55 protein-coding genes and 2 pseudogenes (1 of these 57 running past the window's edge) are annotated in these 57,671 nt (G+C 42.0%); 31 read left to right on the plus strand and 26 right to left on the minus strand.

The window, feature by feature from the left end:
- Positions 1–232 precede the first annotated feature (232 nt).
- Positions 233–1,126, minus strand: a complete 894-nt coding sequence (locus V7K44_RS27420; RefSeq protein WP_334936317.1) for an alpha/beta fold hydrolase — start codon at positions 1,124–1,126, stop codon at positions 233–235.
- A gap of 303 nt (positions 1,127–1,429) precedes the next feature.
- Here V7K44_RS27420 and V7K44_RS27425 point away from each other — a divergent pair, with 303 nt between their 5' ends.
- From V7K44_RS27425 to V7K44_RS27455, 7 genes and pseudogenes are all read left to right on the plus strand, one after another.
- A complete protein-coding gene (locus tag V7K44_RS27425) occupies positions 1,430–1,741 on the plus strand; it encodes a BMC domain-containing protein (protein WP_094352432.1) in 312 nt (103 codons plus the stop codon).
- A gap of 81 nt (positions 1,742–1,822) precedes the next feature.
- Positions 1,823–2,170 carry a carbon dioxide-concentrating mechanism protein CcmK gene (locus tag V7K44_RS27430; protein WP_334846617.1) on the plus strand — a complete coding sequence of 116 codons (348 nt, stop codon included), beginning with the start codon at positions 1,823–1,825 and terminating at the stop codon, positions 2,168–2,170.
- A gap of 944 nt (positions 2,171–3,114) precedes the next feature.
- On the plus strand, positions 3,115–4,302 hold the full coding sequence (locus tag V7K44_RS27435) for a HetZ-related protein 2 (RefSeq protein ID WP_334936319.1): 1,188 nt from the start codon (positions 3,115–3,117) through the stop codon (positions 4,300–4,302).
- Positions 4,303–5,256: 954 nt separating this feature from the next.
- Positions 5,257–5,817, plus strand: a pseudogene (locus V7K44_RS33315) (pilus assembly protein PilB); the annotation flags it as partial.
- 189 nt (positions 5,818–6,006) lie between these two features.
- Positions 6,007–6,690 (plus strand): Crp/Fnr family transcriptional regulator, encoded by a 684-nt coding sequence (locus tag V7K44_RS27445; RefSeq protein WP_334936323.1) that lies wholly within the window; start codon positions 6,007–6,009, stop codon positions 6,688–6,690.
- A gap of 109 nt (positions 6,691–6,799) precedes the next feature.
- Positions 6,800–7,702 (plus strand): hypothetical protein, encoded by a 903-nt coding sequence (locus tag V7K44_RS27450; protein WP_334936325.1) that lies wholly within the window; start codon positions 6,800–6,802, stop codon positions 7,700–7,702.
- A gap of 145 nt (positions 7,703–7,847) precedes the next feature.
- Positions 7,848–10,145, plus strand: coding sequence for a pentapeptide repeat-containing protein (locus tag V7K44_RS27455; protein ID WP_334936327.1), 2,298 nt, complete (start codon positions 7,848–7,850; stop codon positions 10,143–10,145).
- A 13-nt stretch (positions 10,146–10,158) separates the two neighbouring features.
- Here the strand turns inward: V7K44_RS27455 and V7K44_RS27460 are convergent, their stop codons facing one another.
- Together V7K44_RS27460 and V7K44_RS27465 are read right to left on the minus strand one after the other, a co-directional pair.
- Complete coding sequence (locus V7K44_RS27460) at positions 10,159–11,415, minus strand: vWA domain-containing protein (protein WP_334936329.1); 1,257 nt, start codon at positions 11,413–11,415, stop codon at positions 10,159–10,161.
- Positions 11,412–12,413, minus strand: coding sequence for an ATP-binding protein (locus tag V7K44_RS27465; protein WP_334936331.1), 1,002 nt, complete (start codon positions 12,411–12,413; stop codon positions 11,412–11,414). The genes V7K44_RS27460 and V7K44_RS27465 overlap by 4 nt, the downstream gene beginning before the upstream one ends.
- 426 nt (positions 12,414–12,839) lie before the next feature.
- Here V7K44_RS27465 and V7K44_RS27470 point away from each other — a divergent pair, with 426 nt between their 5' ends.
- A complete protein-coding gene (locus V7K44_RS27470) occupies positions 12,840–14,621 on the plus strand; it encodes a M61 family metallopeptidase (RefSeq protein WP_334936333.1) in 1,782 nt (593 codons plus the stop codon).
- 110 nt (positions 14,622–14,731) lie between these two features.
- Here V7K44_RS27470 and pyk read toward each other — a convergent pair whose 3' ends face one another.
- On the minus strand, positions 14,732–16,501 hold the full coding sequence (gene pyk, locus V7K44_RS27475) for a pyruvate kinase (RefSeq protein ID WP_334936335.1): 1,770 nt from the start codon (positions 16,499–16,501) through the stop codon (positions 14,732–14,734).
- A 378-nt stretch (positions 16,502–16,879) separates the two neighbouring features.
- Between pyk and crtR the strand changes: the two genes are divergently transcribed.
- Complete coding sequence (crtR, locus tag V7K44_RS27480) at positions 16,880–17,770, plus strand: beta-carotene hydroxylase (RefSeq protein WP_334936337.1); 891 nt, start codon at positions 16,880–16,882, stop codon at positions 17,768–17,770.
- Between the two features lie 153 nt (positions 17,771–17,923).
- Here crtR and V7K44_RS27485 read toward each other — a convergent pair whose 3' ends face one another.
- The 3 genes and pseudogenes from V7K44_RS27485 to V7K44_RS27495 form a co-directional block, all read right to left on the minus strand.
- Entirely contained in the window at positions 17,924–18,118 is a 195-nt protein-coding gene (locus V7K44_RS27485) for a DUF5615 family PIN-like protein (protein ID WP_334936339.1), read from the minus strand.
- Positions 18,102–18,348, minus strand: a pseudogene (locus tag V7K44_RS27490) (DUF433 domain-containing protein). Before V7K44_RS27490 ends, V7K44_RS27485 begins: the two are co-directional and overlap by 17 nt.
- 172 nt (positions 18,349–18,520) lie before the next feature.
- Positions 18,521–19,096 (minus strand): Uma2 family endonuclease, encoded by a 576-nt coding sequence (locus V7K44_RS27495; RefSeq protein WP_334936340.1) that lies wholly within the window; start codon positions 19,094–19,096, stop codon positions 18,521–18,523.
- 392 nt (positions 19,097–19,488) lie between these two features.
- On the opposite strand from V7K44_RS27495, the gene V7K44_RS27500 reads away from it, so the two are divergent.
- Together V7K44_RS27500 and V7K44_RS27505 are read left to right on the plus strand one after the other, a co-directional pair.
- Complete coding sequence (locus V7K44_RS27500) at positions 19,489–19,962, plus strand: TspO/MBR family protein (protein WP_292740709.1); 474 nt, start codon at positions 19,489–19,491, stop codon at positions 19,960–19,962.
- Positions 19,963–20,051: 89 nt separating this feature from the next.
- Positions 20,052–20,525 (plus strand): TspO/MBR family protein, encoded by a 474-nt coding sequence (locus V7K44_RS27505; RefSeq protein WP_334936342.1) that lies wholly within the window; start codon positions 20,052–20,054, stop codon positions 20,523–20,525.
- A gap of 5 nt (positions 20,526–20,530) precedes the next feature.
- Here V7K44_RS27505 and V7K44_RS27510 read toward each other — a convergent pair whose 3' ends face one another.
- The 3 genes from V7K44_RS27510 to V7K44_RS27520 form a co-directional block, all read right to left on the minus strand.
- Positions 20,531–21,244, minus strand: coding sequence for a M15 family metallopeptidase (locus tag V7K44_RS27510; RefSeq protein WP_334936344.1), 714 nt, complete (start codon positions 21,242–21,244; stop codon positions 20,531–20,533).
- A gap of 101 nt (positions 21,245–21,345) precedes the next feature.
- Positions 21,346–21,603, minus strand: a complete 258-nt coding sequence (locus tag V7K44_RS27515; RefSeq protein ID WP_334936345.1) for a DUF4926 domain-containing protein — start codon at positions 21,601–21,603, stop codon at positions 21,346–21,348.
- Complete coding sequence (locus V7K44_RS27520; RefSeq protein ID WP_334936346.1) at positions 21,590–21,934, minus strand: DUF6883 domain-containing protein; 345 nt, start codon at positions 21,932–21,934, stop codon at positions 21,590–21,592. Before V7K44_RS27520 ends, V7K44_RS27515 begins: the two co-directional genes overlap by 14 nt.
- A gap of 61 nt (positions 21,935–21,995) precedes the next feature.
- Between V7K44_RS27520 and V7K44_RS27525 the strand changes: the two genes are divergently transcribed.
- The 5 genes from V7K44_RS27525 (at position 21,996) to V7K44_RS27545 (ending at position 27,244) form a co-directional block, all read left to right on the plus strand.
- The gene (locus V7K44_RS27525; protein ID WP_334936347.1) at positions 21,996–23,465 is read left to right on the plus strand and encodes an aminotransferase class I/II-fold pyridoxal phosphate-dependent enzyme; all 1,470 of its coding nucleotides are present in this window, start codon (positions 21,996–21,998) and stop codon (positions 23,463–23,465) included.
- A 193-nt stretch (positions 23,466–23,658) separates the two neighbouring features.
- The gene (locus V7K44_RS27530) at positions 23,659–24,639 is read left to right on the plus strand and encodes a choice-of-anchor A family protein (RefSeq protein ID WP_334936348.1); all 981 of its coding nucleotides are present in this window, start codon (positions 23,659–23,661) and stop codon (positions 24,637–24,639) included.
- Positions 24,640–24,774: 135 nt separating this feature from the next.
- Positions 24,775–25,794, plus strand: coding sequence for an ABC transporter ATP-binding protein (locus tag V7K44_RS27535; RefSeq protein ID WP_334936349.1), 1,020 nt, complete (start codon positions 24,775–24,777; stop codon positions 25,792–25,794).
- A gap of 123 nt (positions 25,795–25,917) precedes the next feature.
- Complete coding sequence (locus V7K44_RS27540; RefSeq protein ID WP_334936351.1) at positions 25,918–26,805, plus strand: ABC transporter permease; 888 nt, start codon at positions 25,918–25,920, stop codon at positions 26,803–26,805.
- A 40-nt stretch (positions 26,806–26,845) separates the two neighbouring features.
- Complete coding sequence (locus V7K44_RS27545) at positions 26,846–27,244, plus strand: hypothetical protein (protein ID WP_334936353.1); 399 nt, start codon at positions 26,846–26,848, stop codon at positions 27,242–27,244.
- Between the two features lie 70 nt (positions 27,245–27,314).
- On the opposite strand, the gene V7K44_RS27550 is transcribed toward V7K44_RS27545, so the two are convergent.
- A complete protein-coding gene (locus V7K44_RS27550) occupies positions 27,315–27,755 on the minus strand; it encodes a peroxiredoxin (RefSeq protein WP_334936355.1) in 441 nt (146 codons plus the stop codon).
- A gap of 194 nt (positions 27,756–27,949) precedes the next feature.
- Between V7K44_RS27550 and V7K44_RS27555 the strand changes: the two genes are divergently transcribed.
- From V7K44_RS27555 to V7K44_RS27585, 7 genes are all read left to right on the plus strand, one after another.
- Positions 27,950–28,354 carry an Npun_F0494 family protein gene (locus V7K44_RS27555; RefSeq protein ID WP_334936357.1) on the plus strand — a complete coding sequence of 135 codons (405 nt, stop codon included), beginning with the start codon at positions 27,950–27,952 and terminating at the stop codon, positions 28,352–28,354.
- 317 nt (positions 28,355–28,671) lie between these two features.
- Positions 28,672–30,156, plus strand: a complete 1,485-nt coding sequence (gene cobQ / locus V7K44_RS27560; RefSeq protein ID WP_334936359.1) for a cobyric acid synthase CobQ — start codon at positions 28,672–28,674, stop codon at positions 30,154–30,156.
- Positions 30,157–30,249: 93 nt separating this feature from the next.
- Positions 30,250–30,486: a 2Fe-2S iron-sulfur cluster-binding protein gene (locus V7K44_RS27565; protein ID WP_334936361.1), complete on the plus strand. Its 237-nt coding sequence runs from the start codon at positions 30,250–30,252 to the stop codon at positions 30,484–30,486.
- Positions 30,487–30,597: 111 nt separating this feature from the next.
- Positions 30,598–30,900, plus strand: coding sequence for a type II toxin-antitoxin system RelE/ParE family toxin (locus V7K44_RS27570; protein ID WP_334936363.1), 303 nt, complete (start codon positions 30,598–30,600; stop codon positions 30,898–30,900).
- 11 nt (positions 30,901–30,911) lie between these two features.
- Entirely contained in the window at positions 30,912–31,223 is a 312-nt protein-coding gene (locus tag V7K44_RS27575; RefSeq protein ID WP_334936364.1) for a HigA family addiction module antitoxin, read from the plus strand.
- A gap of 224 nt (positions 31,224–31,447) precedes the next feature.
- Positions 31,448–31,687 carry a hypothetical protein gene (locus tag V7K44_RS27580; RefSeq protein WP_334936366.1) on the plus strand — a complete coding sequence of 80 codons (240 nt, stop codon included), beginning with the start codon at positions 31,448–31,450 and terminating at the stop codon, positions 31,685–31,687.
- Between the two features lie 5 nt (positions 31,688–31,692).
- A complete protein-coding gene (locus V7K44_RS27585; RefSeq protein ID WP_334936368.1) occupies positions 31,693–31,905 on the plus strand; it encodes a hypothetical protein in 213 nt (70 codons plus the stop codon).
- A gap of 132 nt (positions 31,906–32,037) precedes the next feature.
- Here V7K44_RS27585 and V7K44_RS27590 read toward each other — a convergent pair whose 3' ends face one another.
- The 4 genes from V7K44_RS27590 to V7K44_RS27605 form a co-directional block, all read right to left on the minus strand.
- Entirely contained in the window at positions 32,038–32,484 is a 447-nt protein-coding gene (locus tag V7K44_RS27590; RefSeq protein ID WP_334936370.1) for an SRPBCC family protein, read from the minus strand.
- A gap of 62 nt (positions 32,485–32,546) precedes the next feature.
- Complete coding sequence (zds, locus tag V7K44_RS27595) at positions 32,547–33,986, minus strand: 9,9'-di-cis-zeta-carotene desaturase (protein WP_334936372.1); 1,440 nt, start codon at positions 33,984–33,986, stop codon at positions 32,547–32,549.
- Positions 33,987–34,263: 277 nt separating this feature from the next.
- A complete protein-coding gene (locus V7K44_RS27600; RefSeq protein WP_289798878.1) occupies positions 34,264–34,440 on the minus strand; it encodes a CopG family transcriptional regulator in 177 nt (58 codons plus the stop codon).
- 1,829 nt (positions 34,441–36,269) lie between these two features.
- Positions 36,270–37,901 (minus strand): DUF6930 domain-containing protein, encoded by a 1,632-nt coding sequence (locus V7K44_RS27605; RefSeq protein ID WP_334936374.1) that lies wholly within the window; start codon positions 37,899–37,901, stop codon positions 36,270–36,272.
- Between the two features lie 324 nt (positions 37,902–38,225).
- Between V7K44_RS27605 and V7K44_RS27610 the strand changes: the two genes are divergently transcribed.
- The 3 genes from V7K44_RS27610 to V7K44_RS27620 all read left to right on the plus strand — a co-directional run bounded on the left by V7K44_RS27610 (position 38,226) and on the right by V7K44_RS27620 (position 39,561).
- Positions 38,226–38,582 carry an iron-sulfur cluster assembly accessory protein gene (locus tag V7K44_RS27610; RefSeq protein WP_334936376.1) on the plus strand — a complete coding sequence of 119 codons (357 nt, stop codon included), beginning with the start codon at positions 38,226–38,228 and terminating at the stop codon, positions 38,580–38,582.
- Between the two features lie 99 nt (positions 38,583–38,681).
- The gene (locus tag V7K44_RS27615; RefSeq protein WP_334936378.1) at positions 38,682–39,104 is read left to right on the plus strand and encodes a hypothetical protein; all 423 of its coding nucleotides are present in this window, start codon (positions 38,682–38,684) and stop codon (positions 39,102–39,104) included.
- A 211-nt stretch (positions 39,105–39,315) separates the two neighbouring features.
- On the plus strand, positions 39,316–39,561 hold the full coding sequence (locus V7K44_RS27620; RefSeq protein ID WP_094352470.1) for a hypothetical protein: 246 nt from the start codon (positions 39,316–39,318) through the stop codon (positions 39,559–39,561).
- Between the two features lie 120 nt (positions 39,562–39,681).
- On the opposite strand, the gene thyD is transcribed toward V7K44_RS27620, so the two are convergent.
- Positions 39,682–40,647 carry a thylakoid membrane protein ThyD gene (gene thyD / locus V7K44_RS27625; protein ID WP_334936380.1) on the minus strand — a complete coding sequence of 322 codons (966 nt, stop codon included), beginning with the start codon at positions 40,645–40,647 and terminating at the stop codon, positions 39,682–39,684.
- A gap of 471 nt (positions 40,648–41,118) precedes the next feature.
- Here thyD and V7K44_RS27630 point away from each other — a divergent pair, with 471 nt between their 5' ends.
- Positions 41,119–41,466: a hypothetical protein gene (locus V7K44_RS27630; RefSeq protein ID WP_289798874.1), complete on the plus strand. Its 348-nt coding sequence runs from the start codon at positions 41,119–41,121 to the stop codon at positions 41,464–41,466.
- An 81-nt stretch (positions 41,467–41,547) separates the two neighbouring features.
- On the opposite strand, the gene V7K44_RS27635 is transcribed toward V7K44_RS27630, so the two are convergent.
- From V7K44_RS27635 to V7K44_RS27665, 7 genes are all read right to left on the minus strand, one after another.
- Positions 41,548–42,036, minus strand: coding sequence for an FHA domain-containing protein (locus V7K44_RS27635; protein WP_094352473.1), 489 nt, complete (start codon positions 42,034–42,036; stop codon positions 41,548–41,550).
- A gap of 198 nt (positions 42,037–42,234) precedes the next feature.
- Positions 42,235–44,706 (minus strand): heavy metal translocating P-type ATPase, encoded by a 2,472-nt coding sequence (locus V7K44_RS27640; protein WP_334936382.1) that lies wholly within the window; start codon positions 44,704–44,706, stop codon positions 42,235–42,237.
- Positions 44,707–44,902: 196 nt separating this feature from the next.
- Positions 44,903–45,112 (minus strand): hypothetical protein, encoded by a 210-nt coding sequence (locus V7K44_RS27645; RefSeq protein WP_334936384.1) that lies wholly within the window; start codon positions 45,110–45,112, stop codon positions 44,903–44,905.
- A gap of 176 nt (positions 45,113–45,288) precedes the next feature.
- On the minus strand, positions 45,289–45,564 hold the full coding sequence (locus V7K44_RS27650) for a TM2 domain-containing protein (protein ID WP_334936386.1): 276 nt from the start codon (positions 45,562–45,564) through the stop codon (positions 45,289–45,291).
- Between the two features lie 144 nt (positions 45,565–45,708).
- Positions 45,709–45,834 (minus strand): hypothetical protein, encoded by a 126-nt coding sequence (locus V7K44_RS27655; RefSeq protein ID WP_334936388.1) that lies wholly within the window; start codon positions 45,832–45,834, stop codon positions 45,709–45,711.
- 481 nt (positions 45,835–46,315) lie between these two features.
- The gene (locus V7K44_RS27660; protein ID WP_334936390.1) at positions 46,316–47,890 is read right to left on the minus strand and encodes a CPBP family intramembrane glutamic endopeptidase; all 1,575 of its coding nucleotides are present in this window, start codon (positions 47,888–47,890) and stop codon (positions 46,316–46,318) included.
- A 381-nt stretch (positions 47,891–48,271) separates the two neighbouring features.
- Positions 48,272–50,200 carry an alpha-amylase family glycosyl hydrolase gene (locus tag V7K44_RS27665; RefSeq protein ID WP_334936392.1) on the minus strand — a complete coding sequence of 643 codons (1,929 nt, stop codon included), beginning with the start codon at positions 50,198–50,200 and terminating at the stop codon, positions 48,272–48,274.
- 478 nt (positions 50,201–50,678) lie between these two features.
- On the opposite strand from V7K44_RS27665, the gene V7K44_RS27670 reads away from it, so the two are divergent.
- The 3 genes from V7K44_RS27670 (at position 50,679) to V7K44_RS27680 (ending at position 55,480) form a co-directional block, all read left to right on the plus strand.
- The gene (locus V7K44_RS27670) at positions 50,679–51,731 is read left to right on the plus strand and encodes a hypothetical protein (RefSeq protein ID WP_334936394.1); all 1,053 of its coding nucleotides are present in this window, start codon (positions 50,679–50,681) and stop codon (positions 51,729–51,731) included.
- A gap of 369 nt (positions 51,732–52,100) precedes the next feature.
- Positions 52,101–53,915 carry a protein kinase domain-containing protein gene (locus V7K44_RS27675; protein WP_334936396.1) on the plus strand — a complete coding sequence of 605 codons (1,815 nt, stop codon included), beginning with the start codon at positions 52,101–52,103 and terminating at the stop codon, positions 53,913–53,915.
- 50 nt (positions 53,916–53,965) lie between these two features.
- Positions 53,966–55,480 carry a haloacid dehalogenase-like hydrolase gene (locus tag V7K44_RS27680; RefSeq protein WP_334936398.1) on the plus strand — a complete coding sequence of 505 codons (1,515 nt, stop codon included), beginning with the start codon at positions 53,966–53,968 and terminating at the stop codon, positions 55,478–55,480.
- Between the two features lie 96 nt (positions 55,481–55,576).
- Here the strand turns inward: V7K44_RS27680 and V7K44_RS27685 are convergent, their stop codons facing one another.
- Entirely contained in the window at positions 55,577–55,720 is a 144-nt protein-coding gene (locus V7K44_RS27685; protein WP_334936400.1) for a hypothetical protein, read from the minus strand.
- 140 nt (positions 55,721–55,860) lie between these two features.
- Between V7K44_RS27685 and V7K44_RS27690 the strand changes: the two genes are divergently transcribed.
- The gene (locus V7K44_RS27690) at positions 55,861–56,079 is read left to right on the plus strand and encodes a hypothetical protein (RefSeq protein ID WP_334936402.1); all 219 of its coding nucleotides are present in this window, start codon (positions 55,861–55,863) and stop codon (positions 56,077–56,079) included.
- 66 nt (positions 56,080–56,145) lie between these two features.
- Here V7K44_RS27690 and ribD read toward each other — a convergent pair whose 3' ends face one another.
- Positions 56,146–57,357 carry a bifunctional diaminohydroxyphosphoribosylaminopyrimidine deaminase/5-amino-6-(5-phosphoribosylamino)uracil reductase RibD gene (gene ribD / locus V7K44_RS27695; RefSeq protein WP_334936404.1) on the minus strand — a complete coding sequence of 404 codons (1,212 nt, stop codon included), beginning with the start codon at positions 57,355–57,357 and terminating at the stop codon, positions 56,146–56,148.
- Between the two features lie 309 nt (positions 57,358–57,666).
- Positions 57,667–57,671, minus strand: partial view of a rod shape-determining protein MreD gene (gene mreD / locus V7K44_RS27700; RefSeq protein WP_334936406.1) — the 3' portion only. It continues 613 nt past the right edge of the window; the window shows 5 of its 618 coding nt (coding positions 614–618); the start codon falls outside the window, past its right edge — the gene reads right to left on this strand; the stop codon is at positions 57,667–57,669.

Here is a 57,671-nt window from a genome sequence, read left to right on the forward strand (position 1 = left end):
TATGGGCTTAGTTAAAGCTGTTCGCCAACGACATCGACGTAACGCTGCAAGGTCGCTTGACATTTGGGCTTCTGCCTTAACTTGACACCAATGGCGTCTCGCCCGCCCCACAAGATTGGATAATTTATTTCTTGGAAGTCCCTAATTATTCTAGATTCCTTATAAATTCTGATTCCTGACTAACCTCGGCTACGCTCGGCGACCACCTGCGTGCTGAATTCTTACGGTTAGGCTATCTTTCAACTCGAAAGTCTAAAATATGCTGGGCGGTGATTTGTGGTTGTTCCAAGTGTGGAAGATGACCACAATCTTGAATCCAGGTGAGAGTAGTGTGTGGAATTGCCTTTTGAAACTTTGTGGCATCCTCAGTACCCAAAATTTTATCGGAATCGCCCCATAAAATTAGCGTTGGTTGCACAATTTGTGATAGCATCTCCACTCTAAAAGCACTGTAACCACCACTTTTAGTGAAAGAAATCAGAGCTTGATTCCAACTCGGCATTTGTAGATGTAATGCGCCACAACATAACGCATCGATAGAGGCAAGAGTTTGATTTTTATATCCAATGCGAGAAACGCGATCGCGCACTTTCATATTACTCAAAAACCGAGTTGCTAAATAATCTAATGGGGGAAACATGAATTTGCTCAATGGCGAACCACCAGCTAACCCAGCACTGTCAATTAACACCAGCTTTTCTACCACTTCTGGGTAAGCCAACGTAAAATCAATCGCCGTCGCACCCCCCATTGAAGCGCCCACTAAAATTACAGGTTGGTTAATTAGGCTTTTCCAGAAATAATAAAGATGGGTTTTAATCGCAGTTGGGCTATAGGCAATTCCTGAAAGTCTATCTGTAAATCCAAAACCTAACAAATCCACTGCCCAAGTCTCATTATCTTCAGAAAGCAGTGGCAAAAGCCGCCGAAATTCTAATATAGAACTGTCAAAGCCGTGAATTAATAAAATCGGAGTTCCACCACACCCTTGCTTGACATAGGTTGTGGTAACTGCTTGATTAGTTAAAGGAGTAGCGATCGCAGTTGTTTGAATACTCCGAGCTAGTGCGATCGAAGTAGGTTCTGTGAGTTGCTCAACTGCCTTAGGAAGAAAATTCGGAAACATAAATTTCAGTTTATCGTACTAGCTTGCTTCCACCCATAACTGATTTTGTTAAACAATAAAGTTACACAACCTAAGATGCTGAAGTATTATTTGTAATTTATATATAAAACATAAGTCAGGGAATATCAAAATATTCTAACTCCCAACAGACGCGATTAATCGCTTACAGGACAGACACAATTAATCGCCTCTCCACTCTCCAAAAAAAATATGGCATCAAAGAAAGTTTTCCAAAATGTAAAAATGGGGACTAAAGCCACGTACAATTAAAATCGCTTATCCCTTAATCCAGGAGCTAATGCCATGCCAATGGCGGTTGGCGTAATTGAAACTTTAGGTTTTCCGAGTGTCTTAGCAGCAGCAGATGCAATGGTCAAAGCTGCCGCAGTCACAATTGTGTATTATGGTCAAGCGGAAAGTGCCCGCTTGTTAGTCGCCGTCCGGGGACACGTTTCTGAAGTAAATAGAGCTGTTGAAGCCGGAATCGTAGCTGGAGAGGAAGTAAAAGTTGGTACAGTAATTACCTACTACATCGTTCCTAATCCCCCAGAAAATGTGGAAACCATATTACCAATCCATTTCACTGAGGAATCAGAACCTTTCCGTATGTTCTAAGCAATTTTGCTATCAAAATCTGTAGCGAAGCTTCGTACAATTAACTTGTAGCCCCCAGTTTATTCATACAGGAGATTAATAATGTCATTACAGGCAGTTGGAGCACTTGAAACTAAAGGTTTTCCTGCGGTGCTAGCAGCAGCAGATGCTATGGTAAAAGCTGGTCGAGTTACCCTCGTTGGTTATATCAGAGTAGGTAGCGCTCGCTTTACAGTTAATATTCGTGGCGATGTTTCTGAAGTAAAAGCCGCTATGGCTGCCGGTATTGAAGCCGCAGAAAATGTTTATGGCGGTACACTTGAATCTTGGGTAATTATTGCTCGTCCCCATGAAAACGTTGAAGCTGTTCTGCCAATTGGTTACACAGAACAAGTCCAAGGGTATCGAGAGTCTGTAGAAAATCCCATTGTTAGAGCGAACAATCGATAGATTTAACCTCCTGCGGGGGAATTCAAAACAAAAAATTCCCATAGATGAATTTAAAGAGAAGTTTATTGTCAGGCTTCTGACTATTAAAACTTTAAGAAATGCATTCCTCCTGTTTTTAGATTTTGCATAAGTTGGATTTTGAAGCAGAGGAAAAGTAACAGTCAGAGTCAATAGTCAAAACCAATATTGACTGTTGACTGTTCATTTTTAGGAATATAAAAGTTTTAAGAATAACTTAACCAATATGAAAGGTGTAGTTGTGACTGAAGCTAGTTTAAAAAAGATAAATTTGCCTATCAATTCCTACTATTTAGAATAGCGTAGGCATAGCCCGCACTTCTCTAGGAGACGCTGTGCGTAGCTTGCTTCCAGGAAGTGACGTGACCATTGTAGACATCGCCACATAAGATACTGAGACTAATTCTACGCTTTAATTACTATCTCTCTCCACTCCCGCGCATTCATGAGCCAGCGCTGTAGACGGGTTTCCCGTTGCAGGCGACTGGCGTCCCCACACTCACTTTTAGGAGTGTGGGGCAACTGAAGTTTTAGCTAAATATTCTTACTACGTAAAGGTTTGTACAGAGTTGAAACTTATACTGGTGGAATAACGTCCAACTTTGAGTTAAATTAGATTCGTTCCTCGGCTCTGTTACAAAATGTCAGATTTGTGAAAGGTGTATCTTCCCCACTTTCAGCAGATTTCTATTCTCAACTAAAACACATAACTTTACAAAAAGTTTAAGTGGGCAAAATACCCCAAATGCTTGATATATATTGATTTTGGACTTTTTAAAGTAAAAGCAAAACATCAATATAGAAATTTCTGCATAATTCTAATGAATTCAGACGTAATAAAAGTAGAATCACTGAGCTATTTTCATGAAATTCATGAAATTCGTGAAATCTGCGGCAGCTGCCAGTTAAACAATTAGGTGGGACGAATGGGGGTTGTAATGCAAACTTCAAAATTGAGTTTCGAGGAATGCAATCTCACTATGACAACGGATGTGGAAAAACTGGCTCTAGATTGGCAAAAGCGCTTGGCTGTCGAATGTCCAGACCAAAATGAAGCAGCAAGGCAAAGCATTATTCTCTGGCTGTTGGGATCTGACTCAAAACGGTTCGATCTGTTTAATCCTAAAGAACTCGGTATCGCCAAGCAAGCGATGGAATATCGCTGGAGGATTTTACGTCAACGCTACTTGGGGCTGGGGCGAGAACGTGCTTATCGCAACTTGATAACCCGATTGGGGAGTTTAGTAACATTACGGAATAAGATTCAGACTTGGGTTTCCCTCAGCCGCGATCGCCAGCGCAGTGTGATGGATGTGTTACAAGAAGTACTCCAAGAATTACTTCAAAACGACAGCCAGATGCAACAGCAAATGGCTGATATTGCCAAATATACAACCGATAGAAGATTGGGAGATGCTCTGCTATTTGCCAGTTTAGAAGAATATTGTTTGCGGCCAGTAAGGAATCAACCCCTATTAGCTTACCGATTTGTGAATTATTTGCGTCGCACTCAGCGCGGTGGTTTAACCCAAGTGCCAGGGCGTGATTTGGTTCGACTAGTCTCAGAAGAAGTTCTCACAGACGACAGTGACAATCGAGTTAACTTAGTCGATAGTCAGGCGATCGCAGAATATCAAGAAGCACAACAACTAGAGGATCAACTTGGGCTGCGCCAGTCAGTACAAAAAGAATTTGAAGATTATTTACAAGAAAATCTGGGAACAGACTCAGTGGAATGGCTACAACTCTATTTGCAAGGTAAGTCCCAGGAAGACATCGCCCAGAAACTGAATAAGCAAACTAAAGAAGTATACCGACTACGAGAAAAAATTAGTTATCATGCTGTGCGTGTTTTTGCCCTCAAAGGTAAACCAGAACTCGTGGAAAGTTGGCTCTCAATTTCTTTGCAAGAACATAACTTGGGGTTAACAAAAAACCAATGGCAGCAACTTGATGAAAAATTGACTCCTCTGGGGCGGCAGATTTTAGCTTTGCGGAAAGCGGGTAACTCAATAGAAGCCATAGCCGAACAGTTAAAACTCAAAACCCATCAAGTGCTAGGCGAATGGACGAAAGTCTATCTGACAGCCCAAGCTTTAAGAACCCAGGAGTAGCTTGTGGTGGGTGAAGAGTGGGAGTGGAAGCAGGAGCAGGGGAGCAGGGGAGCAGGGGAGAATAATTAATAACCCAATACCCAATGCCCAATCCTCAGTATTATCCCCAGCCTATAATCTAAAATTCATCTTCTACTTACATTTACTTAAGTATATATAATTTAAATTTTAACAATTTAACAAAGTATCTTTATTAACTACCTATTGAATTAGAGGCAAAATATAAGTAAATACCAACGAATCAAATCTATGTTGTCTTCAAAGGGCGAACTAAATGATACCGCAGCAAATGGACAGCAAATGCTAACTGCCGCTCAAACTAGGTGGGAGCAAGGAGGCGATCGCGAACAAATGTTCCACCTAATCGATCATCTTTTGTCCTTTGAAGCTTGCCTCTACCACCAAATTTTGCCCTTTGGATTAGAAGACAAAAACCTCTTGTTAGGCATGGTTCATCCACAAGAGAGCGAAGCCCTAGATTACGTTGGTCGCATTTTGTCTTCTATCAATTGCACAATGGTGATTGAGGCGATCGCAGCTGATGCCCACCGCAGAATACTATCAGCCTACCTCAACCATAAGAATACATCTCAGCTAGATGCCCAACAAGTGCATCAGCCAACAGTGGACTTTCCCGCAACAAATAGCCCAGCTACGATTGCTGACATACCTAGTCCTTTCTTAGATGCCGACTCGGAATCAAATCAACAACCAGTATTGATGGTGTTTCAGACACAAAAGCGTCAAAATTCTGGACAGCGGGTAGACTTGCCTCCTATCCCATTAGACCAATCATCTCAAACTACGACGTTATTGACCCCTATTCCCAGAACTCAACCGGGAGAGGATTCTGAAGCCACATCATCAAACAATTTACCTATTTTTCCCACACAAGCTTCCGAACTACTGAGTCAGATTGAGTTGCTAACAACACTATCACCAAAAAAATTACTAGAAGAATTACTAGGGCGAATCTTGGCTGGGGGAATTGGTCGCCTGTACTTAGAAAGACAAGCTTACGAAGGCAGAATACTGTGGAGTGACAATGGAGTTTTGCAGTCTGTATTAGATAAACTGCCGCTCTCAGTTTTTCAAGGAGTATTGAATGAATTAAAGCGGTTTGCTTCCCTGCCTGTAACCACGATTACAGAACCAAAACAAGTAGAAAAGGAATACATATATCAAAAAAATCGCTTATTATTACGCTTGCGAATCATGCCGGGAATCTACGGTGAAGAGGCAACACTCCAAGTATTGCGGGGAGCAGCATTAAAATTCTATCAACAACAACAATTGACGCGTATAGGCCACGATGCTTTAGGAATTTCTCAGCAACTAAGCATTAAGTTACATGAACTACAAGAACGACTTTTACTGAATCCTAGCCTTGATTCTCAGCAATTAGAGGCTTTAGTTACCCTGAATCAATTAGTGAAAAATTTAGACCAACAGATCAAAATACTGGCACTAGATAGCAATTTACCAACAAAGAGTAAATCATCGGTCGGTAAGTGAAAACGCTGATTTCGTTAGCATACATAATTGTTATGTTGTAATGGAATCCTAGACTGATAAAGCTTAGAGATTCATCTCCAAATAAATGCAAATTTTGCGATCGTATTCTGAGTAAGATTACGGTTTAAACAAACTTAATAGTAGCAAAGTTAGTTTCCCCCTCTTAAATCCTATTGTTGCAAATATTTCATGTTAACTGAGGTTTTTAGTGAACTTTTCCCCTTAATGAGTACAGCCAATCCACAGACTTTGGAATGGCTACTCAACGTTGCAATTGAACATGAATACCCATCTGGGCGAGCCGTTGTGATGGAAGATGCCTGGGGTAACGCCGTTTACTTCGTGGTTTCTGGTTGGGTCAAAGTCCGGCGTACCGTCGCGGAAGATTCAGTAGCTTTGGCAATTTTTGGTCGTGGCGATTTTTTTGGAGAAATGGCAATTTTGGATGAATCTCCACGCTCAACTGATGTAATTGCCCTTTCACCCGTGAAGTTGCTTAGTATCTCCAGAGAGCGGTTTATTCAAATATTGTTTAAAGACCCGCAGTTACATCACCGGATGTTGCAACTGATGGTGCGGCGATTGCGACAAATTAACGTGCGCTTGCAAATGCGGTCTTCACCACCAGCAGTTAAACTCGCTCATACTCTAGTTACTTTAGGTGAAAGCTATGGTCATGAATCAGACTTAGGAAGAGAAATTTTTAACATTCCCTTTAAAGATTTAGCAGAGGTGACAGAAATCGGCGTTGAAGAAACCACCAAAATCATGGAAAAGTTGCATGAAAAAGGGTGGATAAAAATTGATAGCGCCAACAACATCACTTATCTTGTGAACTTCAAACAGTTGATGAACTTAGCTGGCAAAGTGTGATTGTTTTATTTATTCAGCGATACAAATTTTGGTATTAAGTAAGTCAACCGACAAGATGCTTCGGTTGACTTGCTTATTAGAGGTGTAGGTACTTCACAAATTTAGACCAATGGATGACACCACTCTACCCCTGACAAAAAACGTCACACAGGCACAATTAGTAGCAGCAGAACCTAGTACTGACCCAGAACTGTTGCGTGAATTAGCATTATCTAGCGACAAAATAATCCGTCAGTTGGTTGCAGGTAATCCTAATACTCCTGCTGATGTCCTGTTGCGTTTGGGAGCAGAATTTCCGTCCGAATTGCTAGATAATCCAGTGTTGCCATTACTGCTTTTGGAAAATCTCAATTTAGTTGCAGAAATTCCCTTAAATACTTTGCGAAGTATTCTTAGACAGGAAAATGTTCCAGTATATATTTTGGAACAAGCAGCAGAGAAGGCGGACTTGGAAGTGCAACTGGCACTAGTTAACAATGTCCAAACTCCTAAAGGTGTATTGAATCGATTAACTCAAAGCCGACATCCTCAAGTTGTGGAATCTGCTTGTTTACACATCAATCTGGCTGGAGAATTAACAGAGAAATACAAAGAAAGAATAAAAGAAGTAATTCAAGGAATCATCCCTAACGCTTACAAAGCCGATACTAGCGATCTTGTAGTTCTAGCTCAGATTTGCCCAATCCCAGAATTTATCGTTGAACATTGCGTAAAAGACTTTAGCTACAAAGACTTTTTATGTAGAAAACTGGCTAATTCTCCTGCCACATTTCCTAATTTTCTCAAACATCTAGCCAACCATAGTGATGGTTGGACAAGGGGCATAAATCAACCCCAAATTTCCCAGGAATTACTACAAGAAAAAAGCCTTTCTATCTCCTGGTTAGAACGGCTAGCCATAGCTCAAAATCCCCAAGCTACTCAACAAATCCTCATTCAACTGGCACAAGACAGCAATCAGCTAGTTCGGGCAGCAGCAAAAGATAGATTGCAGAATCTCTCCTCATCTTAAAATTCATACCATCCATTTGAGATTTTAGACCAGGAATTACCCTCTACCTTTTCTAAATCTCCTCTAACTCTCTGCGCCTCTGCGTGAAAATAAATTTGCCCTCTTAATCAGCAACGCCATTTTATCTTCACACTCAAACATTATTATGCTTCCAAAAAAACATACTTTAACATCATTCCGAGAAATTGGCGGTGCTGAGGGATTACTAGCAGCTTATCAACTTGGAGAGCGTGATTTCACTCAGGTTAACCTCGAAAATACTAACCTTAGTCAAGCCAACTTAACAGGAATTAATCTAGAAAAAGCAAACCTCAAAAATGCAAATCTCTCCAACACAAATCTGAGCAAAGCCAATTTGATAGAAGCAGACTTGCGTGGTGCAAACCTCACTCAAACCAACTTAAGATGCGCTCATCTCAATAGTAGTGATTTACGCCACGCAGTCATCAAAGAAGTTGATTGGTATCGAGCTAATCTCAGTTGGGCAAATCTCAGCGAACAAGACTTGAGAGGAGCCAATCTAGCAAGAGTTGATTTTCAAGGTGCTGATTTGAGTGCAGCTAACCTAAGTGAGGCCAATCTCAACGAAGCAAAGCTGGATGCAGCTAACTTGAAAGGTGCAGTTTTAACACGAGCTAATCTCAATTCTGCTTATATGCCTTGTGTTCAGTTAGTGCAAGCTGACCTCCGAGAAGCTGAATTAGTGCGTGCCGATTTAACAGCAGCTAATTTAGAACAATGTATTTTAGATCGGGCTAATCTAGCGCGAGTTAGACTACGAAAAGCTCAACTACAACAAGCTAGCCTGCAAAAAGTTTATTTGCAAGAAGGTCAATTACAAGCAGCAAACTTGACAAATGATAACTTGCAGAAAGCAGACTTGTCTAAAGCTGAACTAGAAGAGGCAATTTTAACACAGACTGACCTACGAGGAGCAGAAATTTCTCAGGCAAAGCAGGCTAACTTGGAATTAGCAATTTTGGGCGAACTGAATGAAGTAATTAAACAGTCTCTACATTTAGAGCTAAATCAGCTATGGGGGTCATCTTTTGCTTTCAGTCCTGATGGTGAGATGTTGGCATATACAGACTGGAATGAAAAAATTATCTTGGTTAATCCCAACACTGGTCAGCAAATTAATCAAATAGATTTGCAATCAGAACCAGTTGTCTCTGTCGTTTTCAGTGCAGATGGACAAAATCTCTGTGAGAGTTTTTATGTGAATGAGTTGAAACTATGGAATCCCATGACAGGAGAGTTAATTCAAAATATTAAAAACCACTCAGCCAATTTGACTTCTTTTGTATTTAATGCTTCTTTTGTGTTTGATGGCAATGCTAAAGGTGTAGCTATGATGGGTACAGGAGAACCCTTCGAGGTCTTTGACGTTGGTCATGAGACAAGGACATTAAAGGGTTATTCTAGCGGTATCCTCACTCAAGCACACAGCCCAGATGGAAAATTCACCGCTCGAAGTGCGCCGAATGTAGACGGTCAGATTGAACTGCTAGATAGACAAACTGGTAAACAAATTTGCCTCCTCACTGGACACAAAGCAGCAGTACAATCTCTGGCTTTTAGTCCTGATAGTCAGACCCTAGCCAGCAAAAGCGCTGAAGATTTTAAGCTGTGGAAAGTTCAGACAAGAGAGGAAACATACAGTTGTTTGCGATCGCAACGCACATACTACCCTAATATTGCTTTTACTCAGGCTAATAATCAATCAAATCCAGCGTTAATCAGCAGCGATTTCTATGGTGATTTTTTTGAACGTAGAAAGGTGGCACTAGCTAGAGACGATAGAGAGAAGTGGAACTCTAGAGGAGGAGGTTCATCTTCTGTTGCTCATGTTGCTATGAGCGCAGATGGAAAAGTACTGTTAAGACGCTATAACGAGCAACCAGTACAACTGTGGAATTTACAAACGGGCGAGGAATTGGGTGTTGTAAATTTAGGTGCTGAATATCCCAATCCATTAGCACTCAATTCTACTGGAAGTATGCTTGCGGCTGTGGAGCGGGGAAAAATTGCACTGTGGGATGTGAAAACAAACACAATGATTTATAGTTTTACACATGATTCTGAATGGATAAAGCAAATTGTCTTTAGTCCAGACGATCGCATTCTTGCCAGTGGAGGTTATGACCACACAATAAAACTGTGGAATGTGCAGACAAATTGTGAGATCAAAACTTTGGAAACATATTCTTCCATTATGGATTTAGCGTTCAGTCCATCAGAGACAATTTTAGTTAGTGTCAGTAGCGACGGTACCATCAGACTCTGGGACTTGGAGACAATGGAAGAAATCCACAGCTTCAAAAGCGATCAGCAAAAAGTGATGAATAACCTAATCAATTTAAAATTTAGTCCAGACGGAAAATTGTTAGCCAGTGCTAACAAAAACAGCCTTCGTTTGTGGAAATTGAGGCGAACATCGTAATTATAGGCATTTTTCAAACCGACAATAGCCGCACCGCTTCCCCAAAAGGAAACTTTTCTAAAGTCAAACCACCAGGAGTTACCACCCACAACACAGGTAATTCCGGTACTTTATCGGGGAAAGTACCATAACCATCTGTTAAATAAATACAAACGCCTTGAGTTTGCCCATCCCAACTTTCTGCGACTTTCTCAAAAAACGGTACAAATGACGTGCCACCACCACCTTGAGGTTTTGGCAGAGTCAGATTGAGATTGAGTTTGTATGGCCCGTAAGCTTCTGCATCAACGTAATAAAGCTCACATTTTAAATGAGGATAAGCACTCAAAATTCCCTGCACTTCCCCTAAAAACATCCACATTTGCTGATTATCAATAGAACCGCTAGTATCTACAGCTACATATACCTCGACATTTTCTGCTTGTAGAGTTTCCAAATACAGTTTCCGCCCAATAAAGCGGCGGTCAAAGCCTGCAAAGTCAGTAGGTGTCTGTACCAAATAACGCCAAAGGTAACTACGCCAATTAATTTGAGCAGTGGTTAACGCTCCCAATTCCCGTTCGATCCCTGCTGGTAGTAAACCTTGATTAACTGTACGAGCAATAACAGCAGCTTGTTGCAAAGCATTGCGCCAGTGTGTCTCTAAAGCTGCTTTTCTCGCTTCTGACAGACTATCGCTGTTTGTGGAGGAAGTTTCGGCAGTCGGACGGGCAAAGTCGTTAGGGTGTGCTGTCTTTCCTGTTTCCTGAGTCTCTCCTGCCTGATTTCTGGTGTCATTGTTAGTCACATCTGAAAAGGATGAGGCATCAAAAGGGGCTTCATTAAGTAAATCGGGATGCAGTAGTTTTACTGAATCATTAGTATTTTTTAATAGCAACTCATAAATTTCTTCTACACTCAAATGCTCCAGTTTAGGTTCTCGCAGTCTTCCTGGAGGCAGTTCAAATACACCCTGTTGGCTAATAATGCCATTGACTACAATATCTGCGGCAATATTCCACAATTCGGCTTCGCGCACACCCCGGCGCGGCACATGAAGCAGTGCAGCGTGTAAAACTTCGTGCAGTAGCAGTCCATCCTGTTGAGTGGTGGGTAAAGAAAGCAAATACTCTGGATTAAAAAAGATATCTTTGCCGTCAGTGGCAGCAGTTGGTAATTGCTGCGAAGGAACGAAGCGAGCAAACAATGCTAGGGTAGCGAAAAATGGCGACTTCATCCGCAAACGCAGCACAGAAGCACTGATAATCCAGGAGCTATTTTCATTATTCATAAACCCATTAGCTGTTGAAAATCTTTCATAAACTGCTGCAATTTTGCGTCTTTCTGGACTAATTGCGCCAAAACACCCAGATGTCCTCTACTCCGCATGACTCGAAATAAATCGACTGCAAATAACTGCACCCATTCGGCTGTTGCAACTTGACTGAGCCAAATAAAAGCGTTGTAAGCTTGGTTTGCGTCAGTAGCCCGCACTGTTAAACCAATTGCTGTAGCATACTTAGTACTTGGTTCTTGAGGCCAGGGAATGCGATCGCCTTTACCTGCCAAAATAGGTGTCAGATTCGGTAGTGTTTTGTAAAGTTGAATAAAAGCCTGAAACTCAGTTGCTGTAGCAACCCCCACCGCCGGAGTAATATCTAATTCTGCATGGTGTAGGGCACTTGCCATTTCCCAAGAACGAGGTGAAGGCCAAGCGGGTTGCTGGGGATCGATTTTATGCAACAATGTGGGGCGAAAGGAAAGAAAGGCTATTATTTGCTCGTGTACGCCTGTTTCTAAGGCATAAGCTTTGAAGCTGTCAAAATCAGCTTGTGCCTCCAGATGTAAAAACCTATTTGCTAAAGGTGCAGGCATATCAAATACAGCTGCACGGTCTTCTTTGCGGTTGCCAGCAGCCCAGACAAACCAACCTGATGGTACAACGTAGGAGCCGACTTTCCGATCTAAAATCAACTGTTGAGCGACTCCCTGCATTGCTGGCGGTGCCATATTTAGTTCATCTAGAAACAAGATGCCTTTACCGCCACGAGGGAGAAATTCTGGCGGATACCACTTGGAAATACCATCTTCGGCAACGGGTAAACCGCGCAAATCGGTGGGCGCAAGTTGACTGAGGCGGACATCCACAAAGTCGATATCATACTCTTGAGCTATCTGTGCGACGATGCTGGATTTGCCAATGCCAGGAGGCCCCCAAATCATCGTACTAATTTGCAAGTTTTTACGGATCAGGTTGTCTAAATATGCTTTTAGATCGGAAGGTGTCATGGATTTTCGATTTTTGATCAAAGCTCAGAAGATAGAACCTCGGCTTCTAGCGAGAAGTAAAGGATACGGGTATTATATTTGAGCATTTCCAGGTATAACCTAGAAACTAGATTTTAAAAGTGTTTTATTACAAATGGGTTTTCCAATCAGAGAATCTCCGCCAGTAAGGATTTTTGGTGCGTTGGCGTAGCTCATTGTAGACATCGCAGACTGCTAAATATAGCTGAAATACCCAAATGACCTGTAGTAATTATGTACAATGCATAAGTAGTATATTAGTTATACAAAAGAAATAAAGTGTAATCTTTATTTGAGATAAAGCGGATTTATCCGTGGAGTCAAAACTTACAATACTGTCTTTTCTACGAGATGCAGTGCGATCGCACTGCATCTCGTAGCCTATTAACAATTACCTAAGCAAACAAGATGACTGAAGCAACAGCAACTCGTCCCAAAACCTACGTCGAGGAAACTGGGTCAACGATTCATTACCTAGTGGCGATGTCCCAACCAGAAACCCATCTGTTTGAAGTGACTTTACGCCTTGTCAATTATTCCTCACCGATTCTCGATTTAAAATTGCCAGTGTGGACACCAGGTTCCTATCTAATCCGGGAATACGCCAAGAATTTACAAGATTTTGTGGCTTTTGCAGAAGATAAGCCTTTACCTTGGCGGAAGATCGGTAAAAATCACTGGCAGGTAGACAAAATAGGTGTTTCAGAATTAACTATACGTTACCGCATTTTTGCCAATGAGCTATCGGTACGAACAAATCACTTAGATACCACTCACGGTTATTTCAACGGTGCGGCACTATTTTTTAGAATACCGGGCTGGGAGAACCAACCCATTCGCGTCACCATCGTACCACCACACCCGGAATGGCTGGCAACAACTGCCCTACCACCCGTTGCTGAGGAAACAAATACTTTCTTAGCTAGCGATTTTGATACTCTGGTGGATACTCCGTTTGAGATTGGTAGCCACCAATTGTATCAATTTGAAGTATTAGGAAAACCTCATGAATTGGCAATCTGGGGGAAAGGTAATTACCAAGTTCAGCAGCTGATTGCTGATATCCAAAAAATTATTCAGGTAGAAGCGCAGATGTTCGGCGGTTTGCCTTATGAACGATATGTGTTTCTGCTACATTTATTTAGCCAAGCTTTTGGCGGTTTGGAGCATAAAGACTCTTGCTCCTTAATTTACCAACGTTTTGGGTTTCGCGCTCAAGAAAAGTACGATCGCTTTCTGCAATTAGTTGCACACGAATTCTTTCACTTGTGGAATGTCAAGCGAATTCGCCCAAAAGCATTAGAGGTTTTTGATTACGACCAAGAAAACTACACACCATCGTTATGGTTTTGTGAAGGCACTACTAGTTACTATGACTTGTTAATTCCTTTGCGGGCGGGAATTTATGATGTTCAGTCGTATTTAAATAACTTAGGTAAGGAAATTACCAGATATGAAATGACACCGGGGCGCAAGGTACAACCCGTTTCCGAGTCTAGTTTTGATGCCTGGATAAAACTCTATCGCCCAGATGCTAATAGCGGTAATTCCCAAATTTCTTACTATTTAAAAGGAGAAATGGTATCGTTATTGCTGGATTTGCTGATTCGCTCTACTCACAACAATCAGCGCTCCCTGGATGACGTGATGCTGAAAATGTGGCAGCAATTTGGGAAAGATGAAATTGGCTATACCCCAGAACAGTTACAGGAAGTTATAGAATCTGTTGCCGGAATCGATTTGACTGATTTCTTTAAACGCTACATTGATACTACTGAAGATTTGCCATTTAATCAGTATCTAGAACCCTTCGGCTTGCAGTTGGTAGCCGATCAACAGGAAGAACCTTACTTGGGCGTGAGAATAAATACAGAGAATGGGCGAGAGATAATTAAGTTTGTGGAGACTGGTTCACCTGCACAAGCCGGGGGAATTGATGCCGGTGATGAATTGTTAGCAATTGATGGGATTAAGATAACTGCGGGTGGCTTAAGCGATCGCCTGAAAGATTACCAACCAAACGATACCATTCAAGTCGCAATTTTCCACCAAGACGAACTGCGTACCTATTCCATTACCCTCACATCCCCACATCCCACTCGATATCAGGTAAAGCCTGTTGAGCATCCTGATTCCACACAGCAAAAAAACTTTGCTGGATGGCTTGGAGCTGCGATCGCAACTGTTTAATTAAGGGATTGGGCATTGGGCATTGGGCATTGGGTACAAGAGGCAGAGGGGCAGAGGGGATAAAACTTACTACAACTCCCCTGCTCACCTGCTCACCTGCTCACCTGCTCCTAAGCCGTTCTCACCGCCCCAGAGTAAATCAAACCCCGTTGCAGATCCAGCGTTATAATCGCCCCATCTCGAATCACCTGCGTTGCCTGCTTCACACCGACAATTACTGGTACACCAAGACGTAAGCCAATTACTGCCGCGTGACTTGTGAGACTTTCATCTTCGGTAATAATCCCGGCAGCTTTCCGAATTGCCTCAACAAAATCGGCACTAGTGCGGGGTGCAACTAATATGTCTCCGGGATTAAAGTTACTCACATCCATACCAGTATTAGCCACCCGTGCGCGACCACTCACTGAACCTTGTCCTAGTCCAATTCCGTGACCTAGTACTGCCGTTACCACCTCTACCTTAATCAAATCTGTTGAGCCAGAAATCCCCTGGAGTGTACCCGCCGTCATCACTACTAAATCTCCCTGGGACAGTAACTTCAGTTCCTGAGCCACGTTAATCGCAGCTTGAAATGTCTGACCAGTGGAAGGTAATCCTAGTACCAACAGCGGTTTTACTCCCCACACCATTTGTAGCTGCCGCGCCACATTTACATGGGGTGTCACTGCCAAAATTGGTGTATGAGGACGGAACTTAGAGACATTGCGAGCTGTTGCCCCCGTTTGCGTTAGGGTCATAATTGCCGCTGCACCTAATTGTTCGGCAATTTGACCGACAGCTTGACTAATCGCATTGGGAATGGAGCGTCGCGCATCTCTCGTAGAACGTAAGTTTAGGTGTTGGGCTTCTTCCTGCTCCATACGTTCGGCAATTCGCGCCATCGTCGCCACTGCTTCTACAGGAAAGCTACCCACAGCGGTTTCGTTGGAGAGCATCACCGCGTCTGTGCCGTCTAAAATCGCGTTTGCCACATCCGAAACTTCCGCGCGAGTGGGACGGGGATTGCTCACCATACTGTCTAACATTTGAGTAGCAGTGATGATGGGAATTCCCAAGCGATTTGCTGTCGCAATTAGCCGCTTTTGCAGTACCGGAACATCTTCCGCTGGCAATTCCACGCCTAAGTCGCCTCTGGCAACCATCACGCCATCACACAAAGCTAGAATCGCCTCCATTTGTTCAATGGCTTCGTGCTTTTCAATTTTGGCAACCACTGGCACTTGCTTGCCTGTACTAGAAATTAGTTCTTTAATTTCGATCATGTCCTGGGGATTGCGGACAAAGGAAAGTGCCACCCAATCTACACCCTGATCTAGACCAAACATTAAATCCTCTCGGTCTTTATCGGTCATTGCTTTAATTGACAAATAAACACCGGGAAAGTTTACACCTTTATTGTTAGAAAGTTTACCAGGCACGGTGATTCGACAATGCAAATCACCTTTGTCCCGGTTAATTTCCTCCACAACCATTTCTACTCGTCCATCATCAAGGAGGATTTTTGCACCAACTGGGACTTCTTCGGCTAAATAATCGTAGGTGACGCAACTAATTTCTTGCGTTCCCACAACTGGACGATTTGTCAAGGTGAAGCGATCGCCTTTTGCCAAAACTATAGACCCGTTGTCAAACTTTCCCAAGCGAATTTTTGGGCCCTGCAAGTCTTGGAGAATAGCCACTGGCTGATTTAATTCAAAAGCGGTTTGCCGAATTAAGCGAATACTACGCTGATGATCGGCATGAGTTCCGTGGGAGAAGTTTAGCCGCAGCGTCGTGGCTCCCGCTTCAATAATCGCCTTGAGCATTTCAGGACTGCTAGTGGCGGGGCCAATAGTAGCGACAATTTTTGTCCGGCGCAGAGAATCTCTTAATTGCATAGGGGCTGAAGTTAGGGAGCTATCTGGGAAGTCATCGTAACTTAAACGGCATCTCCTTTTCAGTCACTGCTATATCAATAGATATAAGCAGTTAGAGAGGGTTTATGGGAGAGTGGGGCTGTGGGATAGACTAGATATAGTACATCAATCTTGTATCCATCCTCCCCACGAAGGAGTTTATTCTATAAACTTTTTGGCGATAGTCATACCCCACTTATCAGTAAAGACTAGGCTTCGTCTGGAATCATAGCGTTATTCATCTGCTGATATGCAAAGCTGTGGATAAATCTTGCTATACAAAACTTTGCAAAACTTTATCTTTCACTAATATTTATCGTATATTCGTAATGTCTGCTCAAAAAGGAGTCAATCTTAAAGATGATCGCATCGGAGGCACAAAAGCCACTGACAATCCCACCCAAGGAATTTTTAGCGCCTCCTGGTGATTTCAATCCAACGCTGCTGCTGTTTTCTGTAGCTGTATCCATGCTGGTGTTATCCAACTTTGGTTACTGGCTTTGGGAATGGCCGCACTGGCTGTGCTTTAGCGTTAACACGATTGCCTTGCATTGTGCTGGAACGGTAATTCATGATGCCTGTCACCAATCTGCCCATCGCAACCGAGTGATAAATGCGATGTTAGGGCATGGTAGCGCTTTGATGCTAGCTTTTGCTTTTCCTGTATTTACGCGAGTGCATTTACAGCATCATGGTCATGTCAACCATCCCAAAGACGACCCAGATCATTATGTTTCGACGGGTGGGCCCCTGTGGCTGATTGCAGTGAGGTTTTTGTACCACGAGGTATTTTTCTTTCAACGGCGACTTTGGCGTAAATATGAGCTACTAGAATGGTTCATCAGCCGCTTAATTATCGGTGTAATTGTTTATATATCAGTCCAATACGACTTTTTGGGTTACATTCTGAATTTTTGGTTTATACCAGCTTTTGTAGTGGGGATAGCACTGGGATTATTTTTTGACTATTTACCCCATCGTCCTTTTGCAGAGCGCGATCGCTGGAAAAATGCTCGCGTTTATCCTAACCCAGTTCTCAATATTCTGATTATGGGACAGAATTACCACTTAATTCATCATTTGTGGCCTTCTATTCCTTGGTATAATTACCAACCTGCATACTATGTGATGAAGCCCCTGTTAGATGAAAAAGGATGTTATCAAACTTCAGGATTGTTGCAGAAAAAGGACTTTTTTGAGTTTGTTTACGACATCTTTTTAGGAATTCGATTTCATCATCAAAAAGAATAGAGTTGTTGGATAAAGCTCACGTCAAAAATCTCCGATTTCAACAACCACACCCGGAACGATTGTTGTTAAGATACTGCGAACACTGGGTATCAATGGAAGCAAATCAGGTAGGCGATTACTAGATGCCACGAGAACAACGACCGCAACTCCAGCCTATTGCAAGTTTTGCTGATATTGTAAGTTTTGGTCTGTTGTGAGGAGAATCGTGAAACTTTCCTGGATCGTTAGTTGCAACAGTTCACCATTCTTTTTGCCTGACCATCCCATTTCCACAACTGTGCGTACCTCATAATCAGTGAGTTCACGTTTTAAGGGTCGTGGAACACACTCATCAAGCAGAATTCGCATAGGCGGTCAGCATTTCCTTTGCTAATTTTTAGAGTGGCGTAGGCGTAGCCCGTCGTAGACATCGCTTGCTCACGGCTGACACTGGGAAAGTGATCTAAAAACTCATCCAGTGAGTCACCCGCTTCTAGGTAATCGAGCAAGGTTTTTATCGGCACACGAGTACCAATAAAAACAGGGGTTCCTCCCAATATATCGGGGTCGCTATGAACAACACGTGATATGGATGTCATATAGTTAGCTTGTCTGCAACAGACTACCTTCTTATCCTAGCTCTGGTTGTCTCAGAGGTTGTTTGAAAAGTGGTTTTTGACTTTTGTACTTCCGCCTTGCGGTACTAGGTTATTTAAGTAAGCCCAGAGTTTTACGGTCTTGTCATAACTAGCAGAAGGGATGGTCTATTTTTTAACCAACATTACCCGCAGACAACACTTGTTCAACTGTAAGTGCAATTTCTGGGAAAGTTACAGACACAATTTGCTGACTCCCGCTAAACTCTTTTTCCTCGTACAATCCTTCTGACAACAATAAAATCGTAATTTTTGACTCTATTGGATCTACAATCCAATATTCAGGAATTTCTAAGGCTGCATATTCAGAACGTTTATATCGATAATCGCGTTTTACTGAATCAGGACTGACAACTTCCACTACTAATATCGGCGCAGACTGACAAACAGCAGACTCATCAAGGAATTCCATTACCTGTTCAGCGGTGACAACATAAACATCAGGCAATCTTGACTTCCGCCATCCCGTTCTCACCCCCGCTTCTCTAAAGCATAGCCAAGGTAAACTCAAGCGATTGATTTCTGTGTCAAATGTCTGTTCAAGGAATTTAGCAAGTAGTAAATGTCTAAAAGTTGGTGGATTCATGCGTTCTAATTTTCCATCCACCAGTTCATAACGGCTATCAGTACCATCGTTATAAGCGAGATATTCTTTAAAAGAGTATAGACGCTCTGTAGTTGTCTGTGTCATCGCGCAACGTTTAAATAAAGGTTTTTTTTGAGTACTACCTCAAAAAATCATGAGTAATTGCACATTGGCTTGTAGTAGCGTTTAAACGTGTAGGCAAATAAAAAAGCTGTATAATTCTATCACCTACAAAGCACGATTTTATCGTTAGCTACTCAACACTTTGGAAAAAATAAAGTTGTACATACAATTTAATCAGAAAAAATAACCTCTGGAAGCGATCGCCTCCAAAACGGTAGCAATGCCCCATTCGCAATGCCCATAATTTAAAATCCTGCCAAACGATGTGAAGGTTTCAAACTCAGGGATGATGAGTAATTAGCAATTAAATTGACAAAATCACACTATAAAGAGTGATATTAAGCGATAAATAGCGCTTGTAAGGACTAACGGGCATGATTAAATCTTGGATGGTGATTGGGGGTGTGGCTTTCTTGGTTGCTTTAGCAGCAAACGTGATTACGCCTAGCGATCGCCAATGGTTCAAGCGTTTACAACGACCGAGATGGCTAACTTTTGAGGGCGCAATTCCCATTATTTGGACTGTAATATTTATTTGCGGTGCTTGGTCAGCTTATATTGTCTGGGAAAAAGACCCAGGAAGCACCTCAACCTGGTTAATCATGGGTTTATATCTGCTATTAGAAATAGTTACCATTGCCTATACGCCTGTAATGTTTAAGCTTCGCAGTCTGAAAGTGGGCACAATTCTCGGTGGTACAGGTTTGATTATTTGTGCTTTATTGATACTTGCAGTCTTAGGTTTTTCTGGTTGGGCAGCACTATTACTAGTTCCTTATTTGCTCTGGAGTCCCATTGGTACTTATACCACTTGGCAGATGATCCGTCTCAATCCTCAAGATGCCTAAGAATCGCACCAGGGAATGATTAAACATCTAGCTTAAATTGTCAAACTTGCAGTGTATGACTTGACAAAATACACAAGCAGGAGTGCATTATGATTCCATCTGGGATAATAATTGGGGCTGTAACTTTCCTCATCGCCCTTGGGAGTTTTTTGATTACGCCGCGTGATGTTAAATGGTTTGCAAACTTAAGTCGCCCTCGTTGGCTAGTTTTTGAGCCACTGATTCCAATCATCTGGACTGTGATTTTTATTTGCGGTGCAGCTTCAGCTTATATTGTCTGGGAAAAAAATCCAGGAGGCATAATTACTTGGCTACTAATGGCTTTGTACCTCTTGGTGGAAATTATCACCGTCGCCTACATACCCACAATGTTGAGGTTTCGCAGTCTCAAAGTTGGGGAAATTCTTGGGCTAATCGGTTTGATTTCAGGTGTTGTTCTCGCAATCTGCGTTTTGCCGATTTCTTTAATGGCGGCGCTGTTACTCCTTCCCTATCTAGTTTGGACTCCTATTGGTACTTACACCACCGACGAGTTAAAAGAGTTAAATCCTCAAGATGCATAACGCATTTATGCAAGACGCCCATAACGTGCTGTGACAGGATTGGCTGGATTAGATTGATTATTCAGCCAAGCCCACATTTGATCGCCAACAGAAAAATGCCACCACTCTCTAGGATTGCGTTGAAAGCCAGCTTTTAACATTACATCTTGCAATAGCTGACGGTGAGCATGATACTTTTGGGTTTCTGAGCGATCGCTATTGGCATAATAATCTGGGTGCGATCGCTCTGACATTTCATCAATTGGCGAACCCATATTTACTATTTGCCCTGCATCATCTACTAGCGTTACATCTACCGCCCCACCCGTACTGTGAGGAGGCGGAGTTTTTGCATCTAAACTCGGTGCAGCCCAAATTGCATAAACCGCTTCCCAAATCTCTTGGCGTTGGTTTGGGGATAACTCCACATTAGTCAGTCCTCTATCCCGCACTGCTTGGGTGAAGCTGTAATCTACCATAAACTGCTGGACTGCGATCGGGCGATAGGCATCAAAAATTTGGATATGCCAGTTAGGATGCAGAAGATTAAGATAATTTTGCGCTTGGAGCAAATTTTCGATAACGCTTTGACGGAGATAATAAGGAGAGCGATCGCCATCGCCATAAGGCGCACCTAATTTTTCATAAGGATGGGGAGATTCCACCGCAAACAATTCTAAAGGAATCTTGATTAGCGGTTCACCACACTCGAAAATTGGGATTTGATGATAGGGCCTCATATGAATAATTCGTAATACGTAATTATTACTCTATGCTGTGTATGAAGAATAAGTTATAAGCGATCGCACCTCAATTTAGATACAGACCCTAAAGTAAAAATTTAGGCAATTGCCAAATCATAATGTAAAACTAAAATTTCGTCCGATCTCAAAGTCGCCATTGCATATTCACAGCCTTGAGTATCAGCAAACTCGACTAAATAATTATATTCTTCTTGCTCATACACTTCTACAATTGTTCCAACTTGTCCACTGGGTAAGCTTTTGATAGAAGTATAATCTTCTTCCACTAGTTGTAATCTCTCAATGGGAATCGGCTTAAGTGTAGCAATAGTATCCAAAAGTTTAATTTTGTTCATTTAACTTCAAAAATGCAGTAATCAAACGTGGATAGGGTTTATTAGCAGTAATTTCCCAGATTGTCCGCAGCCTGATTCCGTCTGTATCAGGTACTATCCAATCTACCTTAAACTGTTGACCAAATTGTGTAGTACTTTGCTGAACAACTTCACCTGCAACTGCTGCTGTTTGAATCAATTCACGCAAAACATCAGAATTTTCTAGCGTGATTCCAAGAATTGATGCGAAAACTCTGGCTTTATGTTTCCCACTCGGATGTTCTGGGTTTAGACAATAACCTATGAGCTTTTGCACAGAAATCTCTGCTTGTTCGCCGTTGGGTAATTTCATTGTCTCTGAATATGCCCTAGCAGATTTAAGATTCTATCATTAACGGTTCGTTTTCCCAAAAATGCTCAATCAAAACCAAATACCCTTATTAGATGCCTTAAAAGCTAATGCAGCAAGACCTCATGCGCCTTTTTACACTCCAGGACATAAACTAGGTAAGGGAATTTCTCAACCTTTGGCTGACTTACTTGGTAAAGCCGTCTTTCGCGCTGATTTAACCGAATTAGCAGATTTAGATAATCTCTTTGCACCCCAAGGCGTTATTCAAGAAGCACAACAACTGGCGGCTGAGGCATTTGGTGCTTCGCAAACATGGTTTCTTGTCAATGGTTCTACCTGTGGGATTGAAGCGGCAATTCTTGCTACCTGTGGCACAGGCGATAAAATTATTCTGCCTCGCAATGTGCATTCTTCTGCGATCGCTGGTTTAATTCTCTCTGGTGCTATACCAATTTTTATCAATCCTGAATACGATCCAGTTTTAGATATTGCCCACAGCATTACACCCAATGCTGTACAATCTGCACTCCAACAACATCCAGACGCCAAAGCAGTGTTGACAGTTTACCCAACATATTACGGCGTTTGTGGAAATTTGAGTGCGATCGCCAATATTACACATCAATATAATATCCCTTTACTTGTAGATGAGGCACACGGCGCACACTTTGCTTTTCATCCAGAATTACCCACTTCAGCTTTAGCCGCAGGTGCTGATTTAACTGTACAATCCATCCACAAAGTACTCGGTGCAATGACACAGGCATCGATGCTGCATATTCAGGGTGATAGGATAAATGGCGATCGCATCAGTAAAGCTTTGCAACTCGTACAATCTACCAGTCCTAGTTATTTACTTTTAGCTTCTTTAGATGCAGCGCGTCAGCAAATGGCACTCCACGGAAAAATGCTCATGTCTCGTATTTTGCAACTTGCTCACGAAGCTAGAACAAAAATCAGTCAAATTCCTGGATTATCTGTTTTGGAAATGCCTCGGTTGGGGGAACCTCTCGGCTTTCTAGCTTTAGACAAAACACGACTAACTGTCACTGTTTCTGCTTTAGGTTTAACCGGATTTGAAGCAGATGAAATTCTAGATGAAAAATTAGGTGTCACTGCTGAATTCGCCTCACTGCAACATCTCACCTTTATCATTAGTTTGGGCAACACCCCAGCCGATATTGAACAATTAGTGCAAGGTTTCACCACCCTCGCCAAAGAATATCGCCGAAGCAACTTGACTGTTAAAAACCAGGTTTGGCTAAATCTAGACAGAACCCTAGATTATGCTTTACAACTTTCTCCCCGTGAAGCTTTTTTTGCAGTCTGTGAAATACTACCTTTGACACAAACTAATAAACGCATTTGTGCCGAAATCGTCTGTCCCTATCCCCCAGGAATTCCTGTGTTAATGCCGGGAGAAGCGATCGCTGAATCAGTCCTTGAATACCTACAACAAATCCAGGCTATGGGCGGATTTATCAGCGGTTGCAATGACATTAGTCTCAAAACTTTGAAAGTTGTGAAATAACTTTATAACTCTTGAATTATTTTTGATAAAGTCTAATTGATAAAGTCAATAGTAAATGTGCGGTTTTTCAAATGATCTAGGGAAAATATACAGTAGTTTTACTAGTGTGAAACTTCAATAAAAATAGCTAACAGACTAGTGTAATCTTTGATTTATACCCATAGGATCGTCATGATGATTCCTAAACTATAAGATGAAATCAAAAACCTATTATATTTGGGGGTTAGTAACAGTTCCGATTGTAGTCACTCTAGCGCTGGGTTTCTCAGCAAGAGCGAATGCAATTGAGTTAGGTGCTGCCTCTGATTACAATGTATTTGTTTTGGGAGATATTTCTCAAAAATATACAGATATTGAAGGAAAAGTTGCTGCTGGCGGTAACATAAATTTCGTCGGCGGACTTGGAAGCAGACTTTCTGGCAATAGCGGCAACGTAGTAGTCGCTGGACAGAATTTAACTCTGAGTAACGGTCAAATTTACCACGGTAATGCTGTCTATGGAGGCAGTGCCAATGTAGCCAGCAATGTGGGATTTCCCCAAGGAACTCTCAGCCAGGGTAATCCCATCGACTTCAATGAAGCAGGGAAACAACTGCGAGGATTATCTGAATATTTGGCAACCTTAACTCCTACTGGTAACACAACAGTTCAACCTTGGGGTGCTATTAACCTTAGTAGCAGTGGTACTGCTTTCAATGTTTTTAATCTTGCAGGCTCATCTGTCTCCAAGACCAACTATTTTGAAATTAAGGGAGACGCAAATTCAACTATCGTCGTCAATATCAGCGGTAAGGATGTGTCACTGCAAAACTTTGGGTTTAATATCATTGGCGCAGATAAACAAAAGGTAATCTACAACTTTTATGAAGCAACTAACATAACTGCTAGTGGAATTGGCATCCAAGGTAGTATTCTTGCGCCTTTAGCTAATTTCAATTTCAATAACGGTCAAGTTAACGGCAATGTGGTAGTAGCTTCTTTGACAGGAAATGGCGAGTCTCACAACTATCTATTTAATGGCGATCTGCCAGATGTCCCAATTAGGTACTACACTCCGCCTAAGCCTCCCATTCGTAAGGTTCCAGAGCCTGCAAATCTTACAGGTTTGGGATTAATTGCTGTCGTATTTGGTTTATTTCGCTACAAACGCAATCAAGCAACTTGTTTAGAATAATTAAAAATTTTTGGCAGCATAGCGCATGATGCGAACTTATTTACAGATTTTCGCTCATGCGCTATTTCCTTGCTCTCTACCTTCTACAATAAGGATAGACTTTATTGAGATTTGTATAGTTGGGGATCGGCTGTCATGGCTCCCGCCGTTTTAATTCAAAATCTGCAAAAACGTTACGGTACAGTGGTTGCCGTCCAGGATGTTTCCTTTCAGGTAGAACCAGGAGAAATTTTTGGTTTACTTGGCCCCAATGGTGCTGGGAAAACTACTACCTTGCGTGCTTTGTGTACGCTGACCACACCGGATGCTGGCAAAATCGAAGTATCTGGCATATCTGTGTTAGATAATCCAAAAGTGGCAAGACAACGACTAGGCTACGTAGCTCAGGAAGTCGCTATAGATAAGGTGTTGACTGGAAAAGAACTGCTGCAATTGCAAGCAGCACTTTATCACCTTCCAGGCGCAGTAGCCAAACAGCGTATTGAAACGGTATTAGATTTACTGGGTTTGCAAGAATACGCTAATAAAAAGACAGGAACCTACTCAGGCGGTTTACGCAAGCGCCTAGACTTGGCTGCTGGATTGCTCCATGCACCGGATGTTTTGGTGTTGGACGAGCCAAGTGTAGGACTTGACATAGAAACACGTTTTGTGGTATGGGATTTCCTCAGAAAATTACGCGCCTCTGGGACGACGGTAGTAATTACCAGCCATTACTTAGAAGAAATTGACGCTTTAGCCGATCGCGTGGCAATTATAGATCGCGGCGTTGTAATTGCAAGTGGTACACCTTCGCAATTAAAAGATCAAGTAGGAGGCGATCGCATCACCTTGCGAATCCGCGAGTTTTCCCCCATTGAGGAAGCTGAGAAAGCTAAAAACCTCTTGAAACCTTTGCCTTTTGTCCAAGAAGTCATCATCAACAGCGCTCAAGGTAATTCACTCAACTTGGTAGTGACACCTCAGAATGATGTTCTGATTAACATACAGCAATCGTTAAATACCGCTGGCTTGCCCATATTTGGCATCGCCCAATCTCGCCCCAGCCTTGATGACGTTTATCTCGCTGCCACAGGACGCACCTTATTGGATGCAGAACTCGCAGCCGTCGCCACCCGCGATCCCAAAGCTGAAAAGAAGCAGAATATGAGATAGGGAATGGGGACTGCGGAGCAGAGGAGCAGGGGAGCAGTAGCAGTAAGTCTTTCCCCTGCGCCCCTTTGCACCTCTGCCTCTTGTACCCAATCTAAAATTCAAAATCCAAAATCCAAAATTGCCATGAGTGTTACTCCTAAATCTGATATCAATTGGCAGCCGCTAGCATCGCCGCAAGCAGATGCTAATACTGCACCTAACTTTTTCGGTGAATTGGTACAAGAGACGTTGGCTTTAACCCGTCGCTTGTTTATTCAGTTGCAACGCCGTCCCTCATCTTTAATTGCTGGAATTATTCAACCAGTAATGTGGTTAGTGCTATTTGGTGCTTTGTTCCAAAATGCCCCCAAGGGTATATTTGGTAATACAACAAATTACGGACAATTTTTAGCTGCTGGCATCATTGTGTTTACAGCCTTTGCCGGGGCGCTGAATGCTGGTTTACCAGTAATGTTTGACCGCGAGTTCGGCTTTTTGAATCGTTTGCTGGTAGCACCGTTGGCATCGCGGTTTTCCATTGTTTTTGCCTCAGCCATTTTTATCATCAGTCAAAGTTTGTTGCAAGCAGCCGTAATTGTTGCAGCAGCAGCATTTTTGGGCGCAGGACTACCCAATATAGTTGGTTTAAGTGCGATCGCTCTAATTGTCTTACTGTTAGCTTTGGGTGTAACAGCCATCTCCCTCGGTTTAGCTTTTGCTTTACCCGGACACATTGAATTGATTGCAGTGATTTTCGTCACTAACCTACCATTATTGTTTGCGAGTACAGCTTTAGCACCCCTATCCTTCATGCCTCAGTGGTTACAGGTTGTAGCTACTTTAAATCCTCTCAGTTATGCGATCGAACCAATTCGCTATTTATATTTCCACAGTAATTGGGAATTAGGTAGTGTAGTGATGCAAGCTCCTTGGGGCGATGTTACCTTTGGGGGAGCATTGCTGGTATTGTTTGGCTTTGCCCTAGTCGCCTTAGTAAGTATTCAACCCCAACTGCGGCGGACTCTGGCTTAAAAAGATAAAATAGATAAATTTTAGGTAGGGTCAAAATCCCATGAAAAAACCATTTTTACAAATTACTAGACTCATTGTTGCTATGGCAGCAGGAATTAGCTTTGCTTCCTTGCTCATAGCTCAACCAAGTTCCGCTCAAGTCAGCAGCCCAACGGATGCTTTCCCCAGCAATAGTACAACAGACCAAAATACCGATCCTTTCGCCCGTTCCAACTCAGACAATTTCAATATGTTCGATCTGATTCATCGGGCAAATTTCGGGACTCTCAACTGGGATTCTAACCAACAGAACGAAGAACTAAACTCAGCAGCAGCAGCCTTTAAAGCAAGGCAACAAAAACTAATTCAAGGTCAACAACAGCAACCAACCCTCAGTTTGCCAACGGTTACACAACCATCAGTTACGCCGCCATTGGTGACACCACAATCAGGTAACTGAATCAAACAAAGAACCCCAAGCCTCTATGGCTTGGGGCTAAGACCATTTAAAAAATCCTGAATTTGAATTATCAGATCAGCCCAAGTGCAGCTAAAACATCGCTAGCATGGGTGGTGGTATTTACAGCACTGTCAACATGGGTAATTTTGCCGTTGGGGTCAATTACGTAGGTGACGCGCTTGGCATAACCGCCGCCATCCACATCGAAAGCTTTGATGAGGGATTTGTCGCTGTCAGCCAGTAGAGGAAAATTCAAATTATATTTTTGGGTGAATGCCTGATGGGAGACTTCATCATCTGCACTAACTCCCAAGATGACAATATCTTTACCTTGATATTGAGATTGGGCATCCCGAAAACTACAGGCTTGTTTGGTGCAGCCTGGCGTGTCATCTTTGGGGTAAAAATACAAAACAACCGTCTTTCCGGCAAAATCAGATAACGAGACTGTGTTGCCGTTTGTATCTTTGGCGGTAAATGCAGGTGCATCCGTACCAACTGCTAGAGGCATAATTAACCTTTCCTGTTTCAGATTGTTGATGCACTTGAAATTTTACATTAATTTATAATGTTTAAATATAATTACTAAAAAATAGGATAAATACACTTTAGGTAACTAATTTTGGTTTAATGGGGTATTTGGTACAAGAAAAAATATATTCTTAAATTAATCTTTGTTAGAAGAAAAATTTCTACCAATACATAATGGCTGCTGTTGATTCCCAAAACCCAAATATTTTTGTCTATCCTCAAAGCACAGTAGAAAGAGCCGAGCGATCGCTAGTATGTTCGCCTTTTAATGTATCTTTATTTGAAGTGATGGAACACCAGAGTGTGTCATTAACTGCGATCGCTCTGGAAAATGGACTCAAGCAGGGCTATACTAAACGCCCTTTATCAGAATTAACCTGTGATAACGCCTTGGGCTGGTTGATTCAAGTAGGTGTATTGCGCCGAGAAGTGGACGGACAGGGGATTACAGATAGTTTTCGCCTCACTCCCTTGGGACGCCAATTAGTAGAACAGTATCAGGGGAAAAATTGGCGTACCCCTTCATGGCGCGATCGTTTCTATGATGCTGTGATTCGTTGGTTGCGGATACCTTTTTAGAATAAAAAAAACCAAGAGTTAGGATTAGAGAATCAAAGGGAACAATATATACGGAAACATCACATCTATTCATGAAGTCTTTACCATAACCATCTAATTGCAATTTGTGATGATTATGGTGGGCATTGGGTACAAGAGGCAGAGGGGCAGAGGAGCGGAGGGGCAGAGGGGCAGAGGGGAAAGACTTGCTACTACTTAATCCTCTGCTCCCCTGCTTACTCATCTCCCCGGTCACTGAGCGTAGCCGAAGTGCTGCTCCCCTGTTGTTCATTCCTAAAAATTAACCCTGTATCTTGAAAAACTAAGTGATAGCAACTATGAAATCAATTATGGTGGTGGGGACAACATCCCATGCAGGGAAATCACTTTTAACTACAGCTATTTGTCGCATTCTGTCGCGGCGTGGTTGGCGAGTGGCTCCTTTTAAAGGTCAAAATATGGCTTTAAATGCTTATGTCACTGCCAGTGGTGGAGAAATTGGCTATGCCCAAGCAGTACAAGCTTGGGCGGCGGGAGTCGTACCTTGGGTAGAAATGAACCCAATTTTACTCAAACCCCAAGGGGATATGACTTCTCAAGTAATTATTAAAGGTAGGTCTGTAGGTAAAGTCAGTGCCTCAGATTACTACGAGCAATATTTTGAACTGGGGTGGCGGACAATTGAAGAATCGCTACAGCATTTAGGAACAGAATTTGACTTAGTGGTTTGTGAAGGTGCTGGCAGTCCAGCAGAAATTAACCTCAAGCACCGCGACTTAACTAATATGCGGGTGGCAAAATATTTGAATGCACCAACCATTTTAGTAGTTGATATTGATCGTGGTGGTGCTTTTGCCCATGTGGTAGGCACTCTAGAGTTATTGGAACCAGATGAACGCGCCTTAATTAAGGGTATAGTAATTAACAAGTTTCGAGGGCAGCGATCGCTCTTAGATCCGGGGATAAAATGGTTAGAAGAACGCACAGGTATCCCCGTGATCGGTGTTATACCCTACTTGCAAGAAATGTTTCCAGCAGAGGATTCTCTTGACCTGCTAGAACGTCAATCGTCCTCGAATAAAGCCCAAACTGACCTCAACATTGCCGTCATCCGCTTACCAAGAATTGCCAATTTCACCGACTTTGACCCACTGGAATCAGAAAGTACAGTTTCAGTAAAATACTTAAGTCCTAAGCAAGATTTAGGACATCCTGATGCCGTTATTATCCCAGGTACAAAAACTACAATTGCTGACTTGCTACTGCTGCAAAAAAGTGGTATGGCAGAAGCTATCCAAAACTACGCTGCTTCTGGGGGAACAGTTTTAGGTATCTGCGGTGGCTATCAAATGCTCGGTCAAATCATCGCCGATCCAGAAGGAATAGAGGGACAAGCTGGCAGATATCAAGGGTTAAATCTTTTACCAATCAGAACTGTAATTACCGGACAAAAAATTGCCCGCCAACGCCAAGTTAGCTCAAATTATCCACAACAAGGCTTGCCAGTAAATGGCTTTGAAATCCACCAAGGGCGATCGCGCATTGAACAGCAAGGTATAGACCCCCAATCGTACCATGCCCTATTTGACGATATTAATTTAGGGTTAGTGGATAGTTGTCAATCGGTGTGGGGAAGTTACCTCCACGGACTTTTTGACAATGGCCCTTGGCGACGCGCTTGGTTAAATCGCCTCCGTCAACAGCGCGGTTTAAAATCTTTGCCTACTGGTGTTGCTAACTACCGAGAACAGCGAGAGCAAATTTTGGACTCTCTAGCCATTGAAGTTGAAAGCCATTTAGACTTAAGTCTGTTTTTGTCTTAAGCTAAAATTCCTTGAAATGTCATTAGTCATTGGTCATTTGCAAAGGACAAAGGACAACTGACAAATGACAACTCTATTAAATGCGTAATATTGATGATTGTTCGTGTCCGCTTTTTACCAGATGATGTCACAGTAGATGCCGAAGTGGGAGAAGCCCTCTTAGATGTAGCAGACCGGGCTGGGGTTTTTATTCCCACCGGTTGTCTCATGGGATCTTGTCACGCTTGCACCGTCGAATTAGAGGATGGAGAGATCGTTCGCGCTTGTATCAGCGCAGTACCGCCACGCGAGGAATTGACGATTAATTTGTTTAGCGATCCTACTTGGTAATGTCGCCCTGTTATTGAGAAGGACTGATATGCTATGCGGATATTAAATGTGCTATCGTTAATATATTAAATTATGAGTTACGTAACGCATAACATCTACCATTAGTAATTTATGTCTCCGTCAGACAAATATCCTAAGTTTAAAGATAAAAGGACGGAGCGGTTTGCTTTAGGTGAGAGGGTAAAAGAGTTTCAGGCTTTCACAGATCAAGCATATAAACGACTTGATATATTAGAAGCCGCTACTAGCAAAGAATCTCTTATGAAACTACCAAGCAACCATTTTGAGTCTTTAGAAGGCGATCGAAAAGATCAATATAGCATTCGGATAAATAAGCAATGGCGAATTTGTTTCAATTGGGCAGATGAAGAATCTAAACCTTTCAACATAGAAATTACAGACTATCATTCTTAAAGGAGAGAAAAATGGCACGGCCACCTATCCATCCTGGAAAAATTCTTGCTGATGAGCTTCACGAATTGCAAATGAGCGCAAGTGAGTTAGCACGTATTCTTCATGTACCAACAAACCGGATTACTGAAATAATTAATGGTGAACGGGCAATTACTGCTGATACGGCATTACGATTAGGGCAATGGTTTGGTACTGGTGCTGAGTTATGGATGAATTTACAAAAGAATTATGAGCTTAGACTAGCTGAAGAAAAAATGGGTGAAGAAATTCAGGCTACTATTTCTCCCCGGATATTACCTGAGTTCAAACAAGTCAAGGCATAAAAAAAATCGAATATTCGATTTTTTGGGATAGATAGCAAGAAACTTTGACACATTGTTTTTACTGTGCAGCTCGCAGGTTTTTCAGCAAGCCCTAAATAGTATTTTTATGTATTATTACTGGTTGTTTTTCCTTAGATAATTTATATATTCAGTTATCAGTGCGTGCCTGAGTTATAAAATCGGGCATCACATTTGGTAATAGTTAATGGTAAAAGTCTGTGAGTATGACTGAAGTAACACGCGAAAAACTTATTGAATTATGTAAACGTGCCACTCAAGATAGGTTGGTATATTCTTGTGGAGACGCTCAAACTTATGAAACTTATGATTTTATAACAGAATCTATCAAACCAGTTCCCCCAAAACCTTGGTATGTCAAAATGACTTCAAATGAGTCAGAACAGTATTTTACAAGCGGAGAATTGTATGAATATTTGAGCAAACTAATTAGTCAGGGGGGATAAATCTTATGTCAGAGTACATAACAGTGCAAAACGGTAACGAGATTATCAAGATTCATAAGGATAAATTTAGCGGTTTGGCCGATAGAGATTTCAATGAGAATATAATTTCTCTTGCTTTTGAGGATGATAATAGTATTCCCAAGGTAGTTACAATTTATAAAGATAAAGATCCTGCTGCCTTTGCAGAAGCCTTGGATTTTTTACAAAGTCTAAAATAAGTAGTAACTGTCTTGAAAATTATTTTATATAGGCATTTTAAAGGTTAATGCTACTCAATTTGTGCGAATAATTGCTTAGACAGCAAGAAACTCTTACACATTGTTTCTTACTGTCTATTTTTGTTTCCTATATCAATTAGCTTTAACATTCAGCGCGTATTCTTTAAATCTTTCCAAATCAGCTTGAATCGTTGATTCAACGACCCGCCCCAAAAATAAGTTATCCATAATTTTGCCAAGAACGCCAGGAATAGCGTAGGAAATGGTCATTTTAACAATACTACTATTGTGGCGATCGTAAAAGCGAATTGCTCCCTGATTCGGCAAACCATCAATCGATTCCCATTGGATAATTTGGTTTGGGATAACTTTGAGAATTCGGGATTTCCAAGTAAATTCCAGACCACCACCAGCGCGAAGTTTCCAAAGAGATATATCTGGATTATCTGGCGGAATTTTCACCGAATCAATCCACTTCATCCACCGGGGCATTTGCTCTAAATCAGACCAGAGGCTCCATACTAAATCTATGGGAGCCTCTACTTCTACCTGCACAGTATGCTCTAACCAGTCTGGCATTTCTCTTTTTCCTTCTCTACGAGATGCTTTGCGATCGCGTTCTTTGCACTCTTTGGAGTTCGTTATTTCTTTAAACTCTCCAAAATCACTTTTGCCGCACGTCGTCCAGAAATAGTAGCACCTTCCATGCTGTCGATGTAGTCCTGCTGAGTATAACTCCCGGCAAGGAAGAAATTATCTACTGGTGTTTTTTGGTTAGGACGGTACGCATCCATCCCTGGCGCTTCTCGGTAGAGAGACTGAGCAAGCTTTACAACACTGTACCAAGTCATATTTAGCTCCCGCGACGAAGGAAACAGTTCATGGACTTGCTTAAGAACATGTTGTGCGATCGCTTCATTACTTTGGGCAATAAACGGATCTCCCGGTGTCAGCACTAGCTGTAACAAAGATCCCTGTCCTGGGCGATAGTAATCAGCAGGGCTAGTCAACGCTAAATCGGCAAAACAAGAAAAGTCAGCATCGGCTGTGTAAAGTAAATTATCGATTCCAGCCGCATGGTTTAGCTGTTTACGTTGCTCTCCATCGTTCAGTTCTGTTACCCAACCATCAAAGCGTAACTGCACTGTAGCCACTGGCACTGCATCCAGTTTGTAAATATTGTCAAATTCTGACCACTTACGCCACTCGTGGGGTAGGATGCGTTGAATTCCTGGAACATCACAGGCAAAAACGTAAGCATCAGCAGCGATCGTTTCTACTGCATCACCTTGGGCAACTACTATACCAGTGACACGGGTTTGTTCAGCTGACTCAGCAAACTGAATTTCCCGAACTTGTCGGCGCGTGTAAATTTTGGTGCCTCTAGCTTCCAGATATTCCAGAATCGGCTTGTGTAAATATTCAGATGGAGAACCTTCTAGCATTCGCAAAACTGAAGCTTCAGTTCTAACTGCAAATAACTGGAATATGGTTAACATACAACGGGCAGACATATTTTCGCAATCAATAAATCCCAATGCGTAAGCAATTGGGTTCCACATCCGCTTGATGCTGCCATTACTCCCACCATGACTGCGGAACCAATCGGCAAAGCTAACTTTATCTAAATTGCGGATAGTTTTCATCGCCCCATTAAAGTCTACCAATCCGCGAACTATCGGACTAGTACCCAAAGCGATCGCATTTTGCAATTTATCCTGCAACGATAGTTGGGAAGTAGTGAAAAATGCCTTTAACCCATTGAAAGGCGCACCTGTAATAAAACGAAAATCTAAAGCACCAGTGCGCCCCCCTTTATTAATAAAAGTGTGGGTATGTTCCTTGAGGCGTAAGTTTTCTAACACCCCCACTTTCTTCATCAAATCAAATAGTTGGTAGTAGCACCCGAAAAATACATGCAACCCCATTTCTAGATGGTTGCCATCTCCATCAACCCAACTGCCAACTTTACCACCGACAAACGGACGAGACTCAAAAATCTCTATTTCACAACCAGCATCAGCTAAATCTACTGCGGTTGCTAGCCCAGCCAGTCCCGCACCTACGATTGCAACACGCATTCCGTCGTTCCTTTTCAGTTTCTTTACAGATTGTAACTGGGTTGGTGTCGGAATTTGCTACTTAATATCAACTCCAGCAGCATATTAAGGCTTGCCAATATCGATACTAAAACCTCTTTGATTACTTCTTTTAGTCCCGGTAAATGACCAGACGCGATAAAAACGCGTCTGTATCATCTAGACAAACTTTTGTCCATAGCGACGGACTCTCAAAAGTATCAGAGATATTTTTTTGTTGGCAAAGGTGTTTTCTGGATAATGTTGTGAAATTAACTTCTTAGTTGTTTGCATCTTTGTTGTCGTCCGAAACAGGCAAACTTCTAATCAGTTCACGAATTACGTCAGTTGCAGGTCTACCTGTTTGTTGGCAATATTTTTCTAGTTTTTCCGCTTCCTGCGTTGCGAGATTAACTGTTATACGTTTAACTGCCCATTTTTTATTTGTCATTATCATGCTATCTGCTGTATATTTAGATGGTCGAAAGAGTCTAAATTAAAGAGGGAACCGATAAGGTTATCAGAGTTTGTCTCAGGAAACAAGTAATACCATTAATATTAAAAATGTTTGTTTTGTCAAAGGCTTCATCATTTTCTAAAAAAAACAAAACACTACACTTTATTTGTTACTATTGTGACCGCCTAAAAAGCGCATAGTTGCTTTTGAAGATAATAACCCTACTAACAACATGAGTAAAGCCTGACAACGAAATTTTATCAATGAATTCAAGACAACTATTGTTGACTCAATGAAGATTTCCAAAGTTATTATCCATTGAAAGCATTTGACCTTCTCTCTTAACTAAGTTCCTCAAACCCGCTTCAAGAGAGTATCCGTTAGAACCCAAAAAAATAAAGCTTCAGAATCATTATCATGCTGAAACCCTGGCTTACAGGCGGGTTAGAGTGGTGTGTATAGAGCGTGAATAATCACTCTTGTTAGTAGACAAATAAGCGACAAACACTTATCTGTAACCATACTGTAACCAAGAAGTTAAGAGCTACTTGAACAGTTATGAATTTTGGCTTACCTCGATCAAGCTGATTGCTTTTCAGTGCCAATATAGTAGCCAGAAAAAGGGGACAACACTCAGTCTACTGAGTGTAAATTGCCAAGCATCTTGGTAATTTTTGACAACAATACCTGTAATTTCACACAGAGAAATTAATCCAGAATTTATGTGATGTTACTTGACTGTTGTTGATAATAATATTTTAGTTTTGCTTCATACTTTTACAATAAATTATCGTCAAAATGCAATGAAATTTTGCATATTTTTTATCTTAATTCTAGCGATTTAGCTAGCCTTAAAATCAGCAATTTTTTGCGATTTTTCGTCTTCATCTATCTGGAGGTTATATAAATCATTTTTAGCCAAGCAGGGCGCTAGAAGTTTGACATAAAATCTTTTCCTCATATCTAAGCCAAGAGATAAATTACTGCCAATAAAATTTTTATTACAACTATTTTTTATTTGGTAAGTATACCTATAAAAAGAATCGTATATTTTAATTTTTTCGGCAGTGTGTTTATTATAGCTATTATTTACGCGCTTTAAATAATCTTCATTTAGACACTAACTAAGGTATTTTTCATCCTTTATAAAAAAATTACAAAGAAAAATATATGCATTTGACTTTTGCTTAATGATATTGATACATAACAGGATGCTAAACTCAAAAACTTGTTAAAAAAAAGATTCCAATATCTAAGTACATCAGTTAGGTTCGATTCAAGCAGTCTTTGTAGATAAAATTTTAGCTTATTGTAGTTATTTATACTGAGTAATATTTATATAAAATGACTAGAAAACGATGAAAATACAGGTACTTCATGAAATTTAGGTAAAGTTAGCTTCTCATGATTGGTCGCTTATTAGTATTGACACATACATGAATATTCATTAGAAAGTGCCGCGCCCTGATAGGTAGGCGGATGACGAAGACTGAGTGGAACCGGAAACGCTCTGCCTCAGACTAAAAGACTGCCTATAAGGTATGGGGTATATATAATGAAAATCCTGAGTACTTTTTACTTCACTGAAACAGTCAAATAATGCGCCCTTACTTCAATCTTCCCGTTTCGCTATGGGGTAAGACAGTACTCAGCACCGCAGAATTAACACTCCGTTGGTAAAGAGAAGAGGGGTAAACGTTATAAAGGCAAAGCCTTCCCCCTTTTCCCCTATCAAATTACAGTTTCAGTCAATATGCCAATCAAATACACATCAACTGAATTACTCATACTGAATAATTTGAGATTCAGGATTGCGGCAATTCATGCAATTACTCAAATTTAAGTTGGGGCATAAGTTGGAGAGTGCCAATACCTAAATCTTTAGGTGAAAGCGATCGCCCTTCAAACAAAGCCATCATATCTCGTAACTGTGGATTGCCACGGGATGCTCCCGTTAGTCCTTTGGCAATGATTAAGCCACAGTAGCCTTTAGTATTTTTACACCGTTGATTCCATTTTTTTCGGGCTTCGACATGAATCGGATCTTCATCTAAAAATTCACCGAATAGGAACAATTCGCTATTTTGAGTTTGCAATAAACCCAGGTCGTAGCGATCGCCATCAAAAGGATCGGCACCTGGATTAAAGCAAATTGCTCTCAGTCCGCCTGCTGCTTCAATTCTTTCAATTACAGTCTTCGCCTTGGGTCGAGAGGTTTGAATCAAAATCACCGGCAAACCTTCACCCACTGGTTTGATTTCACTAGCCTGGTGGTAGCTGACCCCCTTTCGCAGAGAATCCAACATTTCCCAGGACACTACACCTAAGCTGAGGAAGGAATCTTCTGGTATCAAGTCATCTCGCAATGATTGAAAATCAACGTTGTCAATCACCTCGTCATCAATATCAAAGCCTGCCATTTCTTCTAATTCTGCTGCTAACTGCGGCATGGTAGAGACTGTCACAGGCACTGATTTAGTTGATTCTTCCGACTGCGGTAGAGAAATGCGATAGCGACGGCCCAGAGTAGGGAAGATATCCTCATGAAGTTGGCGACGGTGATCGCGAATAAAGCGGCTCAGGCTTTCGATCGCAACCAAGATTACCAATGCTTCTTCGTCATACAAAACAGACCGTAGTCCTTCTAAGGGGTGGATATTACCAAAAGTAGGGTCAATTTCTGATAATGGCAGATCCGCCAAATCATCTTCTTCATCCTCATCTTCATCGGTTTCGTCAACGCTCTCAAAAGTAAGAAACAGGCAATCTTGCTTGAGGAACGCTTCTTCTAGATGCTCTGTTGATTCTTCATCCGTTAAAACTGCGGCGCGAAACTGTTTTAAAGACTCTTCTGAGCGATAAAACAAAATCCCATACTCCATTCCCAGCATTCCCATAACTGAGGCGTAGAGTGTGCCAACATCCCACTTATTAATCTCGATTGACAAAATTTGCTGTTCTTCTAAAAATTCCCAAGGTGCTGCTTGCCAAATTGCAAATGCTTTCTCTCGCAAGATTTGTGCATACTGTGGAGGTAAGTCGGGGGTTTGGCTATCGAGGATGTCGGCGAATCCACGAAATAGTTCGTCAATTAAAGGCAGTTCTGGTGCGTAATCAATGGCGATATCCAAATCTTGCAGCACTCCCCGCAGGTAAAATTGGATCTCGCGGTCTTTGACTACAATTCTTTGAGGTCTAGCAGGTCTTGCCGGACTTTGAGGATGCTCCATTGCTTGCATTAAGGTGCGAACTATTGCTTCTGGTCCAATATCTGAAGCTACCACGTCCATTCCTCGGACAACACCTTGGGAGAAATCTACCCAAAGAATGCATTCTCCCTTTGCCTCTGAGTCTGAGTGCTGGTTTGGTGATGACAACGGACGGCGATCGCCCTCCCATACAGAAGGAATTTGAGTTAATTTCTTCAACCGACGACTGGTAGAGCGATTAAAACTTGTCATAGAGATCAAAAGAAGCAATTTGGAAGTAAACTTTGGGGGCTAGGGCTAGCTAGCCTCGGATTAATTTTTATGGCTGCACCTGAAGGGTGGTTGCTTCTGTTGCTGCCGTAAGGCTTGAATTTTAAGAATACCGAATGTATAAACACATTAAGTCTCTCAATTCTAGAATAAAAATCTTTGGCTACTTTTGACGGAGTGTTTACAATTTGGCATCTAGCAACATCTAAGCCGCTAGAATGAATACAAAAACACTAAGAGCAACCCAGAAGCATTAACAAGCCGATACAGGGTAACGCTTATACTAATTAAGGAGTTGAAAAGCAGATGACACAAGCAATTCCGGCTCAACAACGCGGAATTCTGTTGAGCGAAGCCGCATTGCACCAGGTAAAATCCCTCCGGGACAAGCAAGGCACAGACTTCTGCTTACGGGTAGGAGTGCGTCAGGGTGGCTGTTCTGGGATGTCTTACATGATGGATTTTGAAGATACCAGCAAAATCGCTCCTGATGATGAAGTTTTTGACTATGATGGCTTCAAAATTGTCAGCGATCGCAAGAGTCTGTTATATCTCTACGGTTTAATGCTCGATTACAGCGATGCCATGATTGGCGGTGGTTTCCAATTCACTAACCCCAATGCTAATCAAACTTGTGGTTGCGGTAAGTCATTTGGGGTGTAATATTGTCAGTTGTCATTTGTCCTTTGTCATTTGTCTTTTGCAAATGACCAATGGCCAATGACTAATGACTAATGACCAATGACTAATGACCAATGACTAATGACTAATACAGTTGAATCCCTGTTTGATACAGGTTTAGAACGCTATAAAGCAGGAGAATCAGCAGAATCTTTAATCCCTGTATTTAAAGAAGTGTGCGATCGCGCTCCTAAAACTAGTGCTGCTTGGGTTTGTTTAACGTGGTTGTATCTACTCGATAACAAACCCAATTTGGCTTACAAAGCTGGACAGAAGGCAGTCAAGTTAAATCCACAAGATCCCCAGGCTAGAATCAATCTTGCCTTAGCAATGCTGGAAACAAAGCAAAAAGGTTTGCGCGAACATATTGATATAGCACAGCAGTTGATTTTTGTCAACGAAGAATGGAGTGATGAAATAAAAAATAGTATTGAGGACGGTTTAAGTAGAAAACCAGATTGGCAGAGTTTAACAAAAGTCAAAAATTGGCTGTTTGAAAAGTAGAGGACGGGGACTGAGGATCAGGAGGACAAGAGGGACAAGGGGGAATTTATTGAAGTAAGTCTCTAAGTTGTCTCTTCCCAATCCCCATTACCCCTTATCCCCAGAGGGGGCCCCACCATCCCCAATCCCCAGTACCCAATCCCTAATCCCCAATCCCCAATCCCCATTACCCCTTATCCCCAGAGGGGGCCCCACCATCCCCAATCCAATCATGAAAGATAAATTGTTAAATTGGCTAAACATGGTTTTAGTCGCCGATGTTTTTTTGGTTTTGTTTGGCTTTGGCTGGTTAGCGATCGCTGCGATCGGTGATGCTGCCGGAGTAAACTTGGGTTTGGATTTATGGCATCAACTGTGGCAACCCTTGTTTAACCCCGCAATTGGCATTCTCATGGGCGGTGCCATTCTCAGCGGTATTATCAGTTGGGTTTCCAAAAAATTTCTTTCTAGTCAATAATCAAAAAATTGGGTATGGGGCAATTCAATTTTGGATTTTTGATTTGAGATTTTGGATTAAATTTCAATCTAAAATCCAAAATCTAAAATCTAAAATTTTTACTCCCCACTCCCTTTGAATCTATGTAAGAATTTGTGTTAATGCCGGTTGCAAATTAGGATATTTGTACTCAAAACCTGTTTGCACAGTGCGTTTTGGGATAACTTGCTGACCTTCTAGAACTACTATCGCCCCGTCTCCTAAAAGAGCTTCGATCGCAAAAGCAGGAACAGGCAACCAAGAAGGTCGATTCATCACTTGTCCCAAAGTTTGGCTTAAATCTGCCATCCGAACTGGATTAGGGGCAGTGGCATTATATACACCTTCTATTTGTGGTTTAGTTAAAGCTTGCAAAATCAGGTTAACTAAATCATCTACGTGAATCCATGAGAACCACTGCCGACCACTGCCAATAGGCCCGCCAGCAAAGAGTTTGAAAGGCGGAATCATTTTACCTAAAGCACCACCATTGCCCAGAACAATTCCAAAACGCAGAATTACCAGTCGCACACCAACGTCTTTTACTTTTCTCGCTTCAGCTTCCCAGGCTTGGCAGACTTGGGCAAGAAAATCGTTACCAGATAGACTGGTTTCATCAAAGGTAGCCGTTTCACTGGTGCCGTAGTAGCCAATAGCTGAAGCGTTAATTAACACAGATGGGAGGCAGCGCGTTGCGGGGGTTCCCCCACTTGTAGCGACTGCCGTTTTAGGATTAGCGTTGGCTATTGCTTCAACTATTTTTTGTGTACCTAACTTCCGGCTATTGAGGATTTCTTGTTTCCGTTCTGGTGTCCAGCGTCCTTCACCAATAGGTTCTCCTGCCAAATTAACTACGCCATCACAACTAGCAATGACACTTTGCCAAGAGCCAGATGCATTTGGTGTATAGGCAACAATTTCTACATTAGGGAAAGCCTCAGAGGGAAAAACCTTTTGAGCAAAAGTGGTATTCCGAGTTAATACTACTGTTTTATGACCTTCCCGCTGTAATCGTTGTACCAAAAGACTACCGACAAATCCTGTTGCCCCAGTAATTGCGACTTTCATTTTCTACCTCAGCCAAACCTTTATTGTAAAGTTTTTGATCAAACTTTCAGCTTACCAAAGAAGGCAGAGGGCAGGAGGCAGGAGGCAGGGGGCAGGAGGTAGGAGGAAGAAAATATATTTTTTGCCCTCTGCCACTTTCTTTTAGATCAAGTAAATTTATTTATGTTCGCGGAGTGTCTCGTAGACAAGAAAGAATTGAATATGTATTTCGAGCGGAAAGTGCCACAAAAAATACTGCGTCCTTATTGAAACCCGATTCAGCTGACGCTCACAGAACGCCTAAATTTATTTATGGGGTTTACCCCCTGCTTGGTTGTTGAGCGTAGTCGAAACACTGCCTCCTGCCTTCTGCCTCTTCGTTGACTGTATATCTCTGTACCTGCTCTGAAAAACTTTGATTTTTTAATGACTTTATATTTAGATACTTCGGTATTATAGGATGGACGGAGTGTTGCAAGGCTTGGGGCTATTATGGCTCGCTATACCTGTTCATTTATTGTTTCTGTTCCTAGTGACCATCTGTTGCCGTTACTTGTAGAACTTCTACAGGACTGTCAGTTGGATATTCAATATCACACAGCCGAATATATTATCGGTCGTGAAGTTCCTGGAAATGTTCCTTTTCCTAAATTGATCACAGTAGAAGTACTGATTGATAAATCAAAATCTACTGAAACGGAAACTCGCATGAGTATTGTGATTAAAAATGAAGAACTACCAATTCACCTAGATAATTACTGCCGACAAATGTTTGAGTTAATCAAGCAATCTATTGAAAGTAGCCGTCATTGGCATTTGATTGAAAGTATTGCAGGATAAACTTTGGTGATTGAATTGATACTCCCACGACTTGAAGCTGTGGAAGTGTCAGACTGTAATTGGTAGTTATAATTCACTCGCTTACTCCTCTAAATCCTCGGCCATACCGGGGTTTATTAGTGTAATATCATACTCACTCGAATCCGTTTGTCCTAAACGCTGAGTGTTTCTTAAAAGGTAATAAATGGCACGTACTTGAGGACCAAAAACGATCTCGTCTTCATTTCTGAGATCGTGGGCTGGTATCTTGCGTCCATTAATCATCAAACCATTGGAACTAGGCTTACCTTTGGCATCGCCATCTACAATCCGGTAATAATAGCTATGACTATTATGCTCTCGTGGCAATCTCACTAATGTGGCATGGCGGCGGGAGACAAACTGCGACATTAAACGGATATTACATTCGCGGTCTCTACCAATAGAGTAGACGGGGTGCTCCAGAGAAAATTCTTTGCGACCTTGATCGTCTTCAATAATCAGTAGATGGTTTTCATTAGTTTCTGCTGCCATTGACAAATCGGTGGAACTGTAATTGATTAAGATTTGTTTAGTATCGTATCTTGCCATTTTCGGGCACCATCAGTCTGTGGTGCTAATCTAAATAAGCTTTAAAATTGCATAATACCTTGAAAGAGTAGAACATGGCCGTTCTACTCCAGTGGCTATGATAGCTTTGGTAAGTGTCTTAAATCTGACAACTAACTCCTGAATTCTGTTTTGATAACCAATATTTGTGGTGGCAAATTGGACGTGTAAAGGAGTATTCTACACGCGATGAGCGAATCGCCGTAATAATATTGAGTTGGTAACGACGCTAACAGAGCTAAAAGCCATTAATGCAGCAGCACCAGATGGGTTAAGCACAAAACCTAGACTAGGGAATAAAACACCTGCTGCTAAAGGAATGCCAAGTGTATTATATGCAAAAGCCCAGAATAAATTTTGGCGGATTTTGTTGAATGTGGCGCGACTAAGCTGAATAGATTCGACGACATCGTTTAGGCGATCGCGCATTAAAATAATTTCAGCAGTTTCCATCGCGACATCTGTCCCGGAGTGTAAAGCAATTCCTACATCAGCTTGGGATAAAGCTGGAGCATCGTTGATTCCATCTCCTACCATTGCCACAACTGAGTGGGGAGTTTTCTTTGTCCCTTTATCTCCTTGTCCCCTTGTCCCTTCTAACTGGAGAGACTCTATTGCCGCCGCTTTTTTAGCTGGGGGAACACCTGCTATTACATCAGCACTATCTAATCCTAGTTGTTTGGCTATGGCGCTAGCTGCTTCTTTGCGATCGCCACTGAGCAACATTACCCGTAAGCCCATCTGACGTAACTTATCTACGGTGGATTGAGCATCCGATCTGAGGGTATCAGAAACACCAATTAGTCCGGCTAAAGTTCCGCCAATTGCTACACAAACGACTGTTTTACCATCTGTTGCTAAATCCTGTGCTACCTGTTGTGCGGTTTCGTTAATTGCAATGCCGTGCCAACTCAACCATTCCCAGTTACCCAACAATACAACTGTGCCTTCTACCACAGCAGATACCCCTAGTCCTGGTTCCGTGTGAAAGTCTACAGCCTCTGGAATAGATAACTGCTGACGCTGTGCCTCTTGCTGAATTGCTTTGGCTAGGGGATGGTGAGTACCGCTTTCTACGGCTGCTGCTAGTTGGATTAGGGAGTAGGGTTGACTACTCCCTATTCCCCACTCGCCATTCCCCATTTCCTTAATTAACAGGCAATCTGTGACTATGGGATTACCTGTGGTCAGAGTACCAGTTTTATCAAATACTACGGTGTTTAACTGGTGTACTCTTTCTAAAACATCGCCACCTTTGATTAACAAACCTCGTTCTGCACCCATAGCAGTTCCAACAAGAATGGCTGTTGGTGTGGCAAGTCCCAAAGCACAGGGACAGGCGACTACCATAACTGCGATCGCTAGTTTTAAACTAATTAATAAAGGGGAATGGGGAGTCGAGAGTGGGGAGTGCTGGGCTTCATGTGTAGCGTGGCTCATCATTTCCATGCCACCAGACATGGTGATATCAGTCCAGATGTGAGTACCGAAAAAGTACCAAAATCCAAATGTTAAGACAGATGCTGTCAGCACCCCGTAGGTAAAGTAACCAGCTACTGTATCTGCTAATTTCTGTACTGGGGCTTTCCGAGTTTGGGCGGCTTCTACTAGGGCGACAATTTGAGCTAGAGTTGTATCACTTCCAATCCGGGTTGCTTGAATTGCGATCGCTCCTGACTGGTTTAGTGTCCCCCCTGTCACCATATCTCCTGGTTTTTTGATTACTGGCACTGCTTCCCCGGTTAGCATGGATTCATCAACCGTTGTTTGACCAACTACCACTTCACCATCAACGGGGATTTTATCGCCTGGCAGCACTTGTAAACATTCACCGACACGCACCTGTTCAGCGGGAATCTCAACACTAGAAGAACCCATTCCGGCTTTCTCTGGGTTGGCAATCAATCGCGCTAAGAGTGGCTGGAGTGCTAGTAATTTCCTAAATGCGGCAGCCGCGCGACCTCTAGCTTGTTGCTCTAATGTCCTTCCTAAGAGAATAAAGCCCAGCATCATTACTGGTTCGTCAAAGAAGCACTCCCAACCCAATTGGGGAAAAAGCAGCGCTACTAAACTAGCAATGTAGGCTGTCAGCGTTCCCAATCCCACCAAGGTATTCATGTTAGGCGCATTTCGCCGCCAGCCCAACCAGCCATCTACTAAAATCGGGCGACCGGGAATTAACAGCGCTATTGTCGCCAGTCCACAGTGAAACCAGATGTTATTTAGCACAGGCAGCACTGAGCTACCAAGATTACCAAAATGTCCACTTCCCGACAATATCAGCAACACGGCTGCGATCGCTAACTGCCATAGAGAAGAACGCATTTCTCGGCGTTGTCGTTCTGCTGGATCTGGTAAAGTCGATATTTCGCCTGCTACTGTGCCATTAGCTTTTCGGGGTTGAGTCGGGAATCCAACGGCTGTTAATCGCTGTGCCAGTGCATCTGCATCTATTGCACCAACTTCTGACTCTACAACTGCTACCTCTGTGGCCAGGTTCACACAGGCACTCTTGACTCCTGGATGTTGGGTCAGCTGTCGCTCTACTGCGTTCACACACCCAGCACACTTCATACCCCCAACATCTAGAATAATCTTCTCTAGGATTGGGTCAAGTTCTAGGGCTGGCTTAGTTTTCGGGACAAGTTGCATGGCTTGTGTTTAGATTCGCTACAGAAATTCAACGCCTGACTAAAAGCGTCTCTAATTCGAGCGTAGGCTAAATATGGAACTATGACTCAATGTCAACCATATTAAAATTATTAATTTATCGTACTTTATTGAGCATGAACGACTATCGCTGTACTTAATTCAAGGTTCCAAGTTCCCAGATTTATCTGTAGAGTTTTTAATTTTTAATTTTTAATTCCCCTACAGGGGGTTGACAGTTCCAACGTCGATAAGTGACATAAATAATCGCTGCCACCTGTATTGGCGCGATCGCAATCAGGTTTTTTAAGAAATAGTTGATTTCTAAATGAGACATAACACTGAAATATCCTAAGCCTAACAAGAAGAAGATTGCCCAGTTAAGCTGTTTAGTTTTGAAAATAAGCATATCAATAAAAATAAATATAGGAGGTAGAAGTGCTATATAACTTCTGCTAAGGGTGAAGCGGAAGGGAAAAAGGATCTTTCTTTGGCTTGCTGCCCTTTATCCCTGCGCTTTTGCTGCAATCATAAGCTTGGAAGCGGCTATCATTCTCTGCTTCCAGCAAAAAAGCTATTCTTGCACTAGAACCAGCCTTGCTTCTTCACAAAATAGGTATTTACAAATCCTTCAGGGGATTGATTTAAGTAAATCATGCCTTCAATTAGACCTACAAGTTGCATAACTAACAAAGCAACGCCGTAGGTAAAAGAACCCCCAACTACAGAAATCACTAACATGATAAAGCCTTCCGAAGCATATCCTAGAATAAACTTATGAACCCCAAACGCTCCCAGGATAATGCCACAGTAACCAGCTAGAAGTTGTTTGGTAGGGTGACTGGGGTTGAGATTTGCCATATAAGTGCTGCTCCTTGATAAGTGAGTATAAAAATAAAGTCTTTATTGTAATGGAAGCAAATACATTTACTTGCTTAATAAATAGATTTTTAATTTTTTCAGTCTGAGTAAGTCTCAAGATGAATAATTAAAATCAGCGTGCTTTTATTCCACACGAGACGCCAAGATGTCTTGCAATTTAGGCCGAACTGGCGCTCCTTGATGACTTTTGCTGGATTTGACGATCGCAAACCCTGGTGCAGCAGTTTTGCAGATTTTTAGCTCAGACATTTATCTTGAGCAGAATAAATCTTAAATAATCAGCAAAAGCTGCTACATACACCACTTTTTACAAGTCCATCAGTATTATTTCCGGATTCTTTTGCGATGCTTCCAGCGAATGTGAAACGCCATCGCACCAATGGCAAGACAATTACGTGGCTAGTGGGAATCTAGAAGCGCAAAAGGCATCTTCCATATTCTTTCTAACCGCTTTTTAGTTACCGATCCCCACTTGCATGAGCGCAAACCGGAATTGTATTCCAATTTATTACAGCTAAAAATGGTTCAAGAAGACAATTAACATCTCGAAAAATGGCTAAAATTTACCCGAATGAGAATGTTAATAGCATTCTTTAATTTACTTTTGCCATTATCGTAATTGGGTTTTCAGCTAGTATTTATGCTTATAACCAATTATCACTAGTAAATTGTCTCTACCTATGGTGATAAAATCAGATATTTTTGTTTTTGGCAACAGTATTTAATTGTATTAAGTACTACCTAAAATAAATAAACTTAATAGTGTGCCACTGTTCCAAAGGCTGTGGAGGAGCATAGGAGCGAGGAGATTGCGCGATCGCGTGTAAACTACTCCTAATACAATGCCCAATGCGGTCAGGGGGAGAATTTCCGATAAGCTGAGGTGAGCGATCGCAAACAACAAACTACTGATCAGAATCGCTCCCCACACGGGTAAGTAACGAGTTAGAGAGGGTAACAAAAAACCGCGAAATAGGATTTCTTCAAAAAATGGAGCTGCGATCGCAGCTGTGGAGAAAAATATACCAAGTGCGATACCATCTTGGCTTTCTAAGGCTAGTTGCAACAGAGGATTACTCCCACCTTGTCCTTGCCATAGCTGCTGATTAATCAAAGATACCACCACAACTACAGGTAAAGCTGTGCAATAGCCTCCCAGCCCCCACAAAAACCAATTATCTTGAAAACGGAAGCGAAACCAGAATTCTGGTAGCGGAAAAAAGCGCTTGAGAGAGAAATACAGCACTAACAACGCACCTAATGCTACCAAGAAGTAACTAACTAACACAGAAAATGCCTGAAGTCGCACATCCACAATGGGACGCGGGATGGGTAGCAGCGATATTACCAAAGGCACAAAAATTTGCCCCATGAAGAAAAAGCCGATGATAAAAACCTGTAAAACTGTTTCACCACCCCAAGGCGTTGACCAAGGGATATCAGCATTTTGAGCTAATAACGAGGCTTTTCCTTTCAACAACCGTTGAGCAAATAATAAAATCAGCAGTATGAGACCAATTAAAGCTGCCAAGGTGGGAATAGTCCCAATGACTGCTAATTTGATCGTTGCTTGAGCAGAAGATTCTTGTTGTGCAGCTATTACTGCTGATAAAGCGTCTTGTCGTTGCTGGAGTTGGTATAACTTAACCAAAGCGGTAGAGCGAAACCAACCTTCTAAATTTTTTTGAATTAGTTCTTGAGGATTTTGGAGGATACGGGGAGGATTGCTCCACAGTCCACTCAATACAGCAGCGGTTTCCTGAAACTCTGGATTGATATCTGAGCGTTGTTGTAATTCGCTCCAAGTCTTGAAGGCTGTATCCGTCTGTCCTTGCTGTGCTTGTAAGATTCCCAAGCGCAGGTCTAATTCAGCCAGTAATTTTTGTAATTGCTTAAAAGACTGCTGTAACTGTTGCTGCCCCTGTTTAGAGGTTTTAATAGTGGGAGGAGCGTCCGGTAGAGGTTTCGGAGGCGTGGGAGTTATTTCAGCTTGAGAGCGTAATTGTGCAAGTTTGTTGTTAACTTTGTCTAAATTAACTTGAACTGATTGACGCGCCTCCTGATACTGCTTTGTAGCGCTTTCTAGGGGTTGCTCACCAAGTATTGCTTCCCGAATCGTCTGGAGTTTGTCATCACCGCTATCTTCTGATTGCCAAGCTTGAGCTTGTAAAGCAATATTTGTTTGGTATAGTTCCAAACGACTTTGAAATTGAGGTTCTTGCCAACTGCCGAATAAAGCCGAAACTGCTAACAGAACTGCTATCGGCGTCATCACAAAAAATAAAACCAACCGCTTGAGTGTCATTTATCCCCCTTTGACTAACCAGTGGAGAGCGTGTCCCCCTTGGGAATTATCGCAATAAAAAGTCAGAGGTGGATAGATACCATCAATATTATAAGTTTGCAATGCCTGTGGTTTTTGCTAGCCTATGCACCCACGATGTTAAATTACAATCCATTCTGCTTATCCTCAACTGAGGATCTGCTCAACTCGGACTATACATACGAAGAGTAAAGGATTAAAATCTTGATTCTTCACTAGACCTCTTGCAAAAGTCCCTAACACCTCACCCCCAACCCCTCCCCGCAAGGAGGAGGGGAGATAAGGCGTAGATTTGGCGGGGTGGGGTTCTTATTTTAGATTTATCAAGAGGTCTACTCTTGATACCTCATTGTATGTATATTTCTAAGATTCTCTCCCCGATGCCCAAGTGTCACGCCATTTGACAGTACCTTCTTTGGCAATCACCCAGCGGCGATTTACGAGATTTTCGCGTAGAGGCGATCGCCCTTCCCGCCACATGGCATATTTATAAGCAATCAGCTTACCAGCACTTTCATCAAAGGGAATTTCGGCAAACCAAGTATTGGTGTTGATGTACTCTAAAGGATAGGCTTTGTTGATATCCCAGTTACCTAACTCTGGGCAATCTCCTGTCACCACAATGATTTCACCAGGTTTGGTCTCTACGCCATTGAGTTGGACGCGGACAATTGTTTGTGCTTTTAAACGTTCGCCAACGCGGCTGAAAACAAGCACTCCCCGTTCTTCTAGTACTAGGTCATAAATCTTGCCATCTTTCACCTCATACTTATTGCGAGTCACTACGCAAGTATGTTCCCCATCTGGCAATTCTGTTTCTACTTCTGGTAAAGTAACTTCTCCTCCCCGGTTTAAAGCTACAAAACACAGGGAGTCACGATAACGGCGTACATAGCAGTAAACATCCGGTGTTAAGTATTTTTGCCAGTGGCTACCCATTGACACGGCTGGATTCAGTCGCCGTAAGCCAGACAGCAGCCTGACACAACGATAAATCTCACTCTCAGTATCCCAACTTTCCATCATTGGGCGGTTATACGGGTCGTTACCGCCATCAGTATCGTTATGCAGATATTGTTCTGTACCGTAGTAAATGCAGGGAATACCGCGACAGGTCATAATTAAGGCGATCGCAACCTTCAGCATCGCTGGATCGGGATTCAGCGATTGGAAACGGGACATATCATGGTTATCAATGAAGGTAATTAGCTCTGTTGCCCCTTTATAGCGATAATCCTGATCGAAAATGTATTGAATTGTTTCAAATCCCATTTCTGAACCTTGCCCTAGTGCGGCGCGAATTGCCACACACAAGCCAAAGTCTAGAAGTGTCATGCCTGAGTGATTGGCAAATTCCACCGAGCGATCGTCACTGGGATTACTGTAAATCCATTCACCAAAAATAAATACATCTGGTTTGTGATTCGTCATCTCGCCAGTGAATTCTTGCCAAAACCAAATCGGCATATGCTTGACAGTATCCACCCGCAGTGCATCCACACCCCGGTCTAGCCATTGTTTAATTGCTGACTTAATATACTCCCGATATTCAGTATTATTCTCATTGAAAGTTGCTAGACCAGATAATTCACAGTTCTGTACTTGCCAATCGTCTTCCCAGTTTTGCACTTCGCCATAGTGGTGATACCAATTATTAGCATCATCATTGAAGTCAGCAATTTTGACACCATCATCATACAATTCACCTTTGCTACCGCTAGTATCAGGTGTGCTATGGTTGCAGACAATATCCAGCACTAGCTTCATATTGCGCTTGTGCATTTCTGTAATTAACCGATCGAAGGTTGTATTTTTTTCTTCTTGAGTAGCGTTTAAAGAAGGGTTTTCTCCGTCAGCAATGTATCGAGGATTAAGCCGTTTAAAGTCTTTTGTCCAATAGCCATGTATTGCTGCATTGCCAACAAATAACTCTTCAACCTGCTCGAACAGTGGAGTTAGCCAAAGAGCGGTAACTCCCATATTTTTGAGATAATCTAATTTATCGATGACACCTTGCAAGTCGCCACCCCAGTACTTACCCCAATCTTGTCTAGTTGGATCGTACAGTTCCGAGTTTGCACCTTCGCTGTTTTCTGGATCGCCATCATAAAAGCGATCGACTACGAGAAAATAAATTGTTTCCTGGCGAAATTCAATATCTCTGGTGTAAAGGAACTCTAGAGCAATCTCAATATCTAACTGCGGTTCTTGTATAAGAGCTTCTACATTTTCCTTTGCAGGATCTACTTTATATTGATCTGGTGAAAACTGGGATGGTGGGGTTTGTACCATAAAAAACTCAAAATTTCATCTAATTCACATTTGCAGAACCAACAGTACAACCTTTCGAGTATTGTGTGTCACTACAAACTTCGGTATTGTGACATCCTGCCTACGGTGTAGGTATCTATCGCTAGCTAGTTTATAATTCTATCGATAGATATAATTCATTTGCTAGAGGATAAAAATCAAGGAATATAGCAGTCATTAACGATAATTGCTGGGTTACAAAAATTTACAATATTTAATTAAATTAACCTGTAGTAAATACTGAGTTTGTCTCGTACTTAAGTGTATATTCGAGAAAAGATTTGAGAACACCTCAATTCCTTGAGGATTAGTTGTCAATAAGGTTTTGTTACACCTGAGCAATACTGAGTAAACCACGTATCAGCCAACTTTTTCTCTAGAAGATTCGCTCCATTGGTAAACTGACCATTGTCACTTTCAATCTGTTATTACTATCAAGGAATTAATTTAGGTAGCAATTATGACCAAATATGACAAGGTTTTTAACTCACCAAAGACATCAGAGGAATCACTAAGTCCAGAGGAAGCAGTGGCGGCGATCGCAACTGTGACTGCGATCGCAGATTCATTTATTGAAGAGGTAGATGCAGAAAGTTTAGCGGGTATCCTTTGGGAATTCGAGGTTTTCGAGGAATACTCAGAAGATGAAATTGCAGAAATAGTTGATAGACTCATCTCCATTGCCGAAGAAGAGGGAATTGGGCCCCTGTTTAATGCCGCCAAAGTATCTCTCTCAGATGAATTAGTGCTAGATGGTTTTGCCGCTGGGGTAATAGTGCTTTTAGACGATGACCTCGCCATCCCCAAACCAAAACAAGCCTACCTGAAAAAGCTACAAGCAGCTTTAGAACTTGAGGATGAAGAAGCAGAGGAAATCATCAAGGAGGTAATTGCAGCTTTTAAAGAAGCAGAAGATGAAGAATATGCAGACGACGATGATGATGAGACAGTGGTCATCGAAGATTTTAGCGAACAGACATATCAATCTCCTTTAGGTAATTTTACCGTACCGATTCCGGTTGATCCGCAGCAGGGCGGTAGAATTCAAAGCCAGGAAGGAGTAGTTGGCTTTTCTGATGACATCGGTACTTTACTAAGAATCGATTATTATCCTTTCCCCCTAGAACAGTTAGAGGAATTGGAGTCTGTTGGACAAGAAGAATATTTACAAACAATTTTAGTAGATAAGTATGTACCTCAAGCAATTTTCGCTAATGTACCAGATGCTTCTGTGGAATATACTGAATATCTGGAAAATACTTTGCGAGGCGCTTACTACGTATTAATTGATATGCCCAAAGGTTCCACAATTTCTAAGCAAGAAAATAATGGAACTGCAATCAGATTAGATGCTTACCGGGGTTTGCTCACGTTTATCAGTGGTGAATTTTTGTATATAGTTAGTAGTCAGCACAGTTTTATTAACGGTGAAACTCCCGATTCTGTTGAAGAAGAGGCTGAAGACATCAAAGAAAGCATTTTAGAGTTTGTTGAGACTATAGAGTTCGCTTAGTACAGTATTTCATTCATTCGTAGCGAAGTAAATTTGGGAAGATTCTGCGATACCAATGCATCGGCTTGCATTAGATACAGCAGAATTCAGAATTCAGAATTAAAACAGGCTTTGTACCTGGCTTTGAGACTTACTTTGTGTACTTCACTAACTTGAAATCCGCTGTATGTGCTGAAAAAGATTGGAGAGACGTAGCACTGCTACGTCTCTACAAGGGTTCTGGATAACGCATATTTAATTTCACCAGAGTATATTCGCCCTGGCTTCGCTTATGTGATGTACATTTGGAAAGGGCGAAGTCTGACGACAAGTTCGGAGAAGACAAGAAATCTCCGGCTCCGCACTGGGTGTCTACGCTTATAATTTTTCATGACAATAACCCTGCTAAACAATCGCTATCAAGTTATCCAGGTAATCGGCGCTGGTGGGTTTGGCGAAACCTTTCTAGCAGAAGATGTCCATATGCCTTCTCGCCGTCGCTGTGTAATCAAGCAACTAAAACCAATAACCAATAATGACCCGCAAACCTACCAACTTATCCAACAACGGTTTGAACGGGAAGCCGCAACCTTGGAGTATTTGGGTGAAAGTAGTCACCAAATTCCCAAACTCTACGCCTACTTTTCTGAAAACGGGCAGTTTTACCTCGTCCAAGAATGGATTCACGGCCAAACCCTGACAAAAATTGTCGAAGCCAAAGGATTTGAGAGTGAAACTGCTGTTCGGCAAATTCTCTTGAGTCTGCTTTCAGTTTTAGATTATGTCCATAGCAAAGGCATTATTCACCGGGATATCAAACCAGATAACATTATTCTGCGTTCTGTTGATAACGAGCCAGTTTTGATTGATTTTGGTGCAGTCAAAGAAACAATTCGTTCAGTGGTGAATTCTCCAGGATACCCCACGCGATCGCTTGTTATTGGTACGCCCGGATATATGCCTAGCGAACAAGCCGTTGGCCGCCCAGTTTACGCCACTGATATCTACAGTTTAGGTTTAACGGCAATTTATCTGCTGACTGGCAAACACCCGCAAGAACTAGTAACCGATCTAAAAACTGGGGAAATACTTTGGCAGCAGCACGCCCCTAACGTGTCTTCTCAATTGGCGGCGGTACTCAATCAGGCAATTAAGCCTCATGCTGGCGATCGCTACAGTACTGCCAGTAAAATGCTATATGCCTTGCAGTCTGCTAGTAATATACCTACTGAGTTAACTGCAAATACTCCTACAGTTAGTTTTTCTCCCAATGCATCGACTCGACAAACTCAGCCATTATATTCTCCGCAAAACAATTCTGCGATTCCAGGGTCTTCCAATCCTAGAAACTGGCAAAAATCTGCTGTGATTATTGGTAGTTTACTCATAGGTGGGTTGATTGGTGCAGTAGCAATTCCTAGCATCATTCGTCAGAAACAACCAGAAACAAACATTGCCACAACTTCCACGCCATCGCCAGAATCTTTTCCGACTTCTGAATCAACTGAACCGCCCGTTTCCTCCCAAACTTCTCCAGTTCCAATTATCCCTAGTTCTTCACCACGACAGCGACCAATCTCTAATCCCCCAGTTGTACCTGTACCACAGCCAGAAAAAGAGCCTATAACTTCAGAGACTCCATCGCCCGTAGCAACATCCACGCCACAGCCAGAAACAGAGAATGAGGCAAGTGCAGTTCCCACACCAGAAGCGCGTTCTACACCACAAAACAAGCCGCGCAGTAAATTAGCTGCCACTGCCAGCAGACAAAGTGTTCCCGCATTCCCTACAGGTACAACAAGAAATATCGTAGAAGCTACCCTCGGCAAACCAAATCAAGATTTAAGAGGCGCATGGGGCAAGACTCGTGCTGTCGTTTACAAACTTGTGCCAAACAAAATTGACCTTGGCTACTTATTCGATCGTAATTCTAAAACGCTGCGTCAAACTGAAGTATCTTTTGCTCAATCGGTAGATCCAGAAGTAATGGAGACTACCTTGAATGGAATGTTAGCAGGGCAAGCCACTGAAGAAATTAAGCAGGGACTCAAACAGGTACAACAGCGCCAATCGGATAATTTTAGTTTTAAAAATGGCTCAGTCAAGGGTCAAATTATCCGCCAAGAATGTGATTTTATTTACATTAGCATTTGGGATGCAGATTTACATGATTTTGTTAGTCCATCGACAGCAAAACAGTGCTAATCTCCTAAGAAGATTGGCAAAACTGAAAAATTGCATCAGTACATCAAGTTATGAGCCTTATGATAAATGCATTAAGTCATGATACTTCCGTACCTGATGTATTAAACATCATTCAAACAGCACCGGATAGTACACCCATCCTAGTAGATTTAGATGAAACTCTTTTCCTACGCAATTCAACGCAAGAGTACCTCAATACTATACAACCCCGCTTACTTGGGTACTTATTGCTCACCTTGTTGAATTTTCTCAAACCGTGGAATTGGTTACCAAGTAAAATTAAAGGAGAGGTGTCACGAGATTGGATGAGGGTTTTAGTCGCAACCTTACTTTTTCCTTGGACTGTAATTTTGTGGCAATGGCGGGCTAAACAGCTAGCTCAAGATTATGCCAATACTACCCTGATCCAGGCACTTACTAAGAATCCAAATTCACGTGTAATACTGACCACCCAAGGGTTTGATTTCATTGTTCGTTCGCTGTCCAAACACTTTCCCATAAATTTTGATGACATCATAGCTTGTCGATTTTGGCAAGGAGCGATAGATAGACAGCGAGGAAAATACTTTTTGGTGACAGCATCATTGGGTGAGAATGAAGTTACCCGTGCGATTGCAATCACAGACTCAAAAGATGATAACCCATTACTTGCATGTGTAGCGACTCCATGCTTAGTTATTTGGCCAGAAGCAAAGTATGTTTCGGCTATGGCTGATCTTTATATTCCGTTTTTGTATCTAGAGCGAGCGAAGCGACCAGGTAAGAAATATTTTCTCAAAGTGATATTATTAGACGATCTTGTGGTTTTGATAGTAGCTTTGAGTTTGGTGAATAGCCAACCAATCCTTCATGCCATCAGTATGCTTTTTTTAGTACTTTCTTTCTGGTGCATCTATGAACTAGGCTATGTAGAAAATGACATAATTGCTGAAAGGTTTGAGAAAAAACCAACGCTTTCAGAAACGTACCAAAAATATAAGAACCGAATCAGTGTATGGCAGGCTTGGCTTTGGTCTGTAATTTTCGCAGTTCCCGGACTAATTGTTTTGGAATTGGCTAAAGTTGTTTCAAGTGATAAGAGTTTTGCTTTTGAAGTTAGGGCTATTGACTTAGTAACACTTTTAACTAATACGGCATTCTGGATCGGTATGCTCCTGGTCGTAAGAGTAACTTTTTATGCTTACAACCATGTTGATAAGCAGACACGAATTTGGCTTTACTTTTTATTGCAAGCTTATAAGTACTTTGCCTTTCTGGTAGTGACAAAAACCAATATCATCGGGGCGATATTATTCATGGCAGAAGTGATTAGTCGCTGGATACGCTATTTTGTTTATCGTTTTGTGAATGGTGAGTGGTTAAAAGATTTACCCCATAAGATGGTTACTCTCGTTCTTTTTGGATTTATAGTTATCGCCGTCGTTCTAGGGACTCAAAATAGTTCTATCTTAATGAATTGGCAGACTTTGGTAATTTTAATTTTGTGTGCCTACCGGGCAAGAAATCAGTTTTTGAAAATAGTCCGTGAATATTATCCGATTTCCAAAGATAAAACAATAGTATAATAAGTTTTAATGAATTGCGTATACTAAGAGGCTGTTTATAAAAGTGCTGAAAGGTATAATTTTGCCCTTTTGATTTGGATCAACTGCAAAGACAAATTAAGGTTCTAGCCATGTACCGAAATTCTTTGCTGCGATCGTCATGAAAGCAAAATACCCTTTTAAAACATCCTCTAAGTCTTGACAATCTGTCTTCGCAGTTGACCCAATGCTCAAAGACAGATTGTCAAACTGAGTTTCCAATTCTTAATCTTCATAAACTTATAAATACCATTATTAAGTTTTTAATAATACTTGTCTCAGCTTCTACATTCATGTCGTAAAGTTCGATTGGAATTGTGTAATCTGAAGACAGCAAAGCTAAATTATTCAATTGAGGTCTGATGACTCCTACAATCATGCGTCAGCTTTGGTCAGTGGTTGAAACTGCTCAAGCCAAACTCCTTTTACAACTGGATGATGCTAGCTTGGTGCAGTGGTTAGTGAAACAAACCGAAACGCAAGTGTTTTTAGATTCTAACGAAACTGATTTTCTTAGCCACTACATTCAATCTCGACTAGCTCTTATACGGGATCTTGCCCATGAACGCCAGTGTTCATGATGCCTACGGCGGGCTACGCCAACGCAAAATCAAGATAAATAGATTGATCCTCAAGCGTTATTACTGTTAACTATTAGCTTTTTGGGACAAATAACCTTCCACTAAGCAGTCAGAGCCTACTACACGCCAACGAACACGTTCTAAAGACAACGCCTCACTCATGGTAGTAAAACCTAAATCGCCCACTGGTGTGGGAGCAATACTACCACCAATAATTTTTGGGGCAATAAATGCTAAAACTTTTTGCACTGCTCCTTGAGCGATCGCACTAGCAGCTAAAGTACCACCACACTCCCACAGCACGCTACAAAAACCTCGTTCATATAAATACGCCATTGCCTTATCCGGTGTAAGTGATGCTAATTCCACTACTTCCACACCCTGCTTGAGCAACAGTTCTTGAAAGTTGGGGTTAGCACCCTTCTGTGTCAACACCAAAGTTGGAGCATCCGCAGTTTGCCACAGATGGGCACTTGCCGGTAAGTTGAGATGGCGACTCATCACCACCCGCAGGGGATTATGTGCCCCCACCTGATGGCTGGTTAAGTAAGGATTATCTTGTCGGACTGTATTACCGCCGACAATTATGGCATCACAAGCCGCCCGCACTAGATGTACTTCACTGCGGGCTTCTTGACTTGTCACCCAAGCGCTATGACCAGAGGTAGTAGCAATTTTGCCATCTAAAGTCATGGCATATTTTAAAATTCCCAAAGGTCGCTTATAGAGAATCCGATGCACAAAAGCTTCATTTAGCTGACGGCAAGCTTCCTCTTCTACTCCTACCAACACTTCAATCCCCGCTGCCCGTAAACGGGCAATACCACCTCCAGCTACCAGTGGATTGGGATCAACCATACCCACCACTACTTTTGCCACCCCTGCTTCGATCAATCCTTCCGAACAAGGGGGAGTACGCCCATAGTGATTACAAGGTTCGAGGCTGACATAGATTGTTGCACCACGAGAGCCATCCCCTGCTGCCCTCAAGGCAAACACTTCTGCATGAGGCTCACCTGCGCGAGGATGAAATCCTTCGCCGACAATCTTGCCATCCTTGACAATCACCGCTCCCACTAACGGATTTGGCGAAGTCCGCCCTAAAGCGCGGCGAGCCAGTTCTAAACACCGCAGCATCATACGAGAGTCAAAGTCAGTTCCTACCTTTTGCTTCGGTGGTGAATTCGAGCCGGCTGCTGACTCCACTATTGGTGTATTTTCCTGAGTGTAATTTGGTAAGGATGCATCTGCTTGAGCGACCACTGGGAAATTATCCATAATTTTAGGCAACACTGTAAATATTCTGCACGCGATCGCGCAGCCTCTCCACAAGAGAATCGCGCTTTGCTCCTGATAATTAAACAGTAATATCTAGGCGCTATTATTAGCTGTCTCAACTTACATGAGTCTGTAATATTCACACATACAGTTCACTGTAGCTTGAATCCATATTGCCAGAGGTTGCCCAAATTCCATAAAAATTTAGGTTACAGGGTACAAAAGATAATTTTCTTTGTCACCTGTAACCTATTTCCTTCCAAACTCCTAACTCTTGTACAGACGCGATTAATCCCATCTCTAACTTTATTATT

It is taken from the genome of Nostoc sp., from assembly GCF_036917235.1.
Lineage (GTDB): Bacteria > Cyanobacteriota > Cyanobacteriia > Cyanobacteriales > Nostocaceae > Nostoc.

Excerpts from the sequence above, each read along its gene's own strand:
- V7K44_RS27420 (WP_334936317.1), bottom strand. The coding sequence starts at position 1,126 with ATGTTTCCGAATTTTCTTCCTAAGGCAGTTGAGCAACTCACAGAACCT.
- V7K44_RS27425 (WP_094352432.1), top strand. The coding sequence starts at position 1,430 with ATGCCAATGGCGGTTGGCGTAATTGAAACTTTAGGTTTTCCGAGTGTC.
- V7K44_RS27430 (WP_334846617.1), top strand. The coding sequence starts at position 1,823 with ATGTCATTACAGGCAGTTGGAGCACTTGAAACTAAAGGTTTTCCTGCG.
- V7K44_RS27435 (WP_334936319.1), top strand. The coding sequence starts at position 3,115 with ATGGGGGTTGTAATGCAAACTTCAAAATTGAGTTTCGAGGAATGCAAT.
- V7K44_RS27445 (WP_334936323.1), top strand. The coding sequence starts at position 6,007 with ATGTTAACTGAGGTTTTTAGTGAACTTTTCCCCTTAATGAGTACAGCC.
- V7K44_RS27450 (WP_334936325.1), top strand. The coding sequence starts at position 6,800 with ATGGATGACACCACTCTACCCCTGACAAAAAACGTCACACAGGCACAA.
- V7K44_RS27455 (WP_334936327.1), top strand. The coding sequence starts at position 7,848 with ATGCTTCCAAAAAAACATACTTTAACATCATTCCGAGAAATTGGCGGT.
- V7K44_RS27460 (WP_334936329.1), bottom strand. The coding sequence starts at position 11,415 with ATGAATAATGAAAATAGCTCCTGGATTATCAGTGCTTCTGTGCTGCGT.
- V7K44_RS27465 (WP_334936331.1), bottom strand. The coding sequence starts at position 12,413 with ATGACACCTTCCGATCTAAAAGCATATTTAGACAACCTGATCCGTAAA.
- V7K44_RS27470 (WP_334936333.1), top strand. The coding sequence starts at position 12,840 with ATGACTGAAGCAACAGCAACTCGTCCCAAAACCTACGTCGAGGAAACT.
- pyk (WP_334936335.1), bottom strand. The coding sequence starts at position 16,501 with ATGCAATTAAGAGATTCTCTGCGCCGGACAAAAATTGTCGCTACTATT.
- crtR (WP_334936337.1), top strand. The coding sequence starts at position 16,880 with ATGATCGCATCGGAGGCACAAAAGCCACTGACAATCCCACCCAAGGAA.
- V7K44_RS27485 (WP_334936339.1), bottom strand. The coding sequence starts at position 18,118 with ATGCGAATTCTGCTTGATGAGTGTGTTCCACGACCCTTAAAACGTGAA.
- V7K44_RS27495 (WP_334936340.1), bottom strand. The coding sequence starts at position 19,096 with ATGACACAGACAACTACAGAGCGTCTATACTCTTTTAAAGAATATCTC.
- V7K44_RS27500 (WP_292740709.1), top strand. The coding sequence starts at position 19,489 with ATGATTAAATCTTGGATGGTGATTGGGGGTGTGGCTTTCTTGGTTGCT.
- V7K44_RS27505 (WP_334936342.1), top strand. The coding sequence starts at position 20,052 with ATGATTCCATCTGGGATAATAATTGGGGCTGTAACTTTCCTCATCGCC.
- V7K44_RS27510 (WP_334936344.1), bottom strand. The coding sequence starts at position 21,244 with ATGAGGCCCTATCATCAAATCCCAATTTTCGAGTGTGGTGAACCGCTA.
- V7K44_RS27515 (WP_334936345.1), bottom strand. The coding sequence starts at position 21,603 with ATGAACAAAATTAAACTTTTGGATACTATTGCTACACTTAAGCCGATT.
- V7K44_RS27520 (WP_334936346.1), bottom strand. The coding sequence starts at position 21,934 with ATGAAATTACCCAACGGCGAACAAGCAGAGATTTCTGTGCAAAAGCTC.
- V7K44_RS27525 (WP_334936347.1), top strand. The coding sequence starts at position 21,996 with ATGCTCAATCAAAACCAAATACCCTTATTAGATGCCTTAAAAGCTAAT.
- V7K44_RS27530 (WP_334936348.1), top strand. The coding sequence starts at position 23,659 with ATGAAATCAAAAACCTATTATATTTGGGGGTTAGTAACAGTTCCGATT.
- V7K44_RS27535 (WP_334936349.1), top strand. The coding sequence starts at position 24,775 with ATGGCTCCCGCCGTTTTAATTCAAAATCTGCAAAAACGTTACGGTACA.
- V7K44_RS27540 (WP_334936351.1), top strand. The coding sequence starts at position 25,918 with ATGAGTGTTACTCCTAAATCTGATATCAATTGGCAGCCGCTAGCATCG.
- V7K44_RS27545 (WP_334936353.1), top strand. The coding sequence starts at position 26,846 with ATGAAAAAACCATTTTTACAAATTACTAGACTCATTGTTGCTATGGCA.
- V7K44_RS27550 (WP_334936355.1), bottom strand. The coding sequence starts at position 27,755 with ATGCCTCTAGCAGTTGGTACGGATGCACCTGCATTTACCGCCAAAGAT.
- V7K44_RS27555 (WP_334936357.1), top strand. The coding sequence starts at position 27,950 with ATGGCTGCTGTTGATTCCCAAAACCCAAATATTTTTGTCTATCCTCAA.
- cobQ (WP_334936359.1), top strand. The coding sequence starts at position 28,672 with ATGAAATCAATTATGGTGGTGGGGACAACATCCCATGCAGGGAAATCA.
- V7K44_RS27565 (WP_334936361.1), top strand. The coding sequence starts at position 30,250 with ATGATTGTTCGTGTCCGCTTTTTACCAGATGATGTCACAGTAGATGCC.
- V7K44_RS27570 (WP_334936363.1), top strand. The coding sequence starts at position 30,598 with ATGTCTCCGTCAGACAAATATCCTAAGTTTAAAGATAAAAGGACGGAG.
- V7K44_RS27575 (WP_334936364.1), top strand. The coding sequence starts at position 30,912 with ATGGCACGGCCACCTATCCATCCTGGAAAAATTCTTGCTGATGAGCTT.
- V7K44_RS27580 (WP_334936366.1), top strand. The coding sequence starts at position 31,448 with ATGACTGAAGTAACACGCGAAAAACTTATTGAATTATGTAAACGTGCC.
- V7K44_RS27585 (WP_334936368.1), top strand. The coding sequence starts at position 31,693 with ATGTCAGAGTACATAACAGTGCAAAACGGTAACGAGATTATCAAGATT.
- V7K44_RS27590 (WP_334936370.1), bottom strand. The coding sequence starts at position 32,484 with ATGCCAGACTGGTTAGAGCATACTGTGCAGGTAGAAGTAGAGGCTCCC.
- zds (WP_334936372.1), bottom strand. The coding sequence starts at position 33,986 with ATGCGTGTTGCAATCGTAGGTGCGGGACTGGCTGGGCTAGCAACCGCA.
- V7K44_RS27600 (WP_289798878.1), bottom strand. The coding sequence starts at position 34,440 with ATGATAATGACAAATAAAAAATGGGCAGTTAAACGTATAACAGTTAAT.
- V7K44_RS27605 (WP_334936374.1), bottom strand. The coding sequence starts at position 37,901 with ATGACAAGTTTTAATCGCTCTACCAGTCGTCGGTTGAAGAAATTAACT.
- V7K44_RS27610 (WP_334936376.1), top strand. The coding sequence starts at position 38,226 with ATGACACAAGCAATTCCGGCTCAACAACGCGGAATTCTGTTGAGCGAA.
- V7K44_RS27615 (WP_334936378.1), top strand. The coding sequence starts at position 38,682 with ATGACTAATACAGTTGAATCCCTGTTTGATACAGGTTTAGAACGCTAT.
- V7K44_RS27620 (WP_094352470.1), top strand. The coding sequence starts at position 39,316 with ATGAAAGATAAATTGTTAAATTGGCTAAACATGGTTTTAGTCGCCGAT.
- thyD (WP_334936380.1), bottom strand. The coding sequence starts at position 40,647 with ATGAAAGTCGCAATTACTGGGGCAACAGGATTTGTCGGTAGTCTTTTG.
- V7K44_RS27630 (WP_289798874.1), top strand. The coding sequence starts at position 41,119 with ATGGCTCGCTATACCTGTTCATTTATTGTTTCTGTTCCTAGTGACCAT.
- V7K44_RS27635 (WP_094352473.1), bottom strand. The coding sequence starts at position 42,036 with ATGGCAAGATACGATACTAAACAAATCTTAATCAATTACAGTTCCACC.
- V7K44_RS27640 (WP_334936382.1), bottom strand. The coding sequence starts at position 44,706 with ATGCAACTTGTCCCGAAAACTAAGCCAGCCCTAGAACTTGACCCAATC.
- V7K44_RS27645 (WP_334936384.1), bottom strand. The coding sequence starts at position 45,112 with ATGCTTATTTTCAAAACTAAACAGCTTAACTGGGCAATCTTCTTCTTG.
- V7K44_RS27650 (WP_334936386.1), bottom strand. The coding sequence starts at position 45,564 with ATGGCAAATCTCAACCCCAGTCACCCTACCAAACAACTTCTAGCTGGT.
- V7K44_RS27655 (WP_334936388.1), bottom strand. The coding sequence starts at position 45,834 with ATGTCTGAGCTAAAAATCTGCAAAACTGCTGCACCAGGGTTTGCGATC.
- V7K44_RS27660 (WP_334936390.1), bottom strand. The coding sequence starts at position 47,890 with ATGACACTCAAGCGGTTGGTTTTATTTTTTGTGATGACGCCGATAGCA.
- V7K44_RS27665 (WP_334936392.1), bottom strand. The coding sequence starts at position 50,200 with ATGGTACAAACCCCACCATCCCAGTTTTCACCAGATCAATATAAAGTA.
- V7K44_RS27670 (WP_334936394.1), top strand. The coding sequence starts at position 50,679 with ATGACCAAATATGACAAGGTTTTTAACTCACCAAAGACATCAGAGGAA.
- V7K44_RS27675 (WP_334936396.1), top strand. The coding sequence starts at position 52,101 with ATGACAATAACCCTGCTAAACAATCGCTATCAAGTTATCCAGGTAATC.
- V7K44_RS27680 (WP_334936398.1), top strand. The coding sequence starts at position 53,966 with ATGAGCCTTATGATAAATGCATTAAGTCATGATACTTCCGTACCTGAT.
- V7K44_RS27690 (WP_334936402.1), top strand. The coding sequence starts at position 55,861 with ATGACTCCTACAATCATGCGTCAGCTTTGGTCAGTGGTTGAAACTGCT.
- ribD (WP_334936404.1), bottom strand. The coding sequence starts at position 57,357 with ATGGATAATTTCCCAGTGGTCGCTCAAGCAGATGCATCCTTACCAAAT.